The organism is Streptomyces sp. NPDC059788, from assembly GCF_042732265.1.
Classification (GTDB): Bacteria; Actinomycetota; Actinomycetes; order Streptomycetales; family Streptomycetaceae; genus Streptomyces.
In genome coordinates, this window is sequence record NZ_JBHWHY010000022.1 from 1 (window position 1) to 57,671 (window position 57,671).

Genomic DNA, 57,671 nt, shown 5'->3' on the forward strand with positions numbered 1-57,671 from the left:
GTCGGGGCCCTCGGGCCGCGGTGGAAGGGAGGTCAGCTGACGCGGGCGCTCAGGGGTACGGGTGTCAGGCGGCCGATGGCGGCCGTGCCGTCGTCGGACCGGGTGCCCGGCTTCGCGTCGGGCAGGGCGCGGATGCCGATGGTGTAGATCAGTGCGGTCTTGTCCGTGGTTCCGGTGTTGACGTGCGGGTTGGAGGAGATGATCAGCGTCTTGCCGTCGTTCTCCAGGCGGGTGTCGAGGTTTCCGGTGACCGCGGGCTGGACGTAGTAGTAGCCGTAGGAGACGCTGCCGGTGAAGGCGAAGCCGGTGGGGGCGGTGAAGCGCTGGGTCAGCGTGCCCGGGTTGACCGGCTGGTTGTTCAGCGAGCGGATCTCCATGTTGAACGAGACGCTGTCGCCCGGTTTCGCCTCGGGGACGCTCTCCTGGGTCACGCGCAGCGTCAGCTCGTCCTGGGAGTCCCCGGTGATCTCGGCCGAGATCTGTACGGGGGCGTGCTTGCCGACGCTGGCGCTGCCGTCGTGCCGGATGCCGGGCCGGGCGTCGGCGAGCGCTTGGACGCCGAGCGTGTAGACGAGCGGGCCGGTGTCGCTGGACGTGGTGTTGACGTGCGGGTTGGCCGTGATGATCAGAGTCCGGCCGGCATCCTCGATCTCGTACGGCAGGTTGCCGGCGATCACCCCGTGGATGGTGTTGTAGTAGCCGTACGACGGCTGGCCGGTGAAGACGAAACCGGTGGGCGCGGAGAACCGCTGGACGATGTCCCCGGGGTTGACCGGCTCGCCGGTGGGCGAGTTGAAGACGACGTTGAACTTGGCGCTCTGGCCTGCCGCCGTCCGCGGGACGCTCTCCTGACGGATCTCCAGCGCGGTCTCGTCCGTCACCGGAGCCGGCGCGACGACCACGACGGGCAGGGTGAAGGTGTTGTCCTTCAGGTTGAGTTCCCCGGCGTACTGGATCTCCAGGGTGGATTCGTACGAACCGGGGGGCGTGGTCTCGGGGGCGGTGACCCGGAACACCCCGTCCAGCGAGGCGTACTGGGGGATGAGCCGGGCGCCGGGGAAGGTGCGGGTCAGGCGCCGCCCGGTGGTGCCGGGGCCGCCTGTCAGCCCGTCGGCCAGGGTGAGGACGACCGTGACCTGCTGCCCGTCGACGGTCGACGGGCCCCGGTTCCTGATCCGGGCGCCGAGGTCGAACTCCTGGCCGCGCTGGAGGGTGTGCGGGCTGACGACCTCGCCGAAGAGGTCGGCGACCGCGGGCGCGGCCGGATCGTACCGGGTCGCTCCCACGATCTTGCGGATGCGCTGGTTGCCGACGTCGGCCACATACAGGTCGCCGGCGTCGTTCAGCGCCAGCGTGTTGGGGAAGTAGAGCGTGGTGGTGTCGGCGGGTACCTCGTCCCCCTCGTAGCCGCCGGTGCCGTTGCCCGCGAGGGTGATGATGGTGCCGTCGGTACGGATCTTGCGGATGCGGTGGTTGCCGACGTCGGCGATGTAGAGATTGCCGGCGCCGTCCACCACCGAACCCTCGGCGCCGTTCAGCCGGGTGTCGGTGGCCGGGCCGCCGTCCCGGACGTAGCCGGGTGACCCGTTGCCCGCGACGGTGGTGATGATGCCGTGCGTATCGACCTTGCGTATCCGTTGGTTGTCCTGGTCGCCGATGTAGAGGTTGCCGGCGCTGTCCACGCTCAGTCCCTTGGGGCTGTTGAGCGAGGCGGCGGTGGCCGGCCCGCCGTCCCCGCCGAATCCGGCCGTTCCGGAGCCGGCGACCGTGTGGATGATCCCGTCCGGCGTGATCTTGCGTACCCGCTGGCCGAACCGCTCGGTGACGTACAGGTTTCCGGCCGTGTCCACGGCCACGGCGAAGGGGTAGTTGAGTGAGGCGTCCACGGCGCGTCCGCCGTCCCCGCCCGACCCGCCGCCCGCCACGGTGGTGATGACACCCTCCGGCGTCACCTTGCGCACCCGGCAGTTGCTCCATTCCGCCACGTACGCGTTCCCGGCCTCGTCCACCGCGATGCCCAGCGGCTGGTCGAGCTGGGCGGCGGTGGCGGGCCCTCCGTCACCGCCGAAACCGCGTGTGCCGGTTCCCGCGATCGTGGTGATGACGCCGTCGGTGCCGACCTTGCGGACGCGGTGGTTGTGGACCTCCGAGATGTAGAGGTTCCCGGCCCGGTCCAAGGCGATCCGCGGGCCGCTGAGCTTGGCTTGGACAGCGGGTCCGCCGTCCCCGTCGAAGCCTGCCGCGCCGGTGCCGGCGACCGTGGTGATCGTGCCGATGGGCACGGTGGCGGGAGTGGTCATCGGGTCTCCTGATCAGTGATGTCGGTCGGCCTGGAGGCCGGGCCCGGCAGCCGACCGCAGGCGGCGGCGCGGCGCCGGGCGGCCCGTCCGCCGCCGTACGGATGGGGCCGGGAAAAAGGCCGGTACAAAATCGGGCGCGGCAGACGAGCGTCGGGCAGGTCCCGCAACGATTCCCCGATCGCGGTACGGAACCGAGGATTTGTCTCCGCGGCGACGAAGGCGTCGATCACGTCGATCACGGTGTTCGCCATGACCACGATCCGGTCGGCCGCTGATGCCGAGTCGTTTTCGTGGCGGGGTGGGGCAGGAGAGGAGGTCAGGCGCATGGAGACACCGTTCATCGCGTCGGTATTCGGCAGGTTCGCGCAAGGGCGAGGCGGCCCAAAGACGTTGAAGGTGCGACGTGTTACACCTGTGGCAGGCGGTGGCGAGGGAATGCGGATGTGGTCCGGCAATCCTTCGCGTCCGCTGACGCTAGGCGCCGGGACATAACGTGGGCAATGGTTCCCGAGTCATGTGATTGGCCGGATCGGAGCAATGTGTCTGTCGAAACGATATAAAAGCCCTGGTGTCCAAGACCGTACGCCGTTTCCCGCCCCCGGGCCAACGACGCAAAACCGTCTCCGTCCAGCACCGGGCATCATCGGGGCGCCACGGCGGGGCCTGGTCGTCACCCGCCGGGTGGCGGGTCTTCGATCAGGAGCAGGGCGTGTTCCAGGAGGGTGTCGACGATGCGGTGTTCGGGGACGGTGGCGACGACCCGGCCACGGACGAAGATCTGGCCCTTGCCGTTGCCGGAGGCGACTCCCAGGTCGGCTTCGCGGGCCTCGCCCGGTCCGTTGACGACGCAGCCCATGACCGCGATACGCAAGGGGTGGGGGAAACCGTCGAAGGCGGCCTGGACCCGGGCGGTGAGCGCGTAGACATCGACCTGGGCGCGTCCGCACGACGGACAGGAGACGATCTCCAGGGTGCGTTCCCGCAAGCCCAGGCTCGCGAGGATCTGCTGTCCCGCCTTGACCTCCTCCACCGGCGGCGCGGTCAGGGAGACCCGGATGGTGTCGCCGATGCCCTCGGCGAGCAGGACGCCGAAGGCGACGGCCGACTTGATCGTGCCCTGCGGCGGTGGGCCGGCTTCGGTGACGCCGAGGTGGAGCGGGTAGTCGCAGGCGTCGGCGAGCCGCCGGTAGGCGTCGATCATGACCAGGGGGTCGTGGTGCTTGACGGAGATCTTCAGGTCGGTGAAGCCGTGCTCCTCGAACAGGGAGCACTCCCACAGGGCCGATTCCACCAGGGCTTCGGGGGTGGCGGCCCGGTGCTTGGCGCGCAGACGGGCGTCGAGGGACCCGGCGTTGACACCGATCCGGATGGGGGTGGCGGCGTCGGCGGCGGCCCGGGCGATCTCGCGGACCCGGTCGTCGAACGCCTTGATGTTGCCGGGGTTGACGCGTACGGCCGCGCAGCCGGCGTCGATGGCGGCGAAGACGTAGCGGGGCTGGAAGTGGATGTCGGCGATGACCGGGATCGGGGACTTGCGGACGATGCCGGGCAGGGCGTCGGCGTCGTCCTGGGTGGGGACGGCGACGCGGACGATCTGGCAGCCGGCGGCGGTGAGTTCGGCGATCTGCCGCAGGGTGGCGTCGATGTCGTGGGTGGGGGTGGTGGTCATGGACTGGACGGATACGGGGGCGCCGCCGCCGATGGCCACGTCGCCCACGGAGATCTGCCGGCAGGGGCGCCGCCGGGGCCGGGCGCCGTGGCCGGGGGCGATCGGGACACCGGGGGTGCGTGGGCTGGGGATGCCGAGGTCGGTGGCGGACATGGGGTGCTCCTGCGAGTCAGGGTGTGGAGCGGGGCGTGAGGAGTCGGGTGACGGTGCGGGTGATGCCCTGCGCGTCCAGTCCCGCTCGGGACAGGAGCCCGGGACGTTCGCCGTGGGTGAGGAAGGCGAGGGGCAGGCCCAGTGCCCGTACGGGGGTCGTGATGCGCCGGTCCGCGCAGGCGGTGCACAGGGCGCTGCCGATGCCGCCGTCGGCGAGGGCGTCCTCCACGGTGACGGCCAGCCGGTGCCGGGCCGCGAGGGCGGGCAGCGCGTCGGGTACGGGGTGGGTCCAGCGGGGGTCGACGACGGTGATCCCGTGGCCGTCCCGCTCCAGCGCGGCGGCGGCCTCCAGGCACGGGACGGCCATGGCCCCGGCGCTGACCAGCAGGACGTCCAAGGGGCGGTGGGGGCTGCGGCGCAGGACGTCGATGCCGTCCATGGTGCCGAGGGCGGGGAGGTCGGGCCCTGCGGTGGCTTTCGGGAAGCGCAGTGCCGTGGGTCCTTCGGCGTACTCGACGGCCTCGCGCAGCAGTTCGCGCAGGGTGGCGGGGTCGCGGGGCGCGGCGAGCCGGATGCCGGGTACCGCGGACAGCAGCGTGGTGTCCCACATGCCGTGGTGACTGGCGCCGTCCGGTCCGGTGACGCCCGCCCGGTCCAGTACGAGGGTGACCGGGAGCCGGTGCAGGGCCACGTCCATGAGCAGTTGGTCGAAGGCCCGGTTCAGGAAGGTGGCGTACAGGCACACGACCGGGTGCAGTCCGGCCATCGCCAGGCCGGCGGCCGAGCACAGCGCGTGCTGTTCGGCGATGCCGCAGTCGAAGACCCGGCCGGGGTACGCCGCGGCGAGCCGGTGCAGGCCGACGGGCCGGAGCATCGCCGCCGTGACGGCGACCAGGTCGGGATGCCCCGCGGCGAGCGCGGTGATCTCCGCGGCGAACACCGAGGTCCACGACTCCTTGCCCGGTACGGCGGCGGGGGGCCGCCCGGTGGCGGGGTCCAGCACGCCGACGCCGTGCATCCGGTCGGCCTCGTCGGCTTCGGCGGGGGCGTATCCCTTGCCCTTGGCCGTGACGCAGTGCACCAGCACCGGCCCGTCGAGCGAACGGGCGTGGTGCAGGGCCGCTTCCACGGCACGGGTGTCGTGGCCGTCGACCGGCCCGAGGTAGGTGAGGCCCAAGTGGCCGAACACGGTCCCCTCCGCAGTGGCGTCCGCGCTGTGCCCGCGCAGGCGGTCCAGGTGGCGGGCGAGACCGCCGACGGTGGGCGCGTAGGAACGGCCGTTGTCGTTGAGGACGATGATGACCGGACCGGCGTGTGGGGAGGCGGCCAGGTTGTTCAGTCCCTCCCAGGCCAGGCCGCCGGTCAGCGCTCCGTCGCCGATGACCGCCACCACCCGGCGGCCGGTCTCGCCGCGCAGGCCGAGGGCCTTGGCCACGCCGTCGGCGTAGGAGAGAGCGGTCGAGGCGTGTGAGCTCTCGATCCAGTCGTGTGCCGATTCGGCGCGGGCGGGATAGCCGGACAGGCCGCCGGGCTGCCGGAGCCGGTCGAAACCGGCCCGCCGTCCGGTGAGGAGCTTGTGGACGTACGTCTGGTGGCCGGTGTCGAAGAGGAGGACGTCGCGGGGCGAGTCGAAGACCCGGTGCAGGGCGAGGGTGAGTTCCACCACGCCCAGGTTCACGCCCAGATGGCCGCCGGTGGCGCAGACCTTGGTCACCAGGAAGTCCCGTATTTCCGTGGCGAGCTGCCCGAGCCGGTGGTGGGGCAGGGCCCGCAGGTCGGCGGGGCTTTCGATGCGTGCCAGCAGGGGCCGGCGGGGCGGCGGGGCGGAGGGGAGCGCGGGGGACGGCGGTGCGGGGGCACGCGGTGTGGTGGCCATCAGCGGTCCCTTCGGGTGATGAGCCGGGCGAGGCTCAGGAGTTCGCCGGTGGCGTCCGGGTCGGGGACCGCCTCGGCCAGGCTGTCCTGCGCCCGGCGGGCGAACTCGTCCGCGTGGTCGCGGGCCCAGGCGCGGCCGCCCGCCCGCTCCACGAGGTCCGCCACGTACGGGAGCTGCACGTCGGAGAGCGGCGTGCCGCAGGCGTGGATGGCGGCCAGCTCGCGGCCCGCCTCGGTGCCGGACGCCAGTGCCGCGACCACCGGCAGCGACTTCTTGAGGGCGGTCAGGTCGGAACCTGCGGGCTTACCGGTGGTCCGCGGGTTGCCCCAGATGCCCAGGAGGTCGTCGATGAGCTGGAACGCGATGCCCAGGCGGCGTCCGAAGGCGTCCATGGCGTCGACGACCGTGTCGCAGGCCCCCGCGGACAGGGCGCCGAGCGCGCAGGAACAGCCCAGCAGAGCACCGGTCTTGGCCTCCGCCATGACCAGGCATTCCGCCATGCCGACAGCGGTGCGCTCCTCGAAGGAGCAGTCCGCGTGCTGCCCCTCGCACAGCTCGATCACACACGAGGCCAGCCGCGCCCCCGCGGCCCGCGCCTCCCGTCCGGTGCTCCGGGCCAGCAGCCGCAGGGCCAGCGCCTGGAGGGCGTCGCCGGCCAGGATCGCGTCCGGGGTACCGAAGACAGACCAGGCGGTGGGCCGGTGGCGGCGCATCCGGTCGCCGTCCATCACGTCGTCGTGCAGCAGCGTGAAGTTGTGGACGAGTTCCACGGCCGCCGCGGCGCTCAGCCCGGCCCCGCCCGGACCGGCCGTGCCGTCCGCGCCCGTGGCCCGGGCCGCCGCCAGCACCAGAGCCGGGCGGAGCGCCTTGCCGCCCCCGTCGTGACAGGGGGTGCCGTGGGTGTCCCACCAGCCCAGGTGGTAGCCCGCGATGTGCCGCATCCGGGTCGGCAGGGTGCCGACCGCGGCCCGTAGTACGGGATCCACCTGCGCGCGGGTGCGGGCCAGCACTTCGGCCGCCTGGGACGTGGCCTGGTCCGCTGCTCTGGTCTGCATGAACGTCCCCCAGCGTCGACGTAGGGAAAGCCACCGGGCGGCCTGCGGGGCGGCGGTCCGCGGCCCCCGCGAGGCCGCGGGCTCACGGACCGGTGTGCGCGCCGTGCTCGGCCCCCGCCGGTGCCCGGCTCGGTGTGAGCGTGACCGGCAGTTCGGCCAGGCTGCGGAAGAGGAAGGTGGAGCGCCAGTTCAGTTCCGCCTCCGGCACCGCCTGGGTCATGTCGTCGAAGGCGTGGAGCAGTTCGGCCAGGGCGACTTCACCCTCGATACGGGCGAGCGCCGCCCCCAGGCAGTAGTGGATGCCCTGGCCGAAGCCGAGGTGGTGCCCGATGTCGCGGCGGTGCGGGTCGAAGCGGTCCGGGTCGGCGAACCGCTCCGGGTCGCGGTTGGCGCTGGCCACGCACGCGTAGATCACTTCGCCCGGGTCGATCCGTACTCCGCTGTAGGTGACGGGTTCGCGCGTCACCAGCGTCGGTACGCGTTCGATGGGCGACTCGTAACGCAGCATCTCCTCGATCGCCCGGGGGATCAGCGTGGCGTCGGCCCGCAGTTCGGCCGTGGCGCGCGGCGCGGCGAGCAGCGTGTGCACGCCGTTGCCGATCAGGTTGACGGTGTTGGCGTAGCCGGCGACCAGCATCAGCATGGTCATGGACAGCAGTTCGTCCTCGGACAGGGAGCCGTCCGCGGCGTCATGGGCCGCGATCAGCGCACTGAGCAGGTCGTCTCCCGGCCGGTGCCGCTTGTCGGCGATCAGCTGCGCGAAGTACCGCTCCAGCCGGTCGACATGCTCGGTGAGATGGCCGGCCGGGGTGCCCGCGGGCGGCGCGAAGACCCGCAGGACGCAGGCGTGGAACTCCTCCCGGTGGATCAGCCCGTGCACGCCCAGCAGTTCGCAGATGACGCGGAAGGGCAGCGGCAGGGCGTAGGAGGAGATCAGGTCGACGGGCCCGGTGCGGGGCAGCGTCCCGATCAGCTCCCGGGCGATGTCGTGCACCCGCAGCCGGATGCGCTCCATGCGCCGGGGGGTGAAGGCCCGCGACACCAGGCGGCGCAGCCGGGTGTGGTCGGGCGGGTCCAGGGAGAGCAGGTTGGCGCTGAGCCGGGACTCCGCGTACGGGTCGCTGACTCCGTGGCCGATGTAGTGGTTGTCCTTGCTGAGACGCTCGTCGGACAGTGCCGCCAGCACGTCGGCGTAACGGGTCAGCAGCCAGCCGTGTCCGCCGCGGGACAGGGGGATGCGGTGGGTGGGGCGGTGGGTGCGCAGCCATGCGTACGTCGGATAGGGATCGGCGGGGAAGTGCGGATCGTCGACCATCGGCGGGCGGTCCACGGGGGCATCTGCTGGGCTCATCGCGTCCTCTGTCGGTCGGTTGCTCGCGGACGGATCGGTGCGGGGAGGTCAGCCGCCGAGACGGAAGAGCAGCAGCCGCGTTTCGGCCGCCCGCTCCCGCCAGGCACGGAAGAATTTGCCGTGCGCGATCGCGGAGTCCGTCAGCCGTCGCTCGGGCAGTGACCACTGCTGCGTCGCATACGCGTGGTCGAGTTCGGACGCGGTCCACGCCATGCTCTGCACCCAGAATTCCACGACCCGGTCGGTGATGTCCGTGTTGCGTTCCAGGACGAAGCCCGAGGAAGCGGCGATCTCCTGGTATTCCTGTACGGTTCCGAGATTCGTCCGGTAGTAGCCGTCTATCGCGCCGGCCCATTCGCCGCGGAGCAGGAAATGGTCCTCCAGCGCGAACCAGCCGCCCCGCTCCAGCGCCCGGGCCACGGCGGGGAACACCCGCCGCCGGTCCATGTGGCAGACGCTCTCGAACGCGACCGCCGCGTTGTGCCGCACCGGGAGGGCCATGTCGTGGGCGTCCATGAGCAGCGGCTTCACCAGCTGCGACACCTCGGCCCTGGCGACGAGTTCCTTGACCAGCGGCACGTCCCCCGGCATGTTCGTCACCGCTGTCACGGCGGACCCGAAGCGCTGGGCCCAGTAGATCGACCCGCCGCCCAGACCGCAGCCCACGTCGAGCATGCGACGCGGCGGGGACTCGGCCACTCCCCACACCTCGGCGGCGAAATCGAGCATGTTCTCCTGGGCCTCGACCAGCCTCCGGCGCAGCGTTTCCCTCGGCACCGACGTGTTGGGCACCGCGTCGGCCGGGAAGAGCCCGAGGTGGAAATGGACCCGTGGCCCCGGGCCGTACTTGCGCATGACGTCGGCCATCTTCTTCGCGTAATAGTCGAAGACCTCACCGGACCCGGTGATCTCTTCGGCGGTCAGTTGAGTGGACACGGTTCCTCCTGGAATGCTCGGCCCGCTCCTCATCCGGCCGGACGGGGGCCGGAGCCAATCCGTGGACGGGTGCGCCGGCCCGGCGACGCGGGACTTCCGTAGCGGCCGGTGTCGTCGACCCACTGGTGCACGCCCGCCATCAGGGACTCCAGGCCGGTCACGAAGGACTGCACGGCCTGCCTCTCCGGGGCCGGTGCGCGGCGTTGGTCCAGGAGCGCCGTGAGGGGCGCGTCGGAGACCGACCGGAACTCGCCCACCCGGGCGTCCAGCAGATCGGCGGCGACCCGGGCGGCGGAGACCGGGTCGCCGCCCAGGAAGTCCCGGATGATCGAGACGATGTTGTTGACGGCGCCCTCCACCACCATCTCCTTGGCGTACGAGGCCGCGTCGTTGTTCACGACGAGGACATCGCAGGTGATGTCCCGGAGGGTGGCGACGGGGGCGGCGTTCCAGAGGTCGTCCGGGAACTCCAGCTCCAGGCAGTACTCGACCTTGTCGACGTTCAGCCGCCCGCCGAAGGACGCACGGCGCGTTTCGAGGTAGTCGACCGGGTCGGGCAGCCGCTCCAGGACGGCATTGCCGGCCTGCCACAGCAGGGCGTCACCGAACGCGGCGAAGTCGTCGCGCCAGCGCTGACGCTGCTCTGTGGACACGGTCGGCAGCAGGCGGCGCCAGAGATCCGCCAGCCCGCGCTCGGCCGGATGGGCCGGGAGAGGGGACGCGCCCGGCGTGTCCGGGGTGAACCACTTCAGCCGTTCGACCAGGGCCCGTGCTGCTGCCAGATCCCTCCTCTGCTTGAGTTCGTCGATGAAGTCGCCCACGTGCGCTCCCCACACCGAACAGTCGGCGGCCAGCTCCAGGCGCGCCTGCGACGCGGTAGGGAAGGACAGGGCGGACACGAGGGGCAAGTCGGACGCCGTCAGGGACTCCTCGTCGAACGTCGCGTACGGACGCAACAGCCCGGGACCGGAGCCCTCGGAGGCGCGCACCATTCCCATCTCGCGCGCCCACCGAGCGGAGTGGGCGCGCACGGCGTCCACGTACGGATTGACCGTCGTCCGGAACGGAACGCGGTAGACCGGCAGTTGGGGGACAGGGCCGGTGGCGGCGGTTGCCCGTCCCCGTGGTGCTCGCTCCACGGCACGTACCGAAGTCAGCCGACCGGCGGCGCCGCCGAACCCCCGTGCGCCACCCGGTGGTGGTGGCCACCCCTCGCCCACGCGCCCGCCCGGCGCCGTACGCGGGGCATCCGCCGTCCGCGTCAGCCACTCATGGAAACCCGCCTGCCAGTCCTGTAGCCCGGACACGTAGTCGAGGACGGCGGCGCGCTCGGTGACGAGCAGCCCGTGCTCGCCGAACAGGAACGGCAGTTCCGTCACCGCTGTGCGTTCGAACTGCCTCAAGCGTGACGTGAGTTGCCGGTTCGCCGCATCGACGGCCTGCTGCGGCCCGCACTCCAGGAAGTGCTGTACCACCCGGGCGCCGTTGCTCGGCGCCTCCGATGCCCACCGCCCGTCGAGGTAGGCGATGATGTCGGCGCGCAGCCCCGCGGCATCGGCGAAGGTGTCCACCAGCACCCTTGCCGGGCGGGTGGCCAGAATTCTGCGGGGCAGCTCGAACGCCGTGACGTGCTCGACCAGGTGGGCCGACCATGGTCCGCCGCCCGCGCCGCGCCGGGCCGCGACATAGTCGATCGGGTTGGGTACCCGTCCGGCGTCGAGGTTGGCCAGCTCCCAGCGGGCGCCGTCGACGAGACCGAGGACCGCCTCGGCGAACCGCGCGCGCCACTCGGCCCCGTGGCTCCGTGATGTACGGGCCCACAGGTCGGCCAGGGCGAGTTCCACCGGGTCGCCGTCGGGCTGTTCGCTCCCGGCGGTCCGCGCCTCACCCCCGTCACCGCCGCCGTCGGCGATGAGCTCCCGCAGCCGGGCGGCGTGCGCGGCGGCTCCCGCCGTGTTCCGCCCGAGCAGGTGGTCGGCCGTGAAACGGTCCGCGAAGTAGTACCGCCAGACGTACCAGTCCGCGAGCAGGCCGAGCTGTTCCGCCGGGGCGTCCGGGTGGCCCAGCGCCGCCAGCAGACCGTAGTCCGCCGCCGCGAAGGCCTCCTCGTCCCAGCCCCGCGCACCCTCGTCCGCCGACCGCCCCGCGGCACCCTCGTCCGCGGGCGGTCCGGCCGTCTCGTCCGGCGTGCCCGCCTTCGCCGTGCCGTCGCCGCGCGTACCGGCCCGCAGGATTCCCATGCGCGCGGCCCAGGCCCGGCAGTGGCCGCGTGCCTCCTCCACATGGGGGTTGAGCCGCGCCGGGCCCGGGAGGTGGAACTCCGGAGGCTTCGGCCCGGGGCCGGCGTCCGTGTGATCGTCCATCGCTGTCTCCGTACCTCGCGGTGGGCTCTTCGACGCAGCGGCGACCGCTCGCCGCTCACCGGTCAGTCGTGGCGCGCGACCTCGACGTTCTCCAGCACACCCAGCGCGTCGGGTACCAGGACGGCGGCCGAGTAGTACGCGCTGACCAGGTACTTGATGACGGCCTTGTCGTCGATGCCCATGAACCGCACGGACAGGCCGGGCTCGTACTCGTCGGGGATGCCGGTCTGGTGCAGTCCGACGACGCCCTGGTCCTCCTCGCCGGTGCGCATCGCGAAGACGGAGCTGGTTCCCGCGTCGCTGACCGGGATCTTGTTGCACGGCAGCAGCGGTACCCCGCGCCAGGCGGCCACGGAGCGGCCGTTCAGCTCGGCGTTGGACGGGTAGACGCCGCGCCGGTTGCACTCGCGGAAGAAGGCTGCGATGGCACGCGGGTGGGCCAGCAGCACCTTGGTGCGGCGGCGCCGGGAGAGCAGCTCGTCCAGGTCGTCCGGCGTGGGCGGCCCGGTGAGGGTGCTGATGCGCTGGTCGTAGGCGGCGTTGTGCAGCAGCCCGAAGTCGGGGTTGTTGACCAGCTCGTGTTCCTGGCGCTCGCGCAGCGCCTCGATGGTCAGCCGCAGCTGCTGCTCGGTCTGGTTCATGGGCTGGTTGTAGAGGTCGGCCACCCGAGTGTGGATCTTCAGTACGGTCTGCGCGACGCTCAGCTCGTATTCGCGCGGCCTGAGCTCGTACTCCACGTAGGTGCCGGGCAGCGCGGGCTCGCCCACATGGCCCGCCGCCAGGCCGATATCCGCCTCGCCCTTGCGGTTCTGCGGCTGCGCGGCATCGGCGAGGTGGCGCCGGACCTGCTCCTGGAGCGCCGTGGAGCGCTCGCGCAGGCTGACGAACGCCTGCCGGGGCAGCGCCAGCAGAGTGGCGGCCGTGGCCGCCTTCACGGTGTACGGCCAAGTGCTCTCCGTCTCGGTGAGCGCCTCGTCACCGAAGTGGTCGCCGTCCGCCAGCACGCCGAGCACCAGCTCGGCGTCCCCGAAGGGCCCCTCGCCGATCTTGTTGAGCTTGCCGTGCGCGACGGCGAAGACCTGGTCGACGGCGGCTCCCCGTTCGACGACCACCTCGCCCTGCTCGACGTCGCGCTGGGTGAACCGGCCGGCCAGTTCGGCGAACAGCTCCTGGTCGTCCAGGCCCCGCAGCACGGGCAGTTCGCCCAGGCTCGGCGGTACCAGCCGGGCTTCCGCGCCGGTCTGGACGAAGCTCAGCCGCCCCTGGCCGACGGTGTAGCTGAGCCTGCGGTTCACCCGGTAGGTCCCTCCCGAGACCTGCGCCCAGGGAAGTACCCGCAGCAGCCATCGCGAGGTGATGCCCTGCATCTGCGGGGGTGTCTTCGTGGTCGTCGCCAGGTTCCTGGCCGCCGCCGTGCTCAACGCGGTCTGTGCCGTGACCTGCTCCGACGTGCCCTCCGAACCCGTGTGACCTGTCTCTGTCGACATACGACTCTCCCCATCATCGGGCTGGGCTGTGCGGCGCACGCTAGCGACGGCCCGGAGGAGCGTCAGGACTCTCGGAATGTTAAATGCATGTTTCATGGAATATGGAGGGTTTTTGGGCCATAAATCACTTACGTCCCGCAGGCGACGCCCTGGCTCAGCATGGCTGCCGGAGGCGCCCGGCGCGTCGCGGTCGCTCCGGCTCACGGGGAGGGCGCCACCTGGGCGCTTCGTTCCGGCTCGTCCGGTCTACAGATCCGACGGAACCGACGGGCGGGCATTCCCACGTGAAGCCGGTAAGAAGGGCCGACGTGCGGCGTCGGACATGACAAGCCACCGGCCGAAGACCGCCGTTCAACTGCGCGGACGGGCGCCGCGTGGCCCGCATCGCCGCCTGCGCGAAGTCGGCCGGAAGAAATACCGACTGCGGTTCGAATCAACCGGCGCTCGCCGAGCGGCTGTCACGCCGCATATCGGAAGCGCCCGGCCCTCTCTCCGGAGGCGTGGGCACCATCTCGTCCAGAAGGCCGACCGCAACTCGGTGGCAACAAGGGCGATCACCGGGGCGTCGCCGATTCAGGGTGGTCGAGGCCGAACCGGTGGTCCGGGCGAGCCACGTCCGGGTCACTGTCCCGCCCGCCGCTGTTCATCCTCCATGGCACAACTCCCTTCTCGGCGCCCCGGTCCAACCGGGTGACCACGAACACCACGGCACACTGACGTCCCGAAGGGTCACTTCCGTATGCGTACCTGCCGCCCCATCGCCGCTGCTGCTGCCACCACCTTCGCTCTCGTGCTCGGCGCCGCCGCCCTCGCGACGTCGGCGCCGACTGCCTGGGCAGCGTCCACCGCCACCGTCGTCCATGAGGACGGCGAGAAACTGCTGTACAGGGCCGCCCCCGGCCAGCGGAACAAGCTGTCCGTGGACGAGAAGATCGAGCGGCGCGGCGAGTTCGAGTCGTACTACGTCCTTACCTTCCACGACCGGTACGAGATCGCCATCGCCCCGAACGCGGCGGACGCGGACGAGTGCGTGTACCCCACGCCCGGGGACCACACCGCCGTACGCTGCGCCGTCAAGATCCCGGAGAACTCGGACGACTCCGACACCTACGCCATCGACACCGGCGACCAGGACGACACCGTGACCCTCGGACCCGACAGCCAGGCATGGGCCCGGGTCCATGGCGGCAGGGGCAACGACGTGCTCACGGCCTCCGCCGGCGCCATGCTCCACGGCGGCGACGGTGACGACCGTCTCGACGGCGGCGGTGGCCCGTTCGGCTTCGGTTCCTACGGCGGCCCGGGCAACGACACCCTCACCCACTGCGGGCAGGACTGCTACGGCGAAGCGGGGAACGACTCCCTGACCGGTACCGACGAGGACAACAACCTGCACGGCGACGACGGCGACGACGTGCTGCACGGCAAGGGCGGCGCCGACGTCCTCTACGGCGGCAAGGGCAACGACAAGCTCTACGGCGAGGCGGGCAACGACACGCTGTGGGGCAACAGCGGCGACGACATCCTGTGGGGAGGCCCGGGCATGGACAAGCTCTCCGGCGGCCCCGGCCGCAACGAGGTGCATCAGGACTGAGGTGGATCGGGATTGAACTGGGGGGGGTGGGGGGGGGAGGGGCGGGAGCCGCTCCCGGAGAGGAGTGGCATACGGCTCGGTGTACCGGGGCCACGGCGCGGGCGGGGGAGGGACACCGGTTCGCCACCCTGGCTGCGGCTGTCCGGCAAAGCCACGGCCAGGACGACGTCCTGATCGGCGAACCGGCAAGCGTGTGGTGCCCTACGGCTCCTGGTCGGGCGCCGTGATCCCGAGGTCGACACGCATGATGTGGCGCAATCTCCACAAGGAATCCCACAACTTGCCCATGCTCTCCCAGGCGGCTTCCAGGCTCTCCCCTTGCCGTGCAGTGCCTCCATCAAGGCGCATCAGCAGGCCGTAGAGATCACCAAGGTGACGGTTTGCCGTGCTGGCCGCCTCCGCCACAGTGTCGGGCAGCACCATCTGGGCCTCGGCGTGACGCAAACGGTGCTCACGGCGCGCCCGGTCCAGATCCGACCGCAACTCCTCGGCCACCTCGCCTCGTTCCAGGGCATGGAGGACCTTCGTCATCACGTTGGCCAAGTCGCGCGTGCCGGCGCTGAGAGTGGCGTAACACGTGCGCCGCGCCTCGAACCGGGCCTGGTGCGTGGCGTACTCGCGTTCCTCTCGCTGGAGCTGCCTCGTGTGTTCCAGCTCGCGGGCCCTGGCACGGTCGGCGCCGCGCTGCGTGATCACGGCGGCCGCGAGTGTGCCGCCGATGCCCAGCACCGCGATCACGATCTGGCTGATTGAGCTGTTCACGCTGTCCCCCGGCTCCGATCGGCTCGCCGGGACTGTACCCGCTTGAGCTCGCGGGTGGTGGCGGCGATGGGTCTCTGCCGTAGCCGCGTCGGTCACCGGCTGACGCGGCTGGGGTCGGCCGGGTAGTCGGGCAGGGCCACGGTGCTGCTGACTTTCTCGCCCAGCTTGAGCATGCCGTTCAGGAACGGGCGCCGGGACAGCAGGGCGTTACGGAGACGTATGCCGGTGGCGGTGGCGGGGGCGAGGAACTTCCCGGTGCGGTCACCGCCTGCCTGGCAGCCCTCGGCGTACGTGCGGAGCCTGCTCTCGTAGCGGGCGAAGGCCGCCCGGTGATCGCCGTGGGCTCGCGCGAGTTCGCCGGCCAGGACGTATGCGGCGACCAGCGCGGTTCCCGTGCCCATGCCGCCGATGGTGGCCCCGCAGGCGGCGTCACCGACGAGGCACACCCGCCCGGTGGACCAGGTGTCCACGTCCGCCCGGCTGATCGAGTCGAAGTACAGGTCGGGGGCCTGGTGCAGCGAGGCGAGCAGACGGGGCACCTCCCAGCCGAGGCCGGAGAACGCATCGGAGACCAGCCGCTTCTGCTGTTCGGGGTTGTGGCGGTCGTACGGCAGCTCAGGCGCGGCGAAGACGAAGAATGCCCCTGCCCGTGCCGGGTCCCGGTGGCCGGCGCCGACGGAGGCGAGCCGCCCCGGCACGTTGTATCCGACCGAACCCCGCTCCACTCCCAGGTCGTTGGGCAGCTGCCAGGTGGCGGCGTAGTAACCGAGGTGGCTCACGTAATCCTCCTCCGGCCCGAAGGCTAGGCGGCGGACGTTGGAATGCAACCAAGGTGCGTTCTGCCACGGAAGTCGACCGCCTGGCCGCCCTGGCGCAGGCCCGGGGCCAGTTCGACGACGGTGGGCCGGAAGCCGTGGCGCCCCCTCATGGTGGACGCCGCGATCGGCCCCTGCCCGGCGGCGGAAGCGCAAAGCGGTGGGTGGCGTGAGCAGTTGGGGGAGTGGGCCCACCAGCTGCTCGCGGTCTTTCGTCAGCACTCCTGGGTGCTGGACGCCACCGTCGGGCCGCGGATCATGGGGCCTGGAGAGCTGTCCTGGCTGGAGCGCGCCGTCTCGGCCCTGGACGGTACGGGGCTGAGCGGTGCCGAGCGGATGGACGTGGCTGTCCTGCTGGTCGGGCACGTACGCGGCATCACCCAGCAGGCCCGGGCGGCCGGCCTCCCAGGCAACCCCGAGGCCCAACTCGGCGTTCTCCTCGGCGATCTGATGCAGGCGCACGGCGAGCGGTTCCCCGCGCTCGCCGCGGCCCTCGCTTCGGCAGCCCAGTCCGACGGGCAGGACCAGGCATGGGAGTTCGGCCTGCAGCGGATTCTGGACGGCCTGGCCGCACTCATCGACCAGCGCGCACGCTGACCGCGGGTCGGACCACAGTTGTCTGGTCGGACCACAGTTGTCTGGCCCCCTGGTCGTGGCCCCGTGCTCATCGCCGCGAAGTGACGCGTAGCGAGGCGAAGTCCGTGTCCAGCTTCGTCTCGTATGTCGCGTGCCGGATGCGGACGGCTGAATTCCGACCTCAACGGAATTCTAGGGAAAATCGGCTGTCACCAGCCATACGGTCCGGTTGTCCTTGATTTCCGAGAGAGTCGAGGTGGTGACCATGCATGACCAGAGCCCGTTGCGCGCCGAGACTTGGCCGATGCCGCGGACCTGCCCGTTCTCCCCGCCGCCGGACTACGCCGGTCTGCGCGAGCACCCCGGCCTGCCCAGGCTGACGGGCCCGAGCGGACGCACCGTGTTCGTTGCCGCACGCCATGAAGACGTCCGCGCCGTGCTCGGCGACGCCCGGTTCAGTTCCGACCGCTCGCACCCGGACTTCCCGTGGATGCGCGTCGGCGAGACCGTGTTCCCCGGCTTCAGACCCTCGCTGATCGAGATGGACCCACCCGAGCACGGGCCCGCCCGTCGTGCGGTCGCCGGCGAGTTCACCATCCGCCGCCTGCGAGAACTGCGCCCCAAGGTCCAGTGCATCGTCGACGGTCTGCTCGACGATGTGCTGGCCGGCGCCGGGCCCGCCGACCTGGTGTCCGCGCTGGCCGTGCCGATGTCCGGTCTGGTGCTGTGTGAGCTGCTCGGCATTCCGACCGGTTACCGGCAGGAGTTCACCACCCACACCACGGTGCTGATAGCCCATGACTCCACTGACGCGGATCGCGCCGAGTCCTTCCGCTCCCTGACCGCGTATTTCGACGCGCTGTGCGCCACCAAGATGACCGAGCGGCCCGAGGACCTGCTGGGCAGGCTGGCGGGCCACCAGCTCTTCAGCGGTGGCGAGAGCCGCTGGTCCATGGTCGAACTGTGCATACTCCTGGTCGTCGCGGGCCTGGAGACCACCGCCACGATGACCGCACTCGGTATCCTGGCTCTCCTCGAACACCCCGAGCAGCTCGCCCTCATCACCGCCGACCCGGACCTGACCCCGGGGGCGGTGGATGAATTGCTGAGGTTCTTCTCCGTTGCCGAGCTGTCCCTGATACGCCGCGCCACGGCGGACGTCGAGATCGGCGGCACTCTGGTACGGACGGGTGAGGGCGTCGCCGCCCTGTCCGCCGCCGCCAACCGGGACCCCGCGGTCTTCGCCGACCCGGACAGGTTCGATGTCACCAGGGACAACCGCAGGCACCTGGCGTTCGGCTCGGGGCCGCACCAGTGCCTCGGCAAGAATCTGGCCCGGCTGGAGCTGCGCATCGTCCTCGACACTCTGTTCCGGCGCATCCCCACTCTCCGCCTGGCCACGCCATGCGACGAACTGCGCTTCGTCAACGGCTCCGGGTTCTCGGTATCGGCACTCCCGGTTACCTGGTGACGGAGGCACATACGTATCCATGGTTTGTTGCCTGATCTGATATTTGAGTTCAGGGTGAAGGCGAGTCGTCCTGCTGCCCGGTAATCGTGTCTCGCTTTTGATGGGTAGCGGAATTCTCCGGGATCTGCTATGCGTCGCGGTAGTGGTGGTAATTCTCGACAACGGGCCGAAGTTCCTGGTGAAAGCCCCAGACTTTCGCCGGCCGGAGATGTTGTGTGGCATGAGCCCGGGCGCTCATCATGGCCATGCAACTCGATTTATCGGCGTTTGGTTGGATGGTCGCGGGTTCGGTGAATGACTTTGCGTCCACGGTAGTCGACAACGTCCAAACTGCTCTGGAGGGCACCGGATGCCGGGCGAACCGATTGCGATCGTGGGAATGGCGTGCCGCTATCCGGGCGGAATAGCCGCCCCGGAAGAGCTCTGGCAGGTGGCCAGGGACGGGATCGACGCGATCGGCGAGTTACCCGACGACCGGGGCTGGGATCTGGCGGCCCTCTACGATCCCGACCCGGACCGGCCCGGTACCTCCTACGTCCGGCACGGCGGCTTCCTCTACGACGCCGGCCATTTCGACGCCGAGTTCTTCGGGCTCTCCGCCCGCGAGGCGTTGACCACCGATCCGCAGCAGCGCCTCCTGCTCACGACGGCGTGGGAGGCCCTGGAGAACGCGGCCATCGACCCCACCTCGCTGCGGGGCAGCCGCACGGCCGTGTTCGCCGGCTCGATGATGCACGACTACGCGCCCCGGGTGCACACCGTCCCGGACGGGCTGGAGGGGTACCTGATCACCGGGAACACCGCCAGCGTGGTGTCCGGCCGAGTGGCCTATGTGCTCGGTCTCACCGGCCCCGCGGTCACGGTGGACACCGGCTGCTCCTCGTCGCTTGTGACCACTCATCTCGCGGTGCGGTCGCTGCGCAGCGGCGAGTGCGACCTGGCCCTGTCCGGCGGGGTGACGGTGATGGCGACCCCGGAGATGTTCGTGGAGTTCTCGCGGCTGCGGGGTCTCGCCCCGGACGGCCGGTGCAAGCCGTTCTCCGTGACCGCGGACGGTACGGCCTGGTCCGAGGGCGTCGGAATGCTGGTGCTGGAACGGCTCTCCGACGCCCTGCGCCATGGGCACACCGTACACGCGCTGGTGCGCGGCACCGCGGTCAACTCGGACGGGGCCTCCAACGGGCTCTCCGCGCCCAGCGGGCCGGCTCAGGAACGGGTGCTGCGGGCGGCGCTGGCCGACGCCGGACTGTCCGAGGCGGACGTCGACGCGGTGGAGGCGCACGGCACGGGCACCAGGCTCGGCGACCCGATCGAGGCACGGGCGCTGCTGGCGGTGCACGGCCCGCAGCGGGCGCGCCCGCTGCTGGTGGGGTCGGTCAAGTCGAACATCGGGCACACGCAGGCCGCTGCCGGGGCGGCGGGCATCCTGAAGATGGTGCACGCCATGCGCGACGGCGTGCTGCCGCGCATCCTGCATCTGACCGAGCCCAGCCCGCACGTGGACTGGGAGTCCGGCAGGGTCACCCCGCTCGCAACGGACACGCCGTGGCCGGAGACCGGACTCCCGCGCCGGGCCGGGGTGTCCTCGTTCGGCATCAGCGGCACCAATGCCCATGTGATCCTGGAACAGGCCCCGCAACCCGCGCCCGCCGCGGCACCGCGGACGCCGGTCGCGGTGCCGCTGCTGCTGTCCGCACGGTCGGCGGAGGCGCTGCGGGAGCAGGCCGGCCGGCTGGCCGAGCGGCTCCGCCCGGACCGGGTCGGCCTGCTGGACGCCGGATTCACGCTGGCGACCGGCCGGGCCGGGTTCGAGCACCGGGCCGCCGTCGTCGGCCGGGACCGCGACTCGTTGGTGCACGGACTGGACGCGCTCGCCGAGGGCGGTTCGGCACCGGGCACGGTCGTCGGGTCACCCTGCCGGGACACCGGTCCGGTGCTGTTGTTCCCCGGCCAGGGCACGCAGTGGACCGGGATGGCCACGGAACTGCTGGAGTCCAGCCCGGTCTTCGCCGGACACATGACGGCCTGTCAGGACGCGATGGCGCCGTACGTGGACTGGACCTTGGGCGACGTGCTCACCGACGCGGACGCGCTGCTCCGGGTGGACGTGGTGCAGCCGGCCCTGTGGGCGGTCATGGTGTCGCTGGCCGGACTCTGGCGGGCACACGGGGTGCGGCCGGCCGCGGTGGTGGGCCACTCCCAGGGCGAGATCGCGGCCGCGACCGTGGCCGGCGCGCTGTCCCTGGACGACGGGGCGCGGATCGTCACGCTGCGCAGCCGGGCCTTGCGGGCGCTCTCCGGTACGGGCCGGATGCTGTCGGTGGGGCTGCCGAGAGCGGCGGTCGAGGAGTCGATGGCCCGCTGGGGCGAGGATCTGTCGGTGGCCGCGGTCAACGGGCCCAGCGCGACGGTGGTTTCGGGCGCCGTCCAGGCGGTCGAAGAGTTCGCCGCCGCACTGGTCGCCGAGGACGTACGGGCGCGCCTGTTGCCCGTGGACTACGCCTCGCATTCGGCACAGGTCGAACTGCTGCGTGCGGAGCTGCGCGAACTGCTGGCGCCGGTGACTCCGATGGCGGCCGAGGTTCCCTTCCACTCCACCGTGACCGGCGGTCCGCTGGACACCACCGGGCTGGACGCCGACTACTGGTACCGCAATCTGCGCGCCACGGTCGAGTTCGAGGCGACGGTGCGCGGGCTGGTCGCCGCCGGGCACACCACGTTCCTGGAGTCGAGCCCGCATCCGGTGCTCGCCGGCGGCGTGCGGCAGATCCTCGGTGACCACCAGGAGGACCACGACGGGGACGGCGTGGTGCTGGAGACCCTGAAACGCGACGACGGTGGTACCGACCGCTTCCTGACGGCGGTGGCCGAGGCGGCCGTGCACGGTGTGGACGTGCACTGGAACGGGCTGTTCGACGGTGCCCGGAGTGTGCGGCTGCCGACCTACCCGTTCCGTCAGGAGCGGTACTGGATGCTGCCCACCGCCGCCACCGGGCCCGCCGCCGGGCATCCGATGCTGGATTCGGTGGTCCAGCTCGCCGGCGGTGGCCTGGTCGCCACCTGTCGGCTCTCTCTCACCCGGCACCCCTGGCTGGCCGAGCACGAGGTGCGCGGCACCGTGCTGCTGCCCGGGGCCGCGTTCGTCGAACTGGCGCTGCACGCGGGGGAGCGGGCAGGGCTGCCGATGCTGGACGAACTGGTGCTGGAGAGCCCGCTGGTGCTGCCCGAGCGGGGCGAGACCGAGTTGCAGATCGCGGTCGGCGAGACGGATCCGGGCACGCTGGCGATGTACGGCCGGTCCGCGCCGGACGCGCCGTGGACCCGGTACGCGACCGGGACGCTCCGGGCCGCGGGGCCCGGCGGCGCGATCCTGACGGAGTGGCCGCCGGCCGGTTCCGAGGAGATCGACCTCGACGGCGCGTACGCACAGCTCGACGAGCGAGGCTACGAGTACGGGCCGGCCTTCCAGGGGTTGCGGCGGGCCTGGCGGCGCGGTGCGGAGCGCTGGGCCGAGGTCGAACTGCCGGTCGATCCCGGGCGGTTCGGCCTGCACCCGGCCCTGCTCGACGCCGCATTGCACCCGCTGCTGCTGGATGCGGAGGACGAGCCGGTGAGATTGCCGTTCTCCTGGAGCGGGGTCGCACTCCACGCGGTAGGGGCCACAGCATTGCGGGTGCGGCTGACTCCGCAGGGCAACGACTCGTTCGCCGTGGCGCTCGCCGACGCGGCGGGGGAAGCGGTGGCCACGATCAGCGCGCTCGCGCTCCGGCCCGTGGGGCCCGTGCGGTCGGGGGCGGCGGGCGTGGACCGGGCACTGCACCGGCTGGACTGGGTGCCGGTCGCGCGGCGGCCCGCCCCGGCGATCGTGGACGCGCCGGTCGTGGACGTGGCCGGGCCCGAAGAGGCACTGGCGCGGGTCCACGAGTTCTTGGGCACCGACGACGAGAACGCGACGGGCGGGCCCCTGATCGTGCGGACCCGTGGTGCGGTCGCGATCGCCCCGGAGGACGACCAGGACCCCGACGCCGCGGCGGTCTGGGGCTTGGTCCGCACGGCACGCACCGAACATCCCGGCCGGTTCGTGCTGGTCGACCTGGACCGCCCCGGCGACCCCGAGGACGACGGCTTTGCCCTGGAGTTGGCGTTGGGCACCGGCGAGCCGGAGATCGCCGTCCGGGGCGGGCAGGCGTTCGCGCCGCGGCTGGCCCGGGTGACGCGAACGGGGGACCGGCCCGCCCTCGCCGGAGGCACGGTGTTGATCACCGGCGGGACCGGCGTACTCGGCCGGGAGCTGGCCCGGCACCTGGTCACCGGGCACGGGGTGCGGCACCTGGTGCTGGCGGGGCGGCGGGGCGGCGCGACGGAACTGGAATCCGGTCTCCAGGACCTGACCGGCACCGCCGAGATCACGGTCGTGGCGTGCGACGTCGCCGACCGGGCCGCCCTCGCCGAGCTGCTGGCGGCGATCCCCGCGCAGCACCCGCTGACCGCGGTGATCCACGCCGCCGGGGTGCTGGACGACGGCACGGTGCGCTCCCTCACCGCCGAACGGCTGCACGCGGTGCTGCGACCGAAAGTCGAGGGTGCGCGCAACCTGCACGAACTGACCGAACACCTCGACCTGGCCGCGTTCGTGCTGTTCTCCTCCGTGGCCGGTGTCCTCGGCACGCCGGGGCAGGCGAACTATGCGGCCGCCAACGCGTGGCTGGACGGGCTGGCGCAGCACCGCCGCTCGCGGGGACTGCCCGCTTCGTCGATGGCGTGGGGACTCTGGGCGCAGGACACCGGCATGACCGGGCGGCTGGGCGACACCGACCGGGCCCGGCTGTGGCGAACCGGGCTCGTGCCGATGTCCCGCGAACACGGTCTCGCGCTGTTCGACGCGGCGCTGGGCACCGACCTGGCGTGCACCGTGCCCGCCCGTTTCGACCTGGCCAACGTGCGGGCGGCAGGCCCGGAGCGGGCTCCGGTGTGGGCCGGGCTGCTCGGCGTCCGGCGGAGCGCGGCCCGGCCGGTCCCCGTGGCCGCGGCGCCCGTGCTCGTCTCCGGTGGCGAGCGGTCGGTTCTCGATCTCGTGCTGGCCACGGTGGGCTCCGTGCTCGGCGTGGAGCGCCGGGTGGACCCGGCGCGGGCGTTCCGCGACATCGGCTTCGACTCGCTGTCCGGGGTGGAGCTGCGCAACCGGCTCACCGCCGCGACCGGGGTACGGCTTTCCGCGACCGCGGTGTTCGACCACCCCACCCCCACGGCCCTGGCCGGATACCTGTCCGGGCAGCTCCCCGACGCGCTACCAGGCGGCCGGACACCGGTCGCCGGGCCCGGCCCGCACGACATGGACGACCCGGTGGTGCTGGTCGGCGCGAGCTGCCGCTTCCCCGGCGGGGTGTCCACCATGGACGAGCTGTGGGCGCTGCTGGCCGCCGGGCGGGACGCGATCACCGAGTTCCCGGCGGATCGCGGCTGGAACCTGGACGAGGTCTACCACCCGGAGCCGGGCCGCGGCGGGCGCAGCTACGTGCGGCACGGCGGCTTCCTGGACGGGATCGCCGAGTTCGACAACGGCTTCTTCGGCGTCGCCCCGGCCGAGGCGGTCTCGATGGACCCGCAGCAGCGCATCCTGCTGGAACTGGCCTGGCACGCGCTGGAAGACGCCGGGATCGACCCGACCGCGCTGCGGGGCACCCGTACCGGTGTCTACCTCGGGCTGATGGGCAACGACTATGCGCGCCGCGCGCACCGGACGCCCGAGGACCTCACCGGCGACGTTTCGATCGGCAACGCGGGCAGCGTCGCGTCGGGGCGGCTGGCCTACACGTTCGGCTTCCACGGCCCGGCGATCACGGTGGACACGGCGTGTTCCTCCGCGCTGGTGGCGATGCACCAGGCCGCGCAGGCGCTGCGGGCCGGTGAGTGCACGGTCGCGCTGGCGGGCGGCGTCACGGTGCTCACCACGCCGACGCTGTTCGTGGAGTTCTCCCAGGTGGGGGTGCTCGCCCCGGACGGCCGGTGCAGACCGTTCGACGCGGCCGCTGAGGGCACCGCGTGGAGCGAGGGCGCCGGTCTGCTGGTGCTGGAGCGGCTTTCCACCGCGCGCGAACGGGGCCACCGGGTGCTCGCCGTACTGCGCGGCTCGGCACTCAACTCCGACGGCGCGTCCAACGGGCTGACCGCGCCGAACGGAGCGGCCCAGCAGCGGGTGATCCGGGACGCGCTGACCGTCGCGGGCCTGGCGCCCGGCGAGGTGGACGCGGTGGAGGCGCACGGCACCGGCACGCCGCTCGGCGACCCGATCGAGGCCACCGCGCTGCTGGCCACCTACGGGCAGGACCGGGAGCGGCCCGTGCTGGTGGGGTCCGCGAAGTCCAACCTCGGACACACCCAGGCCGCGGCGGGCTTGGCGGGTGTGCTCAAGATGGTGCTGGCCATGCGGCACGGCCGGTTGCCCGCGACCCTGCACTTGAATGCCCCGAGCCCGCACGTGAACTGGGACGACGGCGCGGTGCGGTTGCTGGACGAGCCGACGGACTGGCCGCGCGAGGACCGTCCGCGCCGGGCGGCGGTGTCCTCGTTCAGCCTCAGCGGCACCAACGCGCACGTGATCCTGGAGGAACCCGAGCCCCGGCCCGAACCGGAGCCGGCGACCGCCCCGGCCCCGCCGCTGATCCCGTGGGTGCTCTCCGCGGCCACCCCGGAGGCGCTGCCCGCGCAGGCCGAGGCCCTGCTCCGCCGACTGGCCGGCGAGGAAGGGAACGGCTCGCCGTCCGCGCTGGACGTGGCGTACTCGCTGGCCACCACGCGGGCCCGGCTGCGTGCCCGCACCGTCGTGCTCGGCACGGACACCGGCGAACTGACCGCCGCGCTGCGAGCCGGGACCGGCAGCACCGGAGTGGCGGCCGACGGCGCGACCGCGTTCCTGTTCCCCGGCCAGGGCGTGCAGTACGCGGACCTGGCCACATCGCTCCGCGACCGGGTACCGGCGTTCGCGGCGGCCCTCCAGGAGATCGCCGCCGAGCTGGACCCGCTGCTGGACCGGCCGCTCGCCGAGATCCTCCGGGACGGACCCGGTGAACGCACCGACCATGCGCAGGCCGCGGTGTTCGCGGTCCAGGTGGCGGTGTTCCGGCTGCTCACCACGATGGGGGTGCGGCCGGACGCGGTGGCCGGGCACTCGGTCGGCGAGATCGCCGCGGCGCACGCCGCGGGCGTCTTCTCGCTGGCCGACGCCTGCGCACTGGTGGCCGCGCGCGGACGGCTGATGCGCGAACTCGGCGGCGAGGGCGCGATGGTGGCGGTCCAGGTACCGGAAGCCGACGTGCCGGAACTGCTGCGCGGCCGCGAGGACCGGGTGGCGCTGGCCGCGGTGAACGGGCCCGCCTCGGTGGTGCTCGCCGGGGACGCGGACGCGGTGCGGGAGATCTCGCAGCGGGTGGCCCACGCGCATCGCCTGGCTGTGCGGCACGCGTTCCACTCCCACCACATGGACCCGGTGTTGGGCCCCTTCCGGGAGGTGCTGGCCGGACTGGACTTCCGGGCACCGGAGATCCCGGTCGTGTCCTCGGTGACCGGCGCGCGGGTCACCGAAGAGCTCCGTGACCCGGAGTACTGGGTCCGCCATGCGCGGGAACCGGTGCGCTTCCACGACTGCCTGCGCGCTCTGGACGCGGCGGGCACCAGCACCTACCTGGAGCTGGGACCGGGCGCTACGCTCAGCGCGCTCGGCCAGGAGGCGCTGGGCGGGGACGGTTTCCTGCCCGTGCTACGGCAGGACGCCGACGAGGTGCACGGCCTGCTGACGGCGTTGGCGACCGCGTACACCCGAGGGGTCGACGTGGACTGGGCGGCCTGGTGCGCCGGCGGGCGGGCGGTGCCACTGCCCGGCTACGCGTTCACCCGGCAGCGGTTCTGGCTGCCCGACGACGACGGGGCCACCGCCGACCCTCTGCTGCACGGTGTCGAGTGGCCGCCGCTGCCCGTCCCCGGCCCGGTCGCCGACGCACCGGGTCCGTGGCTGGTGGTGGCCCCGCCGGGCGCGGACTGGGACCGGCTCACCGAGGACGTGGCGGGCGTACTGGGCGAAGGAACCCGTACCGTACGCGGCGACGCCGTGGACGGCGAGCACTGGGACCGGCTGCTGCCCGAACTGCCGGGCGGCGGCATCGTGTCCCTCCTGGCGATGGCCGAGGGCTCGGACACGGCGCGGGTGCCGACCGGTCTGGCCGCCACCCTGGCGCTGCTGCGGGCGCTGCTGTCCAGAGGCGCGGACACGCCCCTGTGGTCGATCACCAGCGGCGCCGTGCGGGCCGACAAGGCGGACACCGTGCCGAATCCGGAGCAGGCCGCCGTGTGCGGGCTGGCCCGGGTCGCGGGCATGGAAGCGCCCCGGCTGCACGGCGGCCTGGTGGACCTGCCCCTGCGGCCGGCCGTGGAGGACTTGGCCGCGCTGCCCGCCGCGCTGGCTGCCAGAGACGAGATCGCGATCCGGGACGGGCTGCTGTACGCCAGGCGACTGGTCCCGGTGCCCCGCACCGAACCCGCCACGACGGAGCCCGTCGGCACCGTACTGATCACCGGGGGGCTGGGCGGCATCGGCGCGCACGTCGCCCGCCGGCTGGCGGCCCGGGGCGCGGACCGCCTGCTGCTGGTCGGCCGCCGGGGTGTGGACACCCCTGGCGCGACGGAACTGCGCGCCGAACTCACCGCGCTGGGTACCGAGGTCGACATCGCCGCCTGCGACGTGGCGGACCGCGAGGCGCTGGCCGGGCTGCTCGCCGGGCGGTCGCTCACCGGTGTGGTGCACGCCGCCGGGGTGCTCGACGACGGGGTGCTGGAGGCGCTGTCCGAGGACCGGCTGACGCGCGTGTTCGCGGCGAAGGCGGACGGCGCGCGGTTCCTGCACGAGCTGACCGCCGGCCTTCCGCTGCGCTTCTTCGTGCTGTGCTCCTCGCTGGCCGGCACCGCGGGCTCGCCGGGGCAGGGCAACTACGCCGCGGCCAACGCCGTCGTGGAAGCGCTGGCAGCCCATCGACAGGCCTGCGGACTGCCCGCGACAAGCCTGGCCTGGGGCCCCTGGCTGGACACCGGGATGACCACGTCCTGGCCCGTCGGATCGCGGTCGGACAGCGGCGCCACGCCGATGCCCGCCGACCGGGCGCTGGACGCGCTGGAGCGGGCACTGTCCGGCGGTGCGGCGCAGTACGCGGTCGGTGCCGTGGACTGGCCGCGGTTCGCCGCCGCACGGCCGGGGCGGCTGTGCTCCGGACTGCCGGGTGTGGGCGCGGACACCGGGCCCGAACCCGCGAGCGCGTTGCGGGAACAGCTGGCGGCCACCGCGCCGGAGCGGCGGTCGTCGGTACTGCTGGAGCTGGTCACCGCCCGGGTCGCCGCCGTTTCGGGCCGGCCGGCCGGAGACCTGGACGCGCACCGGCCGTTCAAGGAACTGGGCCTGGACTCGCTGGCCGGGGTCCGGCTGCGCAACCTCCTCGGCGCGGACACCGCAGTGCCGCTGGCGGCCTCCGCGGTCTACGACCATCCCACCGCCGCCGCGCTGGCCCGGTACCTCGGCGACGCGCTCGGTGTCGACGAGGGCGACCCGGCGGAGCGGGCCGTGCTGGACCGCCTGAGGGAGCTGGAGGCGGCCCTGCTCCGGCGGCCTGCGTCCGTACCCGTCCCCGAGGAGATCACCACGACACTGCGGCGACTGCTGCGCAGCCAGGAAGACGGCACCGCCGACGAGCGGGCCGCGGTGCCCGACCTGAGCGGCGCCACGGACGACGAGATGTTCACGCTGATCGACGGAGTGCTCGACGACGCGACATCGGACACCGGTCGCACTGCCGGCCGTGCCACGGAGAGGAGTTAGCCCATGTCAGTGCCGAGCCGCCCACCGGCCACCGTGCCCGACAACCCGCTGCACGCCCTGCTCGACCGGGAGGTGCTCGCGAACCCCTACCCGCTGTTCGAGCGGTGGCGGGAGCAAGGTCCGATGTGGACGTCGGACGGTTCCCTGCTGCTGAGCGACCACGCCAACTGCATGGCGGTGCTCAAGAGCCACACGACCATGGGCAGTGACACGTTCAACGCGCCGGGGATGCGGGAACTCTTCGGCGACCGCGGCGACGAGCCGGTGCTCAACTCGATCTTCTTCATGGACGATCCCGACCACGGGCGGCAGCGGAACCTGGTCGGCAAGGCATTCACGCCACGGATCACCGCGCGCTTCGAGCCGTGGATTCGCGAGATCGTGGACGAACTGCTCCGCGACTGCCTGGCCGACGGCGAGTTCGACGGCGTGCAGGATCTGGCCTCGGTGCTCTCGCTGCGGGTCATCGCGACTCTCCTGGGCATCCCGCGCGAGGACATCCCGATGCTGCGGGAGTGGTCCAGCGACATGGCGCTGTCCACGGAGCTGCCCACGCTGGTGGCCAGCTTCCACTCCGCCGCGATGTTCGACCGCGAGGAACTCGTCCGCATCATCCGCACCACCACCGAACTGCACGGCTACTTCGCGAACCTCATCCACAAGCGCCGCCGCAACCCCGGCGAGGATCTCATCTCCAGCCTGCTCGCCACGCAGGAGGACGGGCGCGGGCTGAGCCGGCGTGAGGTGACGAACGTCGTGGTGACGGTGTTCACCGCGGCCCACGAGTCCACCACGAACCTGATCACCAACGGCCTGCTCGCGATGTCGCGCCACCCGGAGCAGTTCCAGCTGCTCCGGCAGAATCCGGCGATCGTCGGCGACGTGGTCGGCGAGGCGCTGCGCCACGACTGCCCGATCATGCTGACCGGCCGGGTCGCGCTGCGGTCCGACCGGATCAACGGCCTCGACATCCCCGAGGGCTCGGTGGTCACCCTGGTCCTCGCGTCCGGCAACCGGGACGAGCGGGTGCACCCGAGGGCGGATCGGTTCATCGCGGACCGCAAACCGGCCGTGATGAACCTCGCCTTCGGCGCCGGCGCGCACTTCTGCCTCGGCAGCAGTCTGGCCCGGCTGGAGGCGGAGATCGTGTTCGGTGAGCTGGCCCGCCGGCTGCGCGGCTTCCACGTGCACGAGGACTCACTGAGCTATCGCAGGCACGTGGTCGTCCGCGGCCTCGACACCGAGCGGATCACCTTCCAACTCTGACCGGCCGTCCGTCGCAGGGAGTCGTCCATGCCCGATGAAGTCAGCCCCGATGAAGTCAGCACGCTCCGGCAATATCTGAAAAGGGTCACCACCGATCTGTTACGCACCCGGGAGCAGTTGCGGGACGCGACCGAGCGGTCCGCCGAGCCGATCGCGGTGGTCGGCATGTCGTGCCGGCTGCCCGGCGACGTGGCCTCGCCCGCCCAGCTGTGGGACCTGGTGGCCGCGGGCACGGACGCCATCTCGCCCTTCCCCGGGGACCGGCACTGGCCGATCGAGGAGCTCTACGACCCCGACCCGGAGTCCCAGCAGGCGCGGCGGTCCTACGTGCGCGAGGGCGGCTTCCTCGGCGGGGCGGGCGAATTCGACCCCGCGTTCTTCGGGATCTCCCCGCGCGAGGCGCTGGTGATGGACCCGCAGCAGCGGTTGGTGCTGGAGCTGGCCTGGGAGGCGTTGGAGTCCGCCGGCATCCTGCCGGACTCGCTGGTGGGCGAGCGGGCCGGGGTTTTCGTCGGCGCGTCCAGCAACGACTACGAGATGCTCTGGCAGGGCACCGACCAGTTCTCCCAGTACGGCATCACCGGCAACACCATGAGCGTGATCTCGGGCCGGATCAGCTACGCCCTGGGCTTCCACGGCCCGGCCCTCACCGTGGACACCGCCTGCTCGTCCTCCCTGGTCGCCACCCACCTCGCGATGCGGGCCCTGCGCGCCGGCGAGTGCCCGATCGCGCTGGCGGGCGGTGTGACGGTGCTGAGCACTCCGGAGACGTTCGTAGAGTTCTGCGGACAGGGCGTCACCTCCCGGGACGCCCGGATCAAGGCGTTCGCGGCCGGGGCGAACGGCTCGATCTGGGCCGAGGGAGCGGGCCTGCTGGTACTGGAGCGGCTCTCCGACGCGCGGCGGCACGGCCATCAGGTGCTCGCGGTGCTGCGCGGCTCGGCGGTCAACTCCGACGGCACCAGCAACGGGCTCTCCGCCCCCAACGGCACCGCCCAACAGGAGGTGATCCGTACCGCGCTCGCCGACGCCGGACTGTCCACCCAGGACGTCGACGTGGTCGAGGCGCACGGCACCGGCACCCCGCTCGGTGACCCGGTGGAGGGCACCGCGCTGGTGGCGACCTATGGCCACAACCGGCCGCCCGGCCGACCGCTGCTGCTGGGCTCGCTGAAGTCCAACATCGGGCATACGCAGGCCGCGGCCGGCGTGGCCGGCATCATCAAGATGATCATGGCGATGCGGCACGGTCTCGCGCCCAAGACGCTGCACGTGGACAGCCCCACCCCGAAGGTGGACTGGGGAGTGGACGGGGTCAGCGTGCTCGCCGACGCGATGCCCTGGCCGGAGACCGGCCGGGCGCGCCGCGCCGCCGTCTCCTCCTTCGGGATCAGTGGCACCAACGCCCATGTCGTGCTGGAACAGCACGTCGAGCCGGAGGCGCCGGAGCCCGGCGTGCCGTCCGCCGGTCTGGTGTGGACGGTGTCGGGCCGGACCGAGGACGCGCTGCGCGCCCAGGCGACCCGGCTGCTGGCCTTCGCCGAGTCCGGCGACGCTCCCTCGGCCGAGGGGCTGGCGTACGCATTGGCCACCCGCCGCACCCACTTCCGCCATCGGCTGGCCGTGCCCGGCCGGGACGGAGCCGAACTCATCTCCGCGCTGCGCGGCCACCTCGACACCGGCCGGGTCTCCGATGTGGCGGTGGGCGCCGCGGCCGGCGGCGGGGTGTGCATGCTGTTCACCGGCCAGGGCGCGCAGCGGCCCGGCATGGGGCGGCAGCTCGCCGCCTCCTTCCCGGTGTTCGCCGAGGCGTTCGACGAGGTGTGCGAGCTGTTCGACCGGGAGCTGGAGAGTCCGCTGCGGACCGCGCTCGACGGCGAAACGGACCTGCTCGACCGCACCGACTACGCCCAGGCCGCCCTGTTCGCGCTGGAGGTCGCGCTGTTCCGGCTGATGCACTCCTGGGGTGTGCGCCCGGACCTGCTGCTGGGACATTCGATCGGGGAGATCAGCGCGGCGCACGTGGCCGGGGTGTGGTCGCTGCCGGACGCGGTCCGGCTGGTGGCCGCCAGAGGCCGCCTGATGGCCGCGCTGCCCGAGGGCGGCGCGATGCTGTCCGTACAGGGCACCGAACAGGACCTGGCCCCCTGGCTGGCGGGGCGCGCGCTGCGGGTGTCCGTCGCGGCGGTGAACGCCTCGGACGCGGTGGTCGTCTCCGGTGCGGACGAAGACATCACGGAACTGGAGGCCGACTGGGCGGGCCGGGGACGGCGGACCCGGCGGCTGCGGGTCAGCCACGCGTTCCACTCGCCGCTGATGGAGCCGATGCTGGCCGAGTTCGGCACGGTTGTGGCCGGGCTGACGGCGCACGATCCGCAGATCCCGGTGATCTCCAACCTCACCGGCGAGCCGGCCACGGCGGAGCAGTTGCGCTCGCCGGAGTACTGGACCGCGCACGTCCGGCAGGCGGTGCGGTTCCACGACGGGCTGCGCACCGCACGCGAGGCCGGCGCACGCGTCCTGCTCGAACTGGGACCGGGCGCGGTGCTTTCCGCGCTGGCCGGGCGGGATGCCTGGCCGGACGAGGCGAGGGTGCCCACCCTGCGCGGGGCCGATCGTGACGAGACCAAGGACGTGCTGCTCGCCCTCGGCGCGCTGCACACGCAGGGCGTGGAGGTGGACTGGCCCGCCGTACTGCCCGCCGCGCCCGCCAGGACGGCGGACCTGCCCGGCTACGCGTTCCAGCACGAGAGGTACTGGCTGGTGCCGGACGGGAACGGGCTGAACCTGCGTTCCACCGGGCTGCTCCCGGTGGGCCACCCGCTGCTGGGCGCCATGGTGCCCGCGGCCGAGGGCGACGGCGCGCTGCTCACCGGCAGGCTGTCCCTCCAGTCGCACTCCTGGCTGGGGGGCCACCTGGTGCGCGGCATCCCCCTGCTGGCCGGCACCGGCTTCGTGGAACTGGCACTGGCCGCGGGCGAGCACGTCGGCTGCGACCTGCTCGAACAGCTGACCGTCGAGGCACCGCTGATCCTGCCGGCGCACGGCGGGGTGTCGGTACAGGTGGTGGTGGGCACCACCGAGGAGACCGGCCGCCGCCCGGTGCGGGTGTACTCCCGGCCGGAGGGCGTGGGCCGGGCCGAGCCGGGCCCATGGCGGTCACACGCCTTCGGCTACCTGGGCATCCGCACCGCGACGCCGGACACGGCCCTCGCGCAGTGGCCACCGCGGGACGTGCGGGAGATCCCGGTCGCGGACGTCTATGACGAGGTGGTGGAGGGCAGGCACTTCCGCTACGAGGGCGCGTTCCGAGGTCTGCGGACCCTCTGGCAACGCGACCACCCCGACGGGAGCTCGGAGATGTTCGCCGAGGTCGCCCTGCCCGCCGAAGCGGCGGGGGACGCGAAGCGCTACAGCCTGCATCCGGCGCTGCTGGACGCGGCACTGCACGCGGTCGGTCTCGGCCCGCAGCTGGACGGGATCGACGAGGGCAGCGGCTCGATGCCGTTCTCGTGGTCGGGGCTGTCGCTGTTCCGGGCCGGAGCCTCGACGGTGCGGGTGCACGCCACCGGCGGTAACGGTGACGTGGCGATCACGCTGGCGGACGAGACCGGTGCCACCGTGGCCACGGCGGACTCCCTGGTGTTCCGGCCGCTGCCCGCCGATGAGTCCTACCTGCTGGGACCGGCCGAGGACGGCGCGGAACTGCTCGCACAGGACTGGGTGCCCGTGCGCCCGCCGGCCACCGTGGACGATTCCGGTGGGTGGCACGACCCTGGAATCGGTGGGCTCGACCTCGCCGCGCTGGCGGACGCGGAGGACCCGGTGCCGCCGGTGGTGGTGCTACGCCCGGCCCGTCCCGCCGGGGACGACGTCACCGTACGGGTCCGCGCCGCGCTCACCGAGCTGACCGGTCACCTGCGAATGTGGCTCACCGACCAGCGGTTCGCCGGTTCGCTGCTGGTGGTCTGCACCGAGCGGGCGCTCGGCGTGCGTGCGGACGACGAACCCGACCTGGCACTGTCCGCGGCCCACGGGCTGGCCCGCTCGGCACAGAACGAGTACCCGGGTCGCCTCCTGCTGGTCGACGTCGACGAGCCGGCCGACACCGCGTTGCGCGCCGCGGTCGCCGTCGCGTCCGCGGCGCGTGAGCCCCAAGTGGCGCTCCGCGCAGGCGAGCTGCTGGTGCCCCGGCTGCACCGCGACGACCGTCCGGCGGAGAGCGACGGCGGCTCGGCCGCCCGTACGCCCGATCCCGACGGCACCGTGCTGATCACCGGTGGGCTCGGGTCGCTGGGCCGCACGCTGGCCCGGCATCTGGCAAGCCGCGGCGCCCGCAGGCTGCTGCTCCTCTCGCGCCGCGGCGCGGAGAGCCCCGGCGCCGCGGAACTGGTCGCCGAACTCGGCGAGCTCGGCGCGCACGCCGAGCTGGCGCGCGGCGACGTCGCCCGGCGGGACGACGTGGCCCGCGTGCTGGCCGAGGTGCCCGCGGCACACCCGCTCACCGCCGTGGTCCATGCGGCCGGTGTGCTGGACGACGGCCTGGTGGAGTCGCTGACCGACGGGCAAGTGGAGAACGTGCTCGCGCCGAAGGTCGACGGAGCCTGGCACCTGCACGAGCTGACCCGGGATCTCGATCTCGCCGGGTTCACGTGTTTCTCCTCCGCCGCCGGCGTGTTCGGCACCGCGGGCCAGGGCGCTTACGCCGCGGCGAACGCCTTCCTGGACGCCCTCATGAACCAGCGGGCCGCCGCCGGGCTCCTGGCCCGCTCGCTGGGCTGGGGCCTGTGGGCACCGGACAGCGGGACCGGCGCGACCGACGGGATGGGCGGCGGGCTGGCCGCCGCGGACCGGGCCCGCATGGACCGCACCGGAATCCGCGCGCTGACCGTCGCGCAGGGCCTGGCCCTCTGGGACACCGCGACCGGCTCGGACAGGGTCCACCTGGTGCCCATCGGGCTGGATCTGGTCACCGTGGCCGGCCTGGGAGAGGAGGGCATTCCGCCGTTGCTGCGCGATCTGGTCCGCCCGGCCCGCCGCCGGCGCTCCGCGCGGTCCGCCGTGCCCGCCGAGTCCCCGGCGGACCTGGCCCGCAGGCTGGGCGGGCTGAGCCCCGCCGAACGGGACCGGCAACTCCTCAACCTGGTGCTCGGTCACATCGCGGCCGTACTCGGCTACCCGTCCGCGGACGGGGTGCCCGCGGACGGTCCGTTCGGAGACCTCGGGTTCGACTCACTGAGTTCGGTCGAGCTGCGCAACCGGCTCAACACCGCCACGGGTCTGAACCTGCCCGCCACCTTGGTGTTCGACCACCCCACTCCGGCCATCCTCGCGGCGCACCTCGGTACGGAGGTCGCGCCGGATGCCGCCGGGACGCAGGAACCGGCGGACGGCCCTGCCGAGCCCGGCCCGGATCAGCTCTCCGGACTCGCGCAGGCGGTCGAGGAGGCGCTGGCCGGCGAGAACGCGCAGCGCGACGCGCTGCGCGGACGACTGCGGGCGGCGCTGCGCGCGCTGGACGGCGAGCCGGGGCCCGGGGCGGAAGAGCTGAGCTCGGCCTCCGTGGACCAGCTCTACGCCTTCGTGGACCGGGAGCTCGGCGATGCGTGAGACGGCAGCCGGGGCCGCCCGGCCGAACGGAGAGGAAGCGAAAGCCGTGGGCGAGGATGCGAAGCTCGTCAAGTACTTCCAGCGGGTCACCGCGGAACTCCAGCGCACCCGGGAGCGGTTGCGGGAGCTGGAGAACCCGGTCGACGACCCGGTGGCCGTGGTCGGCATGGGCTGCCGGTTCGGCGGCGGGGTCGGCTCGCCGGAGGAGCTGTGGGAACTGCTCGCCGCGGAGCGGGACGTGATCACCGGGTTCCCGGCCGACCGCGGCTGGACCGAGGACCAGATCTACCACCCGGAACCGGGCACGCCGGGCCGCTCCTACGTCCGGCACGGTGCCTTCCTCGACGACGCGGCCGACTTCGATGCCGAGTTCTTCGGCATCTCGCCGCGCGAGGCGCTCGGCATGGACCCGCAGCAGCGGGTCGCGCTGGAGGTCACCTGGCAGGCGCTGGAGTCCGCCGGCATCGATCCGGCCGGGCTGCGCGGCAGCCGCACCGGCGTCTTCCTCGGACTGTCCAACGCGGACTACGCCACGGCGGTCCGCGAGATGCCCGAGGACATGCTCGGCCAGCTCTCCATCGGCAACGCGGGCAGCGTGACCTCCGGCCGGCTGGCCTATGTGTTCGGCCTGCAGGGGCCCGTACTCACGGTGGACACCGCCTGTTCCTCGTCCCTGGTCGGAATCCACCTGGCCGTGCAGTCGCTGCGCGCGGGCGAGTGCACCCTCGCGCTCGCGGGCGGGGTGACCATCCTGTCCAGCCCGCTGCTGTTCATCGACTACGCCCGGCAGCGCGCCTTGGCGCCGGACGGGCGGTGCAAGCCCTTCTCGTCGGCCGCCGACGGCACCGCGTGGGGCGAGGGCGCCGGGATGCTGGTGCTGGAGAAGCTCTCCGACGCACGTCGCAACGGCCACCCGGTGCTCGCGCTGCTGCGCGGATCGGCGATCAACTCCGACGGCACCTCCTCCGGGCTGACCGCCCCGAACGGAACCGCGCAGCAGCAGGTGATCACCGACGCGCTCGCCTCGGCCGGCCTGTCGCCCGCGGACGTCGACGCGGTGGAGGCGCACGGCGCGGGCACCGCGCTCGGCGACCCGATCGAGGCGCAGGCGCTGTTGGCCGGGTACGGCCGCCACCGCGGCGACCGGCCGCCGCTGCTGGTCGGCGCGGTGAAGTCGAACCTCGCCCACACCCAGGCCGCGGCCGGAGTCGCCGGCGTGGTGAAGATGGTGCTGGCCATGCGGCACAGCACGCTGCCCAGGTCCCTGAACATCGACACGGTCACCCCCCGGGTCGACTGGGCACAGGGCGGGGTCGAACTGCTCACCAGCGCGGTCCCGTGGCCGCGCGACGGGCATCCCCGGCGGGCGGGCGTGTCCGCGTTCGGAGTCGGCGGCACCAATGCCCACGTGATCCTGGAGGACCCAGGGCCCGACCCGGACACCGAGCCCAGCGACCGGACCGTCCCGCCACTGCTGGCCTGGACCCTGTCGGGCAGGACCGAACAGGCGCTGTCCGCGCAGGCGGCCGCGCTGCACGAGTACCTCGACCGGGCGCGCCCGGATCTGCTGGACCTGTCGTGGTCGCTGGCCACCACCCGGGCGCACCTGCCGCACCGCGCGGTGGTGTTCGGCTCCCGCCCGGCCGACCTCGCCGCGGGCCTGACCGCGCTGAGCACGGGCCGCAACGACACTGGGAACGCCACGGTGGCGGTCTCCGGCACCGCCGTGCGCAACGGCACCACCGCGTTCCTGTACCCGCACGAGTGCACCCCGGCCGTGGTGCGCGCGTTGGCCACGCAGTACGCCGAGGCCGAGCCGTTCGCCGAGCATCTCTCCGCATGTGCGGCAGTGCTGGACGGACTGGTCGGCTGGTCCCTGACGGATGTGCTGCGCGGTGACCCGGACGCGCCACCACTGGACCGGCCGGACGTGTTGGTCCCGGCCACGCTGGCCGTGCTGACCGGCGTGACCCGAGTGTGGTGCGCGTCCGGGGTGCGCCCGGCGGCGCTGGCGGGACACGGATCCGGCCGGCTGGCCGCGTCCTGGGCGGTCGGGTGGCTGTCCCTGTCCTCGGCGCTGCGGATCGCCGCCGGGTGCCCCGCGGGCGTCGAACCCGGCGTCGTGGATGTCCCGCCCCTCGCGCCCGGTGTGCCGGTGCTGTGCGGGGACACCGGCCGCTGGCTGCGGGACCGTCCGGCCGAGGACGACCACCGCACGGCGCCGACTGCCGAACCCGGCTCGGCTGCGCGCGAGTTGCGGGCCGACGGTCACCGACTGCTGCTCGTATTCGGTGGGGACACCGCGGGCATGGCCGCCGCACTGTCCGACGGTCCCGCCGTGCTGGCCGTGCCGGAGGAGACGGAGGGCGCGGTGACCGGTACGGCGGCGATCGTGCGCGCGCTGGGCCGCGCGTACGTGATGGGCGCGGCGGTGGACTGGCGTGCCGTCCTGGCCGGCGCCGGTGCGCGGCGCATCCCGTTGCCCGGCTACGCCTTCCAGCGCAGCCGGTACTGGATCGAGCGCGAGTGGACCATGCCCGTGCTGATCTCCGACGCCCCCGGGACGAGCGAGCCCGATCGGCGCTCGCCCGCGGCTCTGCTGTGGGCACTGGACGAGCAGGAGCGCACGCGCAGCGTCGAGACGCTGGTTCGTGAGTGCCTGGACCGGGCGCTGGGCAACGGACCGGACGACCAGGTCGACGCCGAGGACACGTTCCGCGATCTCGGGATGGACTCACTGGGCGCGGAGGATCTGCGCGATCAACTCACCACCGGTACCGGTGTGGAGATCGAGCTCTCCGACGTGCTGAATTACCCCACGGTGGCCGATCTCACCGAGCGCGTACTGGAAAAGCTGGCCGCCCGCGCCGAGGAGGGCACGCTCGACGAGATCGCGGGGACCGCCCGGTCCGGGAACGAGGTCCCGGACTCCGGCACCGGGCCGGTGGACCCGGCGCCCGAGAACGCCGACGAAAGCGACGGCAGCCTGGCCTCGTTCTACATCCGGGCGATCCGCACCGGCCGGATCAACGTCGCCCTCCGCCTGGCCCGCGCGGCCTCCGAGACCCGCGACACGTTCGACCAGGACGATCCGCGCGATCTCGCCGAGCTGCGCAAGGTGGGCGCGGGCGCGGGTGGCCCCACGGTCGTCGGCCTCACCCCGCCGATCTTCCCCAACCTGGACCTGCCCTACTCCTACCTGCACGCCGGGCTGGACCCCGCGTCCGACGTGTGGTCGCTGTGGTCGCCCGGATTCGCGGGCGAGGCTCCGCTGCCCGCCGACCGTGCCGCCCTGCTGCGGATGCTGGCGAAACCGCTGCGCCGTGAGCTGTCCGGCACCCCGCTGATCATCGCGGGCTACTCCTCCGGCGGCTGGCCGGCGCACGACCTGGCCGCGCACCTGGAGCAGACCGGCGTCCCCGTCACCGCGCTGCTGCTCCTGGACTCGTACCTGCCGGAGGAGGAGATGGACCAGACCGAGACCCGCAGCGAGTTCATGCGTGAGCAGATCCGACGACGTGACCTCATGGGCATGTCGCTCGACCGTCCGGACCGGACCGTGACCACCAGCGGCCAGATCGCGGCGATGGGCGGCTACAGCAGGATCTACAGCGGCTGGCGGCCCGGCCCACTGAAGGCGCCGATCCTGCACCTGCTCGCCAGCGAGGTCGTCGCGGGTGTGCCCACCAGCTCGGAGGACCACCCGTTCCCGCCCGAACTGGCGCACCGCGTACGCAGGCTGCCCGGCGACCACTTCACCCTCCTGTCCCAGCACGCCGACCTGATCTCGGCGAACCTGCACGACTGGCTGACGGAGGTGCGGCCCGTATGACGACCGTTCCCGACCTTCCCGACGCGGCAGGGGCGCTGGAGCACTACCGGTCACCCATGACCGGGAACCGGGTCACGTGGCGGGACGGCGGACGGCGTGTGTGACGTGGACGTTGATGATCGCCGCTTGCGTCGTGCCCGGTTGGGGCAGGGAGCGGACAGCGCAGCGGGTGGGGTCCAGGACCGCGGCCTGCAGGCTGTTGCTGTCGGTGGCGCTGTGCTCGCTCGCGGGGGTGGCTTTCGGGGGCGTGGTGGACACGGTGGGCCTCCTGTCAGTCGGCGGTGTGCTGGTGGGGCTTGGTTTCGCCCCGTTCCTCCGGTGCCCCGGAGGGAGTCTGGGTGCCCTTCGTGGGGGCGGTGTCCTTCATCGCCATCCGGATGGCGCCGGCATCGCCGGACAGCAGCGCCGCGCGCTCGTCGTCACCCAGACCGGTAAGGGCCGCGACTGCCTCCTCGGGCTCCCGCATGAACTCACCGAGCGCGGCAGGATCGGACGCCAGCCGGGCCAGGTAGGCCGCCAGGGCACTGTTCTCACGGGTGGGCAGGTAGCGGTCGAGGTGCGCCGGGGCGCTGTTTCGGGGAGCGCGGTCCGTCCGGGGCCGGGGGCGGTGAAGGTTCAGGCGGTCGGCCATGGCGGGGTCGGTGGCCGGCGGCGCCACAGGCGGTACGTACAGGGTGCTCACGCCGGTCAGGTATTCGTCGTGCAGGTCGCGCAGGGCCAGGGTGCGGACGAGGGGTCCGCACACCGGGTACTGGGCCGCGGAATAGTGCGTCACCTGGTGCTCCGGGGGATAGAACCGCCCCAGGTAGGCGAGGAGCACCTGGCGGTTGTCGTCGTTGTCGAAGCCGCCGAAACGGAATCCGAGGTCACCGACGCAGCCCACCTGCCAGATCACCACGTGCGAGTCGGTGAGCAACGGGCGGCCGCTGAGCAGGAGTTCGGTGGCTTCCACCTCCTGGCAGCCCACCGTGCCGGGGTCCACGCCCAGGTCGGCGAACAGGCAGTCCGCCGCCGAAACACCGGGCAGCATCATCGCGGGGATGCCCTCGGCTCGCAGGACCCGGATCGCCTCGTGCGGAGGATCGGCGAACACCCCGGGATGCCCGTAGAAGACCCCGCACACCGTCTGTCCCTCGCGCGCCGGCCCGGTGAGCGCGGCCACCATCTGCCCGTAGGTCTCCTGGCGCGGCTTGTCGTTGCCGTACAGCGCATACAGGTCTTCGAACGACCGGGCCCGCTGCTGGATCCACACCTCGGTCACCGGATCGGACACGCAGTACGCGACACGGTCCGCCTGCGTGATCCATCCCGCGGCTTCAAACGTCAATTGTCCGATGCCCCTGATGCCCGTCCCGACGACGATCAGCGCCCCAGAAGACACGTGCCCCCCAAACTCCGGTGAACCTTCAGCAAAAGCACTGCACCGCGTGCAGACACTGAAAGAGGCACCGAGACAGAACCCCTCCGCACAATCAGCCTGACCAGGGCGCGCCGCGGCCAAGCACGCCAGGGCAGCTATTCGCCCGGGAGAGTGACGAGCGGCGCGCGGACAGTCCCGCGGTGCCGGAGCCACCGGGCGCAGCCGCCGATCGCGCTCCGACTCTCCGGTACGCCCGCGCACCCTGTGGCCACTCCAAAGGGGGAGCGGGAGGGGCCGAGCGGGCGGGCATGGTGGACGTGAGCGCACAACAGGTGCGTACACATCACTGGGCAGAGGACGGTGCGTCATGCAGGACGAACTGGAAGTGAGCGACTACGAGGTGCCCGAACTCGTGGAGGCCGGCGTTTTCGCCGAGGTCACGCTCGGCTCGATCGGCGCCCATTACGACGGGAACGGGGGGATGTTCGGGCACTGGTGACAGCACTGCCGGCGCAGGCCGCGACCGCCATCTGCGCTCTCCACAGCCCGGTCGAGCCGATCGGCCCAGCGGGGCAGTCGTGTTCGTCGACGCAAACGGCGATCTGCTCCTGCTCCTGATGCGTAAGAGTTGCGGCTCCGCGCCAACGGGACGCGGTGCATGCGTTGGAGGTTCTCCGAGGCGGAAAGGCGGAAAGCCCGCCTCGAAGGGGAAGCAGCCCGAACCGATCATTCCCGGTCAGCTGCTCGCCGCCCACACGGACAAGCAGATCCATCCGAAGGCGGCGCTGGCTGCCGGCGCGGGGCTGGCCCATATCGGGCTGACACTCCTGGACGAGGCCACGGACTCCCGGCTGGCGGATACGACGGATGCCGACGAGGCGGTGGGCAAGGAGATCCAGCCCCGCCATGTGGACCGTAGCGAACACCCCGCACGGCGCACTCGATGAGAGCATCGACCGGATGATGGAGAACACCAGCCCGGGCGGCACCGTCACCGTCGGCGCATCAGCCAGGGGCATCGTCGTCGGCCTGTTGGCCTTTCCCATCGAACAGCTGATGAACACCGCTGACGTGATCTCCACCAGGAGGAACAGCGATGTCAACCACGGGGAAGACGTCCGCGCGGCCGGCCAGGCGATGCCGAGCGGACCGTGCAGTTGTGGGGTTGGGGCGACGGGGGGTGGGCAGGCCGCGGGCGATGTGGGAGCAGGGCTACCGAGAGGCGTGAGCGGGCGATGGCGACGCGCCGACGGCCTCAGTGGCAGGACGCGGCGATGGACACCCCGTTCGCGCAGTTGCTGCGGCCGGCGGGCGTCGCCGACGTATTTTCCCTGGTGGAGCCGAGGCGGCCGGGCGACATCGGGTCATGTCCGCGGCATCCGGGCGTGCGCTGATCTGCCTCTGCCCCCTCTAGGACCCGTGTCGTCCGACGATCGTTTGGCGACAGATAGGGCCGATCTTCCTTCTGGCTCTACCCGCTTGAGCGCCTGAAGTTCAGCGAGCTGCTCATGTAGGCGCGGCCGGATGACACCGTGCACATCTCTGAAAAATTCCGCCTCTTACGCGGCACCGGGCACATCCTCGATGAGCGGTACGTCCTCCACCGCGACCGCCTCGCCCTGCGCATCCGCGACGCCGTGTTCTCCGCGAGGACTTCACCGCCCGCCCCCCCTCATGCCCGGCCACAACGTCATCTCCCAGGAGGACACCCCCGCTCCGGAGCTGCCGGTCACCCTCGACATGCCGGGCAAGGTCGCGTATTTCCTCTGCGCGTCCGATCTGGAGCCCGCCGAGCGGGACGCGCCCGACCGGGGTGATCATACGGCGTGGCCAGAGCGCCCCAGCGGTCCCGGCCCAGCGAAAGACCCGCCGCGAATACGCAGACCCCATCAGCACCCTCGACAGCGGCTGAGGGTGAACGGGGAGCACCCGCAGATTGAGGACTACTCCGCTATTGTTCCGCGAGTACTACTGCAATCCGCACGAAGAATGAGGTCGCCGTCATTCTCTGTTTGACGCACGCGGAGGAAACACCAAGGTGCCCGATAGGAGGATAGTCCCTCACTCGGCGTCATGGTTTTCTGATGCGTACGTCGTGATTCCCTGCGATGTGATTCCCCACGGTGGCCGGGTGCACAGCGGTCCCTGGCTCACCTGGATGTCGGTCTCGACTCGGAGGCGCAGTTGTGCATCACTCAATTCGTAAGATTTCCCTTACCGCCGGCATCATGAGCGCGGTGTTACTGGGAGCGTCACAGACTTCGGCGGCCGCAACTCCGGTGAAGTCCAATCCCACACCCGCCGCCGCCCCCGCAACTGCTCCTGGAAGCGGCGGGGCGAGCCTGGAGCGTTCGGGTTCCGGTTCCTCGGCGGAGGCCCGGGGGCCCGAGGCGGTGTGTACCTTCAAGACCCGTGGTGACTACGTCCATGTCTCCTCGTCCGCCTTCGAGGCGTCCGGGCACGGCTGGTGGGTCAACGGCAACTGCCCTACCTCCACGGCTGTCGTCACGGTGGAACTGCAGGAGTACTACAACGATGGCAGGTGGCGGACCAAGGGCACGGTGGGCCAGGCGACAGTGAGGTCCGGCGGCGGCGCCGGCAACCGCGCAACCGGGCGAGCGGGATGCGACAACAACACCCTCACGGGCTGGCGCAGCGTCGTCGATGTGGATCTGGTCGGCGTCGCCGACACCCCGGAAAAGCTCATCACGCCCGCTCGTAACATCAACTGCCGACGGTATTGAGCATCATGCCCGAAAGCACCATGTTCACGGCTCTGTTCGGCCATCTGGTCCTGCACCCGTGGCGAGACCCCGCCGTCGGCTCCTCGGACGCCTACAGCCTGTTCGTCGCGAGGTCGTCCGCGATGGGATGGCTCACTCCGGCCGAGGAGAATGCGTCCGGCGGGGTCTGGGGCATGAATGATGCCGGGCAGGACCCGGACTCAAGCTCCGGATCATCACCCGCACGCATCGCGTGGTTCCAGGTGTCGTTGACCGAGCCGGTCCCCGACGGCGGGCCGTTGCCGGTTCAGGCATTCCTCGCCTGTGCGGGCGATGTCTTGGCACGTATCGGCACTCCGAGCCTGCAGGCGGTCCAGATCCTGCTGCCTGTGCAAAGTCTCACCGCGTCCTCGCGCGCGGGTGCCGTGATGACTCTGCTCCAGGACGCCGGCTGGTTCGCCGACTGTGACCCGGATCAGAGAACACAGGTGCAGATCACGTTGGACAGCGGACAGAGTCCGTCCATTCGCTCAGCGGCAGCGGACATCGTCGAGCGGGCGCGAGAATTCAAGCAGGATGTTTTCTCGTGCCATTCATTCTCCTTGGCGGGCGACGGAGCCATGGTCCTGGAACCCGCCGTCACCGACGAGTTGTGGATGGGGCCCGCTCACCACCGGACCACACTGCACGGCACCCTCGCCGAGTGGTCGTTGGACGCATTGGGGTGGCTGGCCGCTTTCCTCGCCGACGCGAGTTCCCGCCATGGAGTCGGCAGCCCTTTGATGCTCACGGTTCGTCGATCCGGAGGGACGAATTCAGGCGTAGACCTCGATGCGTCAGCAGGATTCGGTGGTCGACCTGTCCGGCGGCCCACTCCGTAATGTGTCTGATCGCAGACGAGGACGCAGTCGGGGCCTGTCGGATTTCGAGGTTTCCTGCACGGATCGTTACGCTCGGCTGCATCCCAGCGCGGCGACGCCGTCCACCCACACCGCGGTGCCGCCGACCTTGTCCGGCCACTCCAGGTGCGTGGACAGGCGCGTGAAGTGTGACCGGGTCGGAGCCTGCGCGGTCTGCTTGAGCCGGTGGTACGGCGTCGTGCCGTCCCTCCTACACCGGCGTCGCCAGGTTCAGCCGGCTTCGGCGGCAAGCTGCGCGGTGGTGTCGTAGTGGGGCACGGCCCAGGGGGATGAGCCGTTGGCCGTCGGCCAGAAGACCGCGGGCAGCCCCGGACGCCTTCGGGAGCCTCGGTACCGACCGGGAGCTTGATGGCTACGCAGCTGGCCTCGAAGACGGCAAGGGCGGGCGGAGCAGGATTCATACGGCCCCTGTTGCCCGGCGCTTCCTGCTGGTGTGGGTGCGGTCGGTGGTCCAGGTGAGGGCGGCGATGACGGGGAAGGCCGCCGCGGTGAGGGTGACCGTATGCCAGTTACCCAAGTGGTGGGCGAGGGTGCCGAGTTGGGCGCCGATGGCGCCGCCGATGAAGAAGGTGGCGATGTAGACGCTGGTGATCCGGGCGCGGGCGGCTGCGTCGAGTTGGTAGATGGTGTGCTGCCCGAAGATCAGGGAGCACTGGACGGCGCAGTCCAGGAGAACTGCGGCGGCGGCGAGGGCGAGGATCTGGTGGGCGGCCAGGCCGGCCCAGATGAGGGTGGCGGAGGCTAGCAGGCAGGTCACGGGGGTGAGCCGGTGGGCGAGCCCGCGGTCGGCGAGGCGGCCCGCGAGAGGGGCGACGAGCGCGCCGGCGGCGCCGACGAGGGCGAACAGGCCGACCTGGAGCTGGGAGTAGTTGTACGGCGCGGTGGTCAGGACGTAGGAGATGGTCGTCCAGAACGCACTGAAGGCGGCGAACATGCAGGCGTGGTAGAAGGACCGGCGGCGCAGCCGCGGGTGCACGCGGATCAGGCGGGCCGTGGAACGCAGCAGCGCGGTGTAGGAATCGGTGCTGGTGGGGGCCCGGCGGGGCAGCGCGCGGCGCAGGACGAGGGCCAGGATCGCCATCAGGGCGGCGGAGACCAGGTAGACGGTGCGCCAGCCTGCGACGTCCGCGAGCAGGCTGCCGACGGTGCGGGAGAGCAGGATTCCGGCGAGCAGGCCGCTCATCACCTTGCCCACCACGGCGCCGCGCAGGTGATCGGGGGCGAGGTCGGCGGCGTAGGGGACGAGGACCTGTGCGACGACGGAGGTGGCGCCGGCGACGAGCGCGGCGATGAGCAGGACGGTGAAGGTGGGGGCGAGGCCGCCGGTGGCCATGGCCAGCGCCGTGACGGTGAGCAGGACGGAGACCAGACGGGAGTTCTCGATGCGGTCGCCGAGGGGGACGAGGAACACCATGCCGGCGGCGTAGCCGAGCTGGGTCAGGGTGATCAGCAGGCCGGCGGTCGAGTCCTGGAGCTGGAAGGCCCGGCGCAGCGTCTCCAGGAGTGGCTGGGCGTAGTAGAGGTTGGCGACGGTCAGCCCGCAGGAAGTGGCCAGGAGTACGACCAGCCAACCGGGCGGGGCTTGCTGTCGCGCGTTTGACTCCGGTGTGGCGCGGGCGGCTGTGGGCACGGGCATGGTCCATCTCCGGATACGGACGCGGGGAGGGGCGGAAGCAGGGTCGACTCCACGGATCGGCCGGCCCGGGACCTGCGCCCTGGCCTGAATCGGACACCTCGATCGCTTGAGCGAGCAGCCGACCGATCTAGAATCAAGGTTCCATATTGAACTTCGGTTCAACATAGAACGCGAACGGGTACCATGTCAAACATGAAGAACTCGGGTGACCCGCTGCCCCAAGGGATCGAAATCGGTGCGCTGTCCAGGATCATCCGGCACCACTTCGCCGACCGGATCGAGCAGGTCATCCGCCCTCTGGGACTCACCCTCGGGCAGTGGACGGTGCTGCGGGAGCTGAAGCGGACACCCGGCGCCTCCGCCTCGGAGCTCGCGCGCGCCGCGGTCCACACGCCGCAGGCCGTCAGCCGTCTCGTCCGGACCCTGCAGGAGGAGGGACTGGTGGAGCGCTCCCCGGCCCGGGGCCGGATGGTGGACAACCATCTCACGGCCAAGGGGCACCAGGTGATGGATGAGACCTTCCTCCAGATTGAGGCCCGACTGACTCCGGTACTGGAGAAGTTCGGCAGGGCCAACGCCGAGGAGTTCCGCCGTCTGTCCCATCTCCTCATCGAAGCCCTGGAGGACCCGGCCTGAGCCGGATACCCGGTCCGTCAACACCGGTGGGGCTCAGGCTGCCTACAGCGCGAACGACACCCCCGTCCCGCACCCCCCCGGCTCCCCACGCAGTACTCAGCCGGACGCCTCCGCCGTGGGGAACAGCTCCCGGATCTGATGGAGCACGCCGGGGGAGTCGAGCGCGGAGAAATGCAGGCGCAGGATCGGCCGGGTGGGGCGGTCGTCCCGTAGCCCGGTGGACAAGCGTGCGCGGCCGCCTCCGGTGATGTTCAGAAGGACGCGGGCGCCGCTGGATACGCGGCCCTCCCGTACGGAGCGGCCGAGGCAGGTGACGGCGACCGCGGCCGCGGGTTCGATGTCGATGCCCTCGGTCCGCGCGAAGAGTTCGGTGGCCGCGCGGGCAGCCTTGCCGGAGCAGCGGAGGACGTCTCCGCCGCTCGTGCGCAGCGCCTCCTCGATGCCTCCGCCGAGGTGGTACGGAGGGTGCTGGTTGACGAGTTCGTCCGCGTACACGCGGCCGGTCGCGGCGCGGCGCTCTTCCTTGCCGACCGGGCGGTGCGCTTCGGGGCCTTTGTGCCACAGGCGGTGGACCGGTGCGATTCCCTCGTTCTGGCACATCAGCAGCCGTGGTGTCGCCGAGCCGTAGTGGCCGGAGGCGATCAGCCGGGCGGCCGCCTCGTGGACCGCGATCGCGCCGACCGCGCTCCCGACGGCCTGGACGTAGACCTCGGGCAGCGCTCCCATCGCCTCGACCGCGGACAGCAGGACCGTGGCGAGACCGTCGCGGCGGGCGACGTTCCAGGCCCCGCCCACCGCCCGGAATCCCGGCAACGCCGAAACGCGCTCGGCCAGTTCGATGGCGTCGGCGTAGTCGCCGCCCGTGATCGACACCAGCCGGACGCTGGGCGCGATGTCGGAGACCGTGGCGAAGCGGTGCAGTCCGCTGTCCGGCACGACGAGCAGGCACTCCACCTCGGCCCTGGAGAACACGGACGCGAACGCGGCGGCGGTGTTGCCGACCGACGGGACGACGAGGACGGGAGGCCGCTCGGGCAGGCGGCCGAACACGGCGTAGGCCTCCAGCTCCTTGAACGTGCCGGTCCGCAGATCGGCGCCGCGTTCCGGCCAGTAGCCGTTGAACGCGATCCACAGGTCACCGAGCCCGAGAGCGCGTCCCAGGCCTTCGGCCCGGTAGACGATCGTCCCGCCCGCTCCGGGAAGGGTGCGTACGACCGGCAGCCAGCGCCGGTAGCGGTACAGGCCCTCGGATTCGGGGCTCACGGCGGGCACCCGGTCGTGGTAGCGCGTGCGCAGGAACGCCGGGGCGTGGTTCTCGGGGCACCGCAGCGTGAGTCCGTCGTCGGCCATGGTGTGGTCACAGGCCCGGCAGACGAGGTCGTAGTGGCGTTCGAGTGACTTCGGGACGGCGGTGGTCCGGGCGGTGGTGTTCTGGACAGGGGTGTTCTGGGCAAAGGCTTTCACGTTGAAGGGTGTTCCCGCTGCCCGGCCGGTCGGCATCACGCACCGCTGTCGAGGACGGCTTCCGGCGGCCGCGGCAGGAAGCCCGTCCCGATGAAGTACGTGAGGTACTGGTCCAGCAGTTCGGACCCGACGGGGATTTTGGTGACCTGCGTGCCGGCCAGCCCGCGCAGAAGGCTGGTCAGGTCGGCGCGGAGCCGGTACGCCCCGGTGGTGGGCCGCGGAACGCTGTCCAGCAGCAGGGCAGCGTGAATCGAGGTCCGCTCCGACACCGGCGTCGTCAGCGCCGCGTCCCCGAGCCTCTTTCGCCACTCGTCGTACGGGACGGGCTCAAGGGGATAGCCGAGGGCGGACACCTGGTCGAGCATGGTCACGATCTCGGTCGCTGCCGGTGCGGCGATGTTGTAGACCGTTCCGTCCGCCTGTCGGGTGAGCGCGAGGTGGGTGTACGCCTTGGCGACGAAGTCCACGGGGACCAGGTTCGCCTGGAAGTCGACCCGCGTGGACGGTCGTGCGCCCAGCTCGACGCAGGCCCTGAGGAAGTGCCAGAGCGCGTCGTCGCCGCTCGCCACGCTGGTACGGGAGTCGCCACTGACGTGCGCCGGGCGGTAGACGGCCGTCGGGATGCCCCGTTCACCCGCGAGGCGGATGATCCCTTCCGCGACCCACTTGCTCGCCGCGTAGCCGCTGAACTCCAGCAGGGCAGGATCGCCGCGCCAGGCCTCGGGCAGGACCTCGGGGTCGTCGGGGCCCGCGATGGCCGTACTGAACGTGGAGACATAGTGCACCGGCTTCACCCGATGCAGGGCCGCCAGCCGGCAGATCTCCCGTACCGCCGACACGTTGGCGTTCCTGAGCCGCTCGTACGGTTCGGTGAGGTTGACCCGGGCGCCGTTGTGGAAGATGGCGTCGACCTGTTGCGCGAGGAGGTCGAAGCGCCCCCGGGCCAGTCCCAGGAGGGGCCGCTCCAGATCCCCCGGTACGGGGACGATCCGCCCCTCGAACCGCTCCTCCCACAGCCCGTATCCATCCATACTCCGGTGGATCCGCTTCCGGGCCTCGTCCGGATCGGCCGCCCGCACCAGGCAGAAGACGTCTGCGGCCGTCCGGTCCAGCACCTCGCGGAGGATGAACGAGCCGAGGAAGCCCGTGGCGCCGGTGAGGAGCACGCTCCGCGGGGCCTGTCCGTCCGGGACCCGGGGTGTGCGTCCCTCGGCCGTGATGGCGGGGTCGAGGCGGACGTCGGCGATCAGCCGGTCCGCGGCGGCGGGCAAGCTCGCCGCCGCGCTCGCCGGGCTCCCGTCCAGCAGAGGCGCGAGCGCGGCGACGGTGTCCTGTTCGAAGATCACCTTCAGCGGCAGGGCCGCGGCCAGACGTTCGTTGACGATCCGGACCAGCCGGGTGGCGAGCAGTGAGTGGCCCCCGAGTTGGAAGAAGCCGTCGTCGATGCCGACCCGCTCGACGCCGAGCACCTCGGCGAACAGTTCGCACAGGTGCGCCTCGCGGCGCGAGCGCGGCGCCCGGCCCGTCGTCCCGGCCGGATACTCGGGCACGGGCAGGGCCCGCCGGTCCAGCTTCCCGTTCACCGTGAGCGGCAGTGCGTCCAGCACGACCACGGCGGCAGGCACCATATGGGCCGGCAGCCGGCCGGCGACGGCTGCCCGCAGTTCCGCGGCGCTGTCTTCCCCGCCAGGGGCGGCCAGGACGACATAGGCGGTCAGGCGTTTGTCTCCGGGGGTGTCCTCCCGCACCGCCACCACGGCTCGGGAGACCCGCGCGTCGGCCACGAGGGCCGCCTCGATCTCGGCCGGCTCGATCCGGAAGCCGCGGATCTTGACCTGGTGGTCGGCACGGCCGACGAATTCCACCAGCCCCTCGGGGCTCCACTTCACCACGTCACCGGTGCGGTACATCCGCTCCCCGGACCGGTAGGGGTCGGCGACGAACCGCTCCGCCGTCAGCGCGGCCCGGCCCAGATAGCCGCGTGCCACATGGGCCCCCGCCACGTACAGTTCGCCGGGCACGCCCGGGGGCACGGGGCACAGTCCGGCATCGAGCACGTACACCCGGGTGTTCCAGTAGGGGCGTCCGATCGGGACGGGCCCCCACGGTGTCGGTGTACCGGGCTCCATCCGGTGGTCGAGGCAGTTCACCGTCACCTCGGTCGGGCCGTAGGCGTTCACCACGACGGCGTCCGGGTGGCGCCGCCGCCACGGGGCGAGCGCCTCGCCGGACAGCGCCTCCCCGCCCACGATCAGCGTGCCCGACGGGGATGCCCCGGGCTGGAGCGCCGCCAGCAGGGGGAGGTGCGACGGGGTCACCTTCATGTACGACGGCCGCGGTCCGGACGTCACCTCCTCGTCCAGGTCAGCCAGCCGTACAGCCCCGCCGGAGACCAGCGGGACGTACAGGGCGGTCACCGTCGCGTCGAACGAGATCGAGGCATGGCACAGAGCGGTGCCCCCCGCCACATCGCCGTGCACCGTACGCTCCCGGGCCAGATAGGCGACGACCGACCGGTGTTCGACCACGACGCCCTTGGGCCGGCCGGTGGAGCCGGAGGTGTAGATCACATACGCGGGGTGCTCCGGCCGCAGCCGGCCCCGGCGCTCCGTGCCGGCCAGCGCCTGCTTGCCCGCCGCGGCCAGCGCGGCGGAGACCCCGGGCGTGCCCAGGACGATACGGGGCGGTGCCGCGGGCCCCTCGGGAACCGCGGCCTCCAGCCGGTCCGCCACCGAGGTGTGGGTGAGTACGGCGACCACCCCGGCGTCGGCCGCCGTGCCCGCGATCCGCTCCGCCGGATACGCCGGGTCGATGGGTACGTACGCCCCTCCGGCCTTGAGTACCGCCAGGTAGGCGACGACCAGTGCGGCGGAGCGCCGCATGACCACCGCTACGCGCGACTCGGGTCCCACGCCGCGGGCCACGAGCAACCGGGCCAGTTCGTTCGACCGTTCCTGGAGTTCCGTGTACGTCAGCCGGGCGTCGCCCGACACCACCGCTACGGCGCCGGGAGTGCGAGCGGCCTGTTCGGCGATCAGTTCCGGCACCGTCGTCGCGGGCACCTCACGGGCCGTGTCGTTCCATTCCACCAGGATTTGGTGCCGCTCGGCCTCGCCCAGGGTGGACACCCGGCCCAGCGGGGTGCCGGGAGCGGACTCCAGGGCGGACACCACCCCTTCGGCCGCGGCCAGGAACCGGGTGCGTACCGACTCGGGAACGATCGGCTCCGTCGCCTGCGCGACGACCACGAACCCCGACCCGAGGTCGTCCACGGACACCGTGAGGGGGTAGTTGGTCCGCCCCTTCGCCGAGAGCACCTCGACACCGTCGAACAGCGCCCGGCCGTGCCGGCGGGCGTCACTGTGCCGGTAGTTGAAGAGGGTGGTGAAGAGCGGAGCCGGCGCGGTGACACCACTGGCGCGCTGGGCCACCGCGAGGGACGCGTGCTCGTGCACGAGCAGGTCGGCCAGCTGGGCCCGCATGGCGCCGACCGCTTCCGCCACCGTCACGCCCCGGGTACGGGCCCGTACGGGCAGGGTGTTGATGAACAGGCCGGGGACCCGGTCGGCTCCGGCTCCGGCCCGCATCCGGCCGAACAGCACGGTGCCGAACACGACGTCGTCGCGTCCCGAGACAGCGGCCAGGGTCCGCGCCCAGATCACGTGGAAGACCGTCGCGGGACTGACCCCGTACCGGCGCGCCTGCTCCCGTACCCGGGCCGCGAGTCCGTCGTCCACCGCGCCCCGGGCCTCGCCGACGACACCGGCATCTCCTCGCGCCCGCTCCACACCGAACGGCGCGGTCGGCTCGGTGACGTCGCCGAGGAGTGCCGCGAAGTGCGCCTCGTGCTCCTTCTGCGGGATGCCGAGCAGGGCCTGCGCCACGAAGGCGCGGTAGGGCAACGGTGCGGGCAGGGTGCCCTCCCTTCCGGTGAGGAACGCCCGTACCTCGTCCAGCATCACTTCCAGCGCGGTGTGGTCCTGGATGATGTGGTGCATCCGCAGCAACATGATCCACCGGCTGCCCGGTTCCGCCGTGATGTGCGCGTCCATCAGCGGGGCACGTCCCAGGTCCAGGGCGGTCCCCGCGGCCTCGGCCAGCAGGCGCGTCGCGTCGTCGCCGGCCGCCCGGCCGGGATCGACCTCGATCACCGGAATCCCGGCGTGCCGGTACACCACCTGTACCGGGTGGGGCAGCCCCTGCCAGGCCAGGGCGGTACGCAGCACGTCGTGCCGGTCGACGACGTGCTGCCAGGCGGCCACGAAGGCGTCGAGGCGCGCCCGGGAATCGAACCGGAGGACCTGCTGGAGGAGGTAGGGGTCGTGGCCGTCCCGGGCCTCCAACTGGTGGTGGAAGAAGAGCCCCGCCTGCAAGGGAGCCAGTGGGTAGACGTCGGCCACGTTCGCGGCGCCGCCGGGCACACCGGCCACCGCGTCGGCCAGCTCGCGGGCGGACAGCCCGGAGAACGGCACCATCTCCGGTGTGATCGCCGACGCCCGCTCCGGGATCCGGCACGGTGGCACCTCGACCTCGCCGCGGACCTCGGCGGCGGCCAGCCGGGCCACGGTGGGTGCCGCGAACAGGGTACGTACGTCGACCGCGATGCCCCGGGCGCGCAGCCGCTCCACGAGCGCCACGGCGAGCAGTGAGTGTCCTCCGAGGTCGAAGAAGCTGTCGTCCACTCCGACCCGCTGGAGACCCAGCACCTGGGCGAAAGCCGAGGAGAGGATCTCCTCCCGCACCGACACCGGACCACGGCCACCACCGGACACCGAGCCGTAATCCGGAACCGGCAACGCCCTGCGGTCCAGCTTCCCGTTCACCGTCACGGGCAACGAGTCCAGGACCACCACCGCCGCCGGCACCATGTAATCCGGCAGCAACCGTCCCACGAACTCGCGTACGTCCCCGGGAAATCCCTCATCCGTACCCGCCGGAACAGCGACCACATAAGCCACCAACCGCTTGTCCCCGGGCACGTCATCCCGCACCACCACCGCAGCCTCGGCCACCTGCCCATGTGTGGTGAGAACGGCCTCCACCTCGGCGGGCTCGACCCGGAAGCCCCGAATCTTCACCTGCTCATCCACGCGCCCCACAAACTCCAGCACCCCCGCGGCATTCCACCGCACCACGTCACCCGTGCGGTACATCCGCTCCCCGCGCCCGAACGGGCTCGCTACAAACCGCTCCGCCGTCATACCCGGCTGCCCCACATATCCCCGGGCCATTCCCGCGCCCGCCAGATACAGCTCGCCTGCCACTCCGGCGGGAACCAAGCGCAAACCGTCGTCCAGCACGTACGCCTGCGTGTTGTCCATGGGGCGTCCGATCGGCAGCACCCGGCCCACATCGTCAGGACCGTCCAAGGGGATCTGCACCGAACACAACGTCATCTCCGTCGGACCGTAGAGATTGCGCACGACCACGCCGGGAACGGCCTCCAGCACCCGCCTCGCCGCGATGGCGGGTACGACGTCGCCCCCGGTGTTGACCTCGGCGATACCGGTGAAGGCGGCCGGGTCCTCCTCGGCCACGACCCGGAACAGCCCCGCCGTCATATGGACGTGGGTCAGGGCGTACCGCGTGATCAACGACCGCAGGAGCACCGCGTCGAACTGCGCCTGCGGTGCGAGCGCGACCAGTCCGCCGCTCAGCAACGGCGCCCACATCTCGTACGTCGACGAGTCGAAGGAATGCGGGGAGCGCAGCAGCACCCGCAGCGGCTCCTCGTGACGCCAGCACGCGTCACTCGCCAGATCCACCACGTTCTGATGGGTGATCGCGATCCCCTTCGGCGTCCCGGTCGATCCGGACGTGTGCATGACGTATGCCAGTCGGCCGGGTGTGGCCCGGGGCGGCAGCGCCGATCCGTCTCCGGACGCGTCCGCCGCGACCTCCACGACAACCCCACCCCGCGCCCGGAACGCGAGGGCCGCCCGGTGCCCGCTCATCGCGGCGTCGACCAGCAGCACCTCCGCCGCCGCCTCCTCCATCAGCACCCGCATCCGCTCCGCCGGGGCGCGCGCGTCCAGCGGTACGTACGCCCCGCCCGCCTTCAGCACCGCCAGCAACGCGACCACCAGCTCGGGGGAGCGCTCCATCAGCACGGCCACCCGCGCCTCGCGCTCCACGCCCCGGCCCACGAGCCGCCGCGCCAGCACATTGGAGCGTGCCTCCACCTCCGCGTACGACAGTTCGCGATCCCCGGCCACCAGCGCCGGCGTCGCCGGGGTACGGGCCACCTGGGCCGCGAACAGCTCCGGCACCGTACCCACCGGTGCGTCGCACCCCGTGTCGTTCCACTCCGTCAGCAGGCGGTGCCGCTCCTCCTCGCCCAGGATCCGGAGCCCGCCGACGGACTGTGCGGGGTCGGTGGTGACGGCCTCCAGCACCCTCAGGAGCCGGTGGGCGATTTCCTCCGCGGTGCACGGGTCGAACAGGTCGGTGGCGAAGACGATGTCACCGAGGAGACCGGCCGGTGAGCCGTCGGGCGCGAACCGCTCGGTGAACTGGATGTCCAGGTCGAACTTGGCCGCGGGCCGCCCGGCGGGGAGCTCCTCGGCGCGCAGCCCCGGCAGTTCCAGCGCCGCGGTGGCGGTGTTCTGGACCGCGAGCATCACCTGGAACAGCGGGTGCCGCGCCAGCGACCGCTGCGGCGCGATCTCCTCGACCAGCCGCTCGAAGGGGATGTCCTGGTGCTCGAAGGCGTCCAGGACCGTCTCCCGTACCCGGTCGAGGAGTTCGGTGAACGCCGGGTCTCCCGACACGTCGGTCCGTACGACGAGGGTGTTGACGAAGAACCCGACCAGGTCGTCGGTGGCTTCGTCGGTACGGCCCGCGACCGGACTGCCGATCGGGATGTCGTGGCCGGCGCCCAGCCGGGACAACAGCGCCGCCAGCGACGCCTGCAACAGCATGAACATCGTCACGCCCCGGCGTTGCGCCAACCGGTGCAGCCGGGCGTGCAGCGCGGCCGGAACCTGTACCCCGGTGCGCCCGCCGCGATGGCTCGCCACCGCGGGGCGCGGCCGGTCGACGGGCAGGACGATCTCCTCCGGCGCCCCCGCCAGCTTCTGCCGCCAGTGGGCGAGATGCGAGGCGAGTGCGGAGGGGGCGCCACCGCCGGCCACCGAGCGCTGCCAGAGCGCGAAGTCCGCGTACTGCGCCGGCAACGGCTCCCATACGGGGGCCCGCCCGGTGCGGCGCGCCGCGTAGGCCTTCGACAGGTCCCGCCACAGCGGTCCCATCGACCAGGCGTCTCCCGCGATGTGGTGCACGACCAGCACGAGGACGTGCTCCCGGGGCCGGTCCGCCTCGCCGCCGGGCGGGCCGTGGTCCGGCGCGATCGACAGCAGCGCCGCCCGGACGGGAAGTTCCGCCGTGAGGTCGAAGGTGTGGGAGGCGGCCCGGGTCACCCGCGCGTCCAGATCCTCCCGCGAGGTCTCGGTCACGGCCAGGTCCAGGCGCGCCGCCTCCGGAGGAAGGATGCGCTGCCACGGCCCGCCCTGGGCCGGCGGATAGACCGTGCGCAGGACCTCGTGCCTGGCCACCACGTCCGCGAGCGCGTCCGACAGGGCCCGCACGTTCAGCCGACCGGTCAGCCGCACGGCGATCGGAACGTTGTAGGTGGTGTTCGGGCCCTCCAACTGCGAGAGGAACCAGAGCCGCTGCTGGGCGAAGGAGAGCGGAAGCCGGTCGGGCCTGGGGCCCGCCACCAGGGGTGCGCACGCGGGGCGGGTGCCACGCAGGCACCGGGCGAGCCCGGCCACGGTCGGCGTGTCGAACGCCTGCCTGATCGGGACCTCGACGTTCAGGATCGCCCTGATCCTGCTGATCAGGCGGATCGCCAGGAGTGAGTGTCCTCCGAGGTCGAAGAAGCTGTCGTCCACTCCGACCCGCTCCAGCCCCAGTACCTGGGCGAAGGCGGCGGAAAGCAGCTCCTCCCGCACGGTTGCGGGACCACGGTCGCCTTCCGGCACGGACCGGTGATCCGGATCCGGCAACGCCCGGCGGTCCAGTTTCCCGTTCACCGTCACGGGCAATGAGTCCAGGACCACCACCGCAGCCGGCACCATGTAATCCGGCAGCAACTGCCGGGCATACCCTCTTACGTCCCCGGAAACGTCCCCACCTGCGCCCGCGGAACCCGCGACGACATAAGCCACCAGCTGTTTGTCTCCCGGTGTGTCCTCCCGCACCACCACCGCGGCCTCGGCCACCAGCTCATGTGAGGTGAGAACGGCCTCCACCTCGGCGGGCTCGACCCGGAAGCCCCGGATCTTCACCTGGTCGTCGGCGCGCCCCATGAACTCCAGCGCCCCGTCGGCATTCCACCGCACCACGTCACCCGTGCGGTACATGCGCGCTCCGCGCCCGAATGGATTCGCTACAAACCGCTCCGCCGTCATACCCGGCTGCCCCACATATCCCCGGGCCATTCCCGCGCCCGCCAGATACAGCTCGCCCGCCACTCCGGCGGGAACCAAGCGCAATGCGCCGTCCAGCACATACGCCTGCGTGTTGTCCATGGGGCGTCCGATCGGCAACACCCGGCCCACATCACCTGGACCGTCCAAGGGGATCTGCACCGAACACAACGTCATCTCCGTCGGGCCGTATGTGTTCCGTACCCTGATCCCCGGTACGGCCTCCAGCACACGGCGCGCGGCAGCGGCAGGTACGACGTCACCGCCGGTGTGGACTTCGGCGACACCGGTGAACGCGGTCGGGTCCTCCTCGGCCACGACCCGGAACAGCCCTGCCGTGACATGGACGTGGGTCAGGGCGTACCGCGTGATCAACGACCGCAGGAGCACCGCGTCGAACTGCGCCTGCGGTGCGAGCGCGACCAGTCCGCCGCTCAGCAACGGCGCCCACACCTCGTAGGTGGAGGCGTCGAAGGAATGCGGGGAGCGCAGCAGCACCCGCAGTGGCTCCTCGTAGCGCCAGCACGTGTCACCCGCCAGGTCCACCACGTTCTGATGGGTGATCGCGACGCCCTTCGGCGTCCCGGTCGAACCGGACGTGTACATGACGTACGCGGACTGATCCGGTACGCACCGGGCCGGCAGCGCCCGCCCGTCACCGCCGATGCCGGGTCCGGCCTCGACCACGCGGACACCCGACGTGGCCGCGTGCCGCGCGAAACCGCTTCCGCCGGCCCCGGCGTCGACCAGCAGCACACCGGCCCCGGCCTCCGCGAGCAGCCGCCGCATCCGCTCCGCCGGGGCGCGCTCGTCCAGCGGCACGTACGCCCCGCCCGCCTTCAGCACCGCCAGCAACGCGACCACCAGCTCGGGGGAGCGCTCCATCAGCACGGCCACCGTGGACTCCGGCCCCACCTCATGATCCGCCAGCAGACGCGCGAGCCGGTCGGACCGCTCGTCCAGCTCCCTGTACGACAACCGCTCCGCCGCGGACGCCACCGCCACCGCGTCGGGGGTGCGGGCCACCTGGGCGGCGAAGACTCCCGGCACCGTGGTGGCCGGCACCTCGCGCGCGGTGTCGTTCCACTCCACCAGCACACGATGCCGCTCGGCCTTGCCCAGCAGCTCGACCGCGCCGAACGGACTGTCCGGGTCCAGCGTGGCGAGACCGTCCAGGAACCGTGCGAACCTCCCGGCGTGCAGCGCGACGTCATCGGCGCGGTACAGCGCGGGATTCGCGTCCACGTAGAGGTGCATTCCGTCCGACTTGCGATCGTGCACGACGAACGCCAGATCCTCGACGGGAATGTTGGCGATGTTGTGCGCGGTGGTCCGGTGGCCGGCAAACGTGATGTCGAACGGGGCCGGCTGAATATTCACATGAGGGCCGGACAGGGGCTCGTCCGAATTCGTGAGGCCGCGATCCCGCCTCATCTGCTCCAGCCGGTAGCGCTGATGACGCAGGGCCGCGCTGACGGCCGCCCTCGCCTCTTTGGCGAACTCGCGCAGGCTCTTTTCCGGCGCCACC

Annotated in this window: 27 protein-coding genes and 1 pseudogene (1 of these 28 running past the window's edge); 12 read left to right on the forward strand and 16 right to left on the reverse strand. The window is 72.0% G+C overall.

The window, feature by feature from the left end; all coding sequences use genetic code 11:
- Nucleotides 1-32 precede the first annotated feature (32 nt).
- The 9 genes from ACFV57_RS20290 to ACFV57_RS20330 all read right to left on the reverse strand — a co-directional run bounded on the left by ACFV57_RS20290 (nt 33) and on the right by ACFV57_RS20330 (nt 13,190).
- Entirely contained in the window at nt 33-2,300 is a 2,268-nt protein-coding gene (locus tag ACFV57_RS20290) for an NHL repeat-containing protein (RefSeq protein WP_385233837.1), read from the reverse strand.
- Nucleotides 2,297-2,755 (reverse strand): hypothetical protein, encoded by a 459-nt coding sequence (locus ACFV57_RS20295; protein WP_385233840.1) that lies wholly within the window; start codon nt 2,753-2,755, stop codon nt 2,297-2,299. Before ACFV57_RS20295 ends, ACFV57_RS20290 begins: the two co-directional genes overlap by 4 nt.
- 215 nt (nt 2,756-2,970) lie before the next feature.
- Nucleotides 2,971-4,122: a flavodoxin-dependent (E)-4-hydroxy-3-methylbut-2-enyl-diphosphate synthase gene (ispG, locus tag ACFV57_RS20300; RefSeq protein WP_385233843.1), complete on the reverse strand. Its 1,152-nt coding sequence runs from the start codon at nt 4,120-4,122 to the stop codon at nt 2,971-2,973.
- A gap of 16 nt (nt 4,123-4,138) precedes the next feature.
- On the reverse strand, nt 4,139-5,998 hold the full coding sequence (locus tag ACFV57_RS20305) for a 1-deoxy-D-xylulose-5-phosphate synthase (RefSeq protein ID WP_385233846.1): 1,860 nt from the start codon (nt 5,996-5,998) through the stop codon (nt 4,139-4,141).
- Nucleotides 5,998-7,053: a family 2 encapsulin nanocompartment cargo protein polyprenyl transferase gene (locus tag ACFV57_RS20310; RefSeq protein WP_385233850.1), complete on the reverse strand. Its 1,056-nt coding sequence runs from the start codon at nt 7,051-7,053 to the stop codon at nt 5,998-6,000. The genes ACFV57_RS20305 and ACFV57_RS20310 overlap by 1 nt, the downstream gene beginning before the upstream one ends.
- 82 nt (nt 7,054-7,135) lie before the next feature.
- A complete protein-coding gene (locus ACFV57_RS20315) occupies nt 7,136-8,404 on the reverse strand; it encodes a cytochrome P450 (RefSeq protein WP_385233853.1) in 1,269 nt (422 codons plus the stop codon).
- Nucleotides 8,405-8,452: 48 nt separating this feature from the next.
- Entirely contained in the window at nt 8,453-9,340 is an 888-nt protein-coding gene (locus ACFV57_RS20320) for an SAM-dependent methyltransferase (protein ID WP_385233856.1), read from the reverse strand.
- A 29-nt stretch (nt 9,341-9,369) separates the two neighbouring features.
- Nucleotides 9,370-11,703 carry a hypothetical protein gene (locus tag ACFV57_RS20325; RefSeq protein ID WP_385233859.1) on the reverse strand — a complete coding sequence of 778 codons (2,334 nt, stop codon included), beginning with the start codon at nt 11,701-11,703 and terminating at the stop codon, nt 9,370-9,372.
- A 62-nt stretch (nt 11,704-11,765) separates the two neighbouring features.
- Entirely contained in the window at nt 11,766-13,190 is a 1,425-nt protein-coding gene (locus tag ACFV57_RS20330; RefSeq protein WP_385233862.1) for a family 2B encapsulin nanocompartment shell protein, read from the reverse strand.
- Nucleotides 13,191-13,929: 739 nt separating this feature from the next.
- Here ACFV57_RS20330 and ACFV57_RS20335 point away from each other — a divergent pair.
- A complete protein-coding gene (locus tag ACFV57_RS20335) occupies nt 13,930-14,784 on the forward strand; it encodes a calcium-binding protein (RefSeq protein ID WP_385233865.1) in 855 nt (284 codons plus the stop codon).
- A 201-nt stretch (nt 14,785-14,985) separates the two neighbouring features.
- Here the strand turns inward: ACFV57_RS20335 and ACFV57_RS20340 are convergent, their stop codons facing one another.
- Nucleotides 14,986-15,546, reverse strand: coding sequence for a hypothetical protein (locus ACFV57_RS20340; RefSeq protein ID WP_385233867.1), 561 nt, complete (start codon nt 15,544-15,546; stop codon nt 14,986-14,988).
- Nucleotides 15,547-15,638: 92 nt separating this feature from the next.
- Nucleotides 15,639-16,325 (reverse strand): hypothetical protein, encoded by a 687-nt coding sequence (locus ACFV57_RS20345; RefSeq protein ID WP_385233870.1) that lies wholly within the window; start codon nt 16,323-16,325, stop codon nt 15,639-15,641.
- Nucleotides 16,326-16,472: 147 nt separating this feature from the next.
- On the opposite strand from ACFV57_RS20345, the gene ACFV57_RS20350 reads away from it, so the two are divergent.
- The 6 genes and pseudogenes from ACFV57_RS20350 to ACFV57_RS20375 all read left to right on the forward strand — a co-directional run bounded on the left by ACFV57_RS20350 (nt 16,473) and on the right by ACFV57_RS20375 (nt 38,975).
- Nucleotides 16,473-16,958 carry a TetR/AcrR family transcriptional regulator C-terminal domain-containing protein gene (locus ACFV57_RS20350; RefSeq protein ID WP_385233873.1) on the forward strand — a complete coding sequence of 162 codons (486 nt, stop codon included), beginning with the start codon at nt 16,473-16,475 and terminating at the stop codon, nt 16,956-16,958.
- 244 nt (nt 16,959-17,202) lie between these two features.
- Nucleotides 17,203-18,408 (forward strand): cytochrome P450, encoded by a 1,206-nt coding sequence (locus ACFV57_RS20355; RefSeq protein WP_385233876.1) that lies wholly within the window; start codon nt 17,203-17,205, stop codon nt 18,406-18,408.
- A 358-nt stretch (nt 18,409-18,766) separates the two neighbouring features.
- A pseudogene (locus ACFV57_RS20360) lies at nt 18,767-28,267 on the forward strand (SDR family NAD(P)-dependent oxidoreductase); the annotation flags it as partial.
- A gap of 3 nt (nt 28,268-28,270) precedes the next feature.
- Complete coding sequence (locus ACFV57_RS20365) at nt 28,271-29,533, forward strand: cytochrome P450 (RefSeq protein WP_385233879.1); 1,263 nt, start codon at nt 28,271-28,273, stop codon at nt 29,531-29,533.
- Between the two features lie 27 nt (nt 29,534-29,560).
- Nucleotides 29,561-35,143 (forward strand): SDR family NAD(P)-dependent oxidoreductase, encoded by a 5,583-nt coding sequence (locus tag ACFV57_RS20370; RefSeq protein ID WP_385233882.1) that lies wholly within the window; start codon nt 29,561-29,563, stop codon nt 35,141-35,143.
- Nucleotides 35,136-38,975 carry a type I polyketide synthase gene (locus ACFV57_RS20375; protein WP_385233885.1) on the forward strand — a complete coding sequence of 1,280 codons (3,840 nt, stop codon included), beginning with the start codon at nt 35,136-35,138 and terminating at the stop codon, nt 38,973-38,975. The genes ACFV57_RS20370 and ACFV57_RS20375 overlap by 8 nt, the downstream gene beginning before the upstream one ends.
- A 72-nt stretch (nt 38,976-39,047) precedes the next feature.
- Here ACFV57_RS20375 and ACFV57_RS20380 read toward each other — a convergent pair whose 3' ends face one another.
- Nucleotides 39,048-39,233 carry a hypothetical protein gene (locus ACFV57_RS20380; RefSeq protein WP_385233888.1) on the reverse strand — a complete coding sequence of 62 codons (186 nt, stop codon included), beginning with the start codon at nt 39,231-39,233 and terminating at the stop codon, nt 39,048-39,050.
- Nucleotides 39,234-39,246: 13 nt separating this feature from the next.
- Nucleotides 39,247-40,356 carry an SAM-dependent methyltransferase gene (locus tag ACFV57_RS20385; protein WP_385233891.1) on the reverse strand — a complete coding sequence of 370 codons (1,110 nt, stop codon included), beginning with the start codon at nt 40,354-40,356 and terminating at the stop codon, nt 39,247-39,249.
- Between the two features lie 346 nt (nt 40,357-40,702).
- On the opposite strand from ACFV57_RS20385, the gene ACFV57_RS20390 reads away from it, so the two are divergent.
- The 4 genes from ACFV57_RS20390 to ACFV57_RS20405 all read left to right on the forward strand — a co-directional run bounded on the left by ACFV57_RS20390 (nt 40,703) and on the right by ACFV57_RS20405 (nt 43,939).
- Nucleotides 40,703-40,834 (forward strand): lasso RiPP family leader peptide-containing protein, encoded by a 132-nt coding sequence (locus tag ACFV57_RS20390; RefSeq protein WP_385233894.1) that lies wholly within the window; start codon nt 40,703-40,705, stop codon nt 40,832-40,834.
- A 79-nt stretch (nt 40,835-40,913) separates the two neighbouring features.
- The gene (locus tag ACFV57_RS20395; RefSeq protein ID WP_385233897.1) at nt 40,914-41,282 is read left to right on the forward strand and encodes a hypothetical protein; all 369 of its coding nucleotides are present in this window, start codon (nt 40,914-40,916) and stop codon (nt 41,280-41,282) included.
- Between the two features lie 1,281 nt (nt 41,283-42,563).
- Nucleotides 42,564-43,079, forward strand: coding sequence for a hypothetical protein (locus ACFV57_RS20400; protein ID WP_385233900.1), 516 nt, complete (start codon nt 42,564-42,566; stop codon nt 43,077-43,079).
- A 5-nt stretch (nt 43,080-43,084) separates the two neighbouring features.
- Nucleotides 43,085-43,939 carry a hypothetical protein gene (locus ACFV57_RS20405; protein WP_385233903.1) on the forward strand — a complete coding sequence of 285 codons (855 nt, stop codon included), beginning with the start codon at nt 43,085-43,087 and terminating at the stop codon, nt 43,937-43,939.
- A 436-nt stretch (nt 43,940-44,375) separates the two neighbouring features.
- Here the strand turns inward: ACFV57_RS20405 and ACFV57_RS20410 are convergent, their stop codons facing one another.
- Nucleotides 44,376-45,614, reverse strand: a complete 1,239-nt coding sequence (locus ACFV57_RS20410) for an MFS transporter (RefSeq protein ID WP_385233906.1) — start codon at nt 45,612-45,614, stop codon at nt 44,376-44,378.
- A gap of 192 nt (nt 45,615-45,806) precedes the next feature.
- Between ACFV57_RS20410 and ACFV57_RS20415 the strand changes: the two genes are divergently transcribed.
- Nucleotides 45,807-46,250 (forward strand): MarR family winged helix-turn-helix transcriptional regulator, encoded by a 444-nt coding sequence (locus tag ACFV57_RS20415; RefSeq protein ID WP_385233908.1) that lies wholly within the window; start codon nt 45,807-45,809, stop codon nt 46,248-46,250.
- Between the two features lie 96 nt (nt 46,251-46,346).
- Here ACFV57_RS20415 and ACFV57_RS20420 read toward each other — a convergent pair whose 3' ends face one another.
- Together ACFV57_RS20420 and ACFV57_RS20425 are read right to left on the reverse strand one after the other, a co-directional pair.
- Nucleotides 46,347-47,714, reverse strand: coding sequence for a cysteate synthase (locus tag ACFV57_RS20420; RefSeq protein WP_385233911.1), 1,368 nt, complete (start codon nt 47,712-47,714; stop codon nt 46,347-46,349).
- 35 nt (nt 47,715-47,749) lie between these two features.
- Nucleotides 47,750-57,671, reverse strand: partial view of an amino acid adenylation domain-containing protein gene (locus ACFV57_RS20425; protein ID WP_385233914.1) — the 3' portion only. Its footprint extends 893 nt past the window's final position; the window shows 9,922 of its 10,815 coding nt (coding positions 894-10,815); its start codon lies off the right edge, out of view — the gene reads right to left on this strand; it ends in the stop codon at nt 47,750-47,752.

What these genes read in the sequence shown, in the direction of transcription:
- ACFV57_RS20325 (WP_385233859.1), bottom strand. Translation starts at nt 11,703, where the DNA reads ATGGACGATCACACGGACGCCGGCCCCGGGCCGAAGCCTCCGGAGTTC.
- ACFV57_RS20335 (WP_385233865.1), top strand. Translation starts at nt 13,930, where the DNA reads ATGCGTACCTGCCGCCCCATCGCCGCTGCTGCTGCCACCACCTTCGCT.
- ACFV57_RS20305 (WP_385233846.1), bottom strand. Translation starts at nt 5,998, where the DNA reads ATGGCCACCACACCGCGTGCCCCCGCACCGCCGTCCCCCGCGCTCCCC.
- ACFV57_RS20370 (WP_385233882.1), top strand. Translation starts at nt 29,561, where the DNA reads ATGCCCGATGAAGTCAGCCCCGATGAAGTCAGCACGCTCCGGCAATAT.
- ACFV57_RS20315 (WP_385233853.1), bottom strand. Translation starts at nt 8,404, where the DNA reads ATGAGCCCAGCAGATGCCCCCGTGGACCGCCCGCCGATGGTCGACGAT.
- ACFV57_RS20350 (WP_385233873.1), top strand. Translation starts at nt 16,473, where the DNA reads ATGGTGGACGCCGCGATCGGCCCCTGCCCGGCGGCGGAAGCGCAAAGC.
- ACFV57_RS20390 (WP_385233894.1), top strand. Translation starts at nt 40,703, where the DNA reads ATGCAGGACGAACTGGAAGTGAGCGACTACGAGGTGCCCGAACTCGTG.
- ACFV57_RS20355 (WP_385233876.1), top strand. Translation starts at nt 17,203, where the DNA reads ATGCATGACCAGAGCCCGTTGCGCGCCGAGACTTGGCCGATGCCGCGG.
- ACFV57_RS20415 (WP_385233908.1), top strand. Translation starts at nt 45,807, where the DNA reads ATGAAGAACTCGGGTGACCCGCTGCCCCAAGGGATCGAAATCGGTGCG.
- ispG (WP_385233843.1), bottom strand. Translation starts at nt 4,122, where the DNA reads ATGTCCGCCACCGACCTCGGCATCCCCAGCCCACGCACCCCCGGTGTC.
- ACFV57_RS20375 (WP_385233885.1), top strand. Translation starts at nt 35,136, where the DNA reads ATGCGTGAGACGGCAGCCGGGGCCGCCCGGCCGAACGGAGAGGAAGCG.
- ACFV57_RS20290 (WP_385233837.1), bottom strand. Translation starts at nt 2,300, where the DNA reads ATGACCACTCCCGCCACCGTGCCCATCGGCACGATCACCACGGTCGCC.
- ACFV57_RS20330 (WP_385233862.1), bottom strand. Translation starts at nt 13,190, where the DNA reads ATGTCGACAGAGACAGGTCACACGGGTTCGGAGGGCACGTCGGAGCAG.
- ACFV57_RS20410 (WP_385233906.1), bottom strand. Translation starts at nt 45,614, where the DNA reads ATGCCCGTGCCCACAGCCGCCCGCGCCACACCGGAGTCAAACGCGCGA.
- ACFV57_RS20310 (WP_385233850.1), bottom strand. Translation starts at nt 7,053, where the DNA reads ATGCAGACCAGAGCAGCGGACCAGGCCACGTCCCAGGCGGCCGAAGTG.
- ACFV57_RS20400 (WP_385233900.1), top strand. Translation starts at nt 42,564, where the DNA reads ATGAGCGCGGTGTTACTGGGAGCGTCACAGACTTCGGCGGCCGCAACT.
- ACFV57_RS20365 (WP_385233879.1), top strand. Translation starts at nt 28,271, where the DNA reads ATGTCAGTGCCGAGCCGCCCACCGGCCACCGTGCCCGACAACCCGCTG.
- ACFV57_RS20405 (WP_385233903.1), top strand. Translation starts at nt 43,085, where the DNA reads ATGCCCGAAAGCACCATGTTCACGGCTCTGTTCGGCCATCTGGTCCTG.